The sequence below is a fragment of the Luteibacter sp. PvP120 genome, assembly GCF_054055715.1.
In genome coordinates, this window is the sequence record NZ_JBSRXP010000012.1 from 1 (window position 1) to 56607 (window position 56607).

Genomic DNA, 56607 nt, shown 5'->3' on the forward strand with positions numbered 1-56607 from the left:
CGAGGCAAGCCTCCGAAGGTGGCCATCGTGGCCTGCATGCGCAAACTGCTCATCACCCTCAACGCCATGGTCCGCGATCAGACTCCATGGCACGGAACGGTAGAGGCCTGAAAAAGACAGTTGCTCCTACGCATGGCGTTTGCGTTTACGGTTGCCGTCGCCGTTTGTCGGTTCGCGCGCGAACGCTTGCAGGGTCAGGCCTTGGCGCGCTTGCGGCGATCCTCGTCGCGCAGTTCGCGGCGAAGGATCTTGCCGACGTTCGTCTTCGGCAGGGCGTCGCGGAACTCGATCTGCTTGGGACGCTTGTAGCCGGTGAGGTTTTCCCGGCAATACTCGCGCAGGGCTTCCTCGGTCAGCGACGGGTCCTTGCGGACCACGAACAGCTTCACCACTTCGCCCGAGTGCTCGTCGTCGATGCCGACGGCCGCTACCTCATTAACGCCGGGGTGGCGGGCGACGATGTCCTCGATCTCGTTCGGGTACACGTTGAAGCCCGAGACCAGGATCATGTCCTTCTTGCGGTCGACGATGAAGGCCTGGCCGTTCTCGTCCATCTTGGCGATATCGCCGGTACGCAGCCAGCCGTCGGCGTCGATCGCCTTGCTGGTTTCCTCGACCTGGTTCCAGTAGCCCTTCATCACCTGCGGGCCCTTGATGCAGAGCTCGCCAGCCTCGCCCACGGGCAGCACGCGGTCGTCTTCGCCACGGATCTGGGCGTCGGTATTCGGGATGGGGTAACCGATGGCGCCGGTGTAGCCGGTCACGTCCACGCGGTTGGCGAACGCGACGGGGGAGGTTTCCGTCAGGCCGTAGCCTTCGATGATGACGCGCCCGGTGACCTTCTGCCAGCGATCGGCCACGGAGCGTTGCAAGGCCATGCCGCCGGCCATGGCCAGGTGCAGGTGCGAAAAATCGACCTGGTCGAAACCCGGCGTGTTGAGCAGGCCGTTGAACAGCGTGTTGACGCCGGTGATCGCGGTGAACTTCGTCTTGCGCAGTTCCTTGACGAAGCCCTTCATGTCGCGCGGGTTGGTGATCAGGTGGTTCAGGCCGCCCAGGCTGGCGAAGATCAGGCAGTTCACCGTGAGCGAAAAGATGTGGTACAGCGGCAGCGCGGTGATCACCGTTTCTTCGCCGAGTTTGGCGAAGCCGGCCACCCACGGGCGCGTCTGCAGCATGTTGGCGACCATGTTGCGGTGGGTGAGCATCGCGCCCTTGGCCACGCCGGTAGTGCCGCCGGTGTACTGCAGGAATGCCAGGTCGTCCGGCTTGATCGTGACGGCGGGCAGCGCATGCGCCTTGCCCCTGGCCAGCGCATCCTTGAAGCGGATGGCCTGCGGGATGCGGAAGGGCGGCACTTCCTTGCGGATGCTCTTCACCACGAAATTGATGATGTTGCCCTTGGGGAAGCCGACCATGTCGCCCACGGCCGTGGTGATCACCTTCTGTACCTTGGTGCCGTCCAGCGCGTGCTGCGCGGTGGCGGCGAAGTTGTCCAGCACGACCAGCGCCTTGGCACCGGAGTCTTCCAACTGGTGGTGCAGTTCCCGCGCGGTGTACAGCGGATTGGTGTTGACCACCGTGAGGCCGAGGCGCAACGCACCGAACAGGGCGATGGGGTACTGCAGGAGATTGGGCAGCATGATGGCGATGCGGTCGCCCTGCTTCAGACCCATCTCGCCGGAGAGAAAGCCGGCGAAGGCCGCGGAGAGTTCGTCGAGCTGCCCGTAGGTCAGGACCTTGCCGAAGTTCGAGAACGCGGGGCGGTCACGAAATTTCTTAAAGGATTCTTCGAAAACGGCAGCGACCGAGGAGTAACCGTCGATGTCGACCTCGGCCGGGACACCGGCCGGGTAGTGGGCAAGCCAGGGACGCTCAATGCTCATGGATCGGACGGGCTCCGTAGTGTGACGTGACGCACGGCAATCGTCGTACGATCGCGGCATTGGAGCATACGCCTGCGTATAGCGGCAAGCCGCAATGCAACGTGAAACAGGCGGGGAGACGGCGTCGTCGGGCGCGTTGCGTTGGGCCACGTCGTGGTGTGTGGCGTGGCGGGGATCGCCGACATCGTGGCCTCCTACGTGGGCGTGGCGTGGATGGGGTCGCCCATGTCGTGGTGGTCATACGGTTTAAACGACATCGCCCACATCGTGGGCTCCTACACGGTGCCATACGGCGTCCCTGTAGGAGCCCACGATGTGGGCGATGCGTTTTTTACATGCCGATCGGGCTAGAAAACCCTCAGGCCGCCTTCGCCAGCTGGCGCAGCACGTACTGCAGGATGCCGCCGTGGCGGAAGAACTCGCGCTCCTTCGGGGTCAGCAGCAGCACCTTCACGGTGAACTCCTTGACCGAGCCGTCCGGGCGCGTGGCCTTGACCGTCGCGGTCTTCGACTCGCCGCCGTTGAGGCCGGTGATGTCGAACACTTCGTCGCCCTTCAGGCCCAGCGTCTGCGCGTTCTCGCCTTCCTGGAACTGGCAGGGCAGCACGCCCATGCCGACCAGGTTGGAGCGGTGGATGCGCTCGAAGCTCTCGGTGATGACGGCCTTGACGCCGAGCAGCAGGGTGCCCTTGGCCGCCCAGTCACGCGACGAACCGGTGCCGTATTCCTTGCCGGCCAGGACCACCAGCGGCGTGCCGTCGGCCTTGTACTTCATGGCGGCGTCGTAGATCGCCATCTCTTCGCCGGTCGGGATGTACTTGGTGAAGCCACCTTCGACGCCGTCCAGCATCAGGTTCTTGATGCGGATGTTGGCGAACGTGCCGCGCACCATCACGTCGTCGTTGCCGCGACGCGAACCGTAGGAGTTGAAGTCCTTCGGCTCGACGCCACGCGAGATCAGGAAGCGGCCCGCCGGGCTGTCCTTCTTGATCGAGCCGGCCGGCGAGATGTGGTCGGTGGTGATCGAGTCGCCGAAGATACCCATGGCGCGGGCACCGTGGATGTCCTCGATGGTGCCGGCCTCGGCGGACATGCCGTCGAAGTAGGGCGGGTTCTTGATGTAGGTCGAATCGTCCCAGGCGTACGTCTGGCCATCCGGCGAGGCGATCTGGTTCCAGCGGCTGTCGCCCTTGAAGACGTCGGCGTAGCTGTCCTTGAACATCTGCGGGTTGATCGCACCCGCGATGGCGTCGGAGATTTCCTGGTTGCTCGGCCAGATGTCCTTCAGGTACACGGGCTGGCCGTCGCTGCCGTTGGCGATCGGATCCTTGGTCAGGTCGATGTTGAGCGTGCCGGCCAGCGCGTAGGCGACCACCAGCGGCGGCGAGGCCAGGTAGTTCATCTTCACTTCCGGGTGGACGCGGCCTTCGAAGTTGCGGTTACCCGACAGCACGGACGCCACGGCGAGGTCGCCCTCGGCGATACCCTTGCTGATCTCGGCCGGCAGCGGGCCGGAGTTGCCGATGCAGGTGGTGCAGCCGTAGCCGACCACGTAGAAGTTGACCTTCTCCAGCTCCGCGAGCAGGCCGGTCTTCTTCAGGTATTCGGTGACCACGAGCGAGCCCGGCCCGAGCGAGGGCTTGACCCAGGGCTTGGAGGTGAGGCCACGCGCGGCGGCCTTCTTCGCCAGCAGGCCGGCGGCGAGCATGACGGCCGGGTTGGAGGTGTTGGTGCACGAGGTGATCGCGGCGATGACCACCGAGCCGTCGTTGATGCGGAACGAGGTGCCGTCCTTCTCGACCAGCACGCCGCCGTCTTCACCGACGTTGTTGGCTTCGTTGCCGACCGCGGTGCCGCCGCCTTCGTTGCTGAAGCTGGCTTCGCCGTGGCTCTTCGGCTTGCGGTTGGCGGTGAGCGAGCCGACCACGTCGAGGAAGCTCTGCTGCACGCCTTCCAGCAGCACGCGATCCTGCGGACGCTTCGGGCCGGCGAGCGACGGGCGGACGTCGGCGAGGTCGAGCTCGAGCACGGTGGTGAACTCGGCTTCCGGCGTGTCGGCGTCGTGCCAGAGGTTCTGCGCCTTGGCGTAGGTCTCGACCAGCGCGATCTGCGCCTCGTCGCGGCCGGACAGGCGCATGTAGTTCAGTGCTTCCTGGTCGATCGGGAAGATGCCGCAGGTGGCGCCGTATTCCGGGGCCATGTTGGCGATGGTGGCGCGATCGGCCAGCGGCAGGTTCTGCAGGCCGTTGCCGAAGAACTCGACGAACTTGCCGACGACGCCGAGCTTGCGCAGCATCTGGGTCACGGTGAGGACGAGGTCGGTGGCGGTGACGCCTTCCGGCAGCTTGCCCTTCAGGCGGAAGCCGACGACCTGCGGGATCAGCATGGACGACGGCTGGCCGAGCATGGCCGCCTCGGCCTCGATGCCGCCCACGCCCCAGCCCAGCACGCCGATGCCGTTGATCATCGTGGTGTGCGAATCGGTGCCGAACACGGTATCCGGGTAGGCGAACGACTCGCCGTCCACTTCATTGGTGAACACGACGCGGGCCAGGTTCTCCAGGTTGACCTGGTGGACGATGCCCGTGCGCGGCGGCACGACCTTGAAGTTGTTGAAGGCCTTCTGGCCCCAGCGCAGGAAGGAGTAACGCTCCTGGTTGCGCTCGAACTCGATCGCGACGTTCTCTTCCAGCGCACTGGACGAGCCGAACGCGTCGACCTGCACCGAGTGGTCGATGACCAGTTCGGCCGGCGCCAGCGGGTTGATCTTGTTCGGGTCACCGCCCAGCTTGGCGACGGCGTCGCGCATGGCGGCCAGGTCGACCACGCAGGGAACGCCGGTGAAATCTTGCAGGACCACGCGCGCCGGCATGAAGGAGATCTCGGTGTCGGGCTCGGCCTTGGCATCCCACTTGGCCACCGCCTCGATTTCCTTGGTGGTGACGTTCACGCCGTCTTCCTGGCGGAGCAGGTTTTCCAGCAGGATCTTCATGGAGTACGGCAGGCGCTTGATATCGTGCTGTTCGCCGAACTTGGCCAGGCTGGCGATGGTGTGCCGCTTGCCGTTGACTTCGATGCTGTCTCGTACCGAGAACGAGTCTTTCATGCTGTACTCCTGGCGTGACGTTCTTTAGCTGGGGAGGCCGGCGAAACCCCCGAGGGCGTCCGCCAAAGCGTCGATTATCGCGCAGTCCGCTGCCCCTGTGCGACCGCCACGGTTCTGGCGTCGGGCTAGAATGGCGGGCTTCGGGGCATGGCCGGGCGATGATTCGGCGGCGAAAGGATGGAGCGGCAGGCGGATGGGTGCAAACGTATTTGATGGCACGCAGCGTTCGATGATATCGATGGCCCTCTCGTCGGTGTCGCTGCGCGACCTCGCCCTGGTCCAGGCCGTGGCCCGGGAAGGCAGCTTCACCGGTGCCGCGCGGGCCATGCACATCAGCCCCTCGGGCCTGTCGCACCAGGTGCAGAAGGTGGAGCAGGCCCTGGGCGCGCCCCTGTTCGAGCGCGGCGGCCGCCGTGTGGTGGCCACCGTAGGCGGACAGCGCCTGCTGGGCTTCATCGAGGCGGTGCTGGGCTCCGCCGAGCACCTGGAGCACGCGGCACGCGCCGGCGATGTCGCTTTCGGTGGCGAACTGCGGCTGGGCGTGCCTTCCACCCTCGGGCCCTACCTGCTGCCCCATTTCATCGAGCCGTTCCCGCAGCGCTTCCCGGGCGCGCGGCTGACCATCTCCGAAGGCAAGCCACGCGGCCTGCTGCGGCGCTTGCACGAGGGCGAGCTGGATGCCGTGCTCGCGCCGCCCAGCGTCACGGCCACCGGGCTGGAATCGGCGCCGCTGTTCTTCGAGCCCTATGAGTTGCTGCTCAACGCGGCGCATCCGCTGGCCGGACGCGCCGCCATCGCCCTGACCGAGCTGGACGCGGCGGAAGCTACCCTCATGGCGGAAAGCCACGGCAACGGCGTGTCCGACCTGGGCATGGCCGGCGCGGCGCGACCCGAGCGCATCCAGGACGTCAGCCTGGAAAGCCTGGCCACCCTGGTGGCCATGCGCGGCGGCTACACCCTGGTGCCGATCCTGGCGCACGAGCGCCTGGGCTCCATCCGCAACGTGGTGCTGGCCGGCGTGGACGCCGCGCGACCCGGCCGGCATATCGCCCTCTACTGGCGCAGCGCCACGCCCTGGCGCGACGACCTGGACCGCTTCCGCGACCTGCTACGCGAGCTGGCGCGGACCATCCCAGGGCTGGATGCCGCCACGGGCTAAGCGCCCTGTCGGGTTTTTCGCGCACATCGTGCGCTCCTACCCCCACCCTGTTACGTCCAGTAGGAGCGCACGATGTGCGCGATCCGGGTCCCTCATGACCAATGATCGGCACGCGTTGTGGGATGTCGCGTCGCCGCTTCGTTGGCTTTTCGCGCACATCGTGCGCTCCTACATGGCCTTTTTAACCCCCGTCGTCGAGCGTCGATCCGGTCAGCAGGCCGCGGGCCAGCATCGCGCATTGCTTGCGGTAGATCAGCAGGTGCCATTGCCGGCCGCCGATCTGGTGGTAGAGCACGGCCGAGCGTACCGACGCCAGCAACGCGGCGCGTACCCGGTCCACGTTGCCCTTCTGCTGCAGGTGGGTGGGGTTGCCGGTCACCATGACGCGGGGCTTCAGGGTGGACAGGGTGCCGGCGTAGACCTCGGCCAGCCGGGCGGCCACGTTGGGATGCTCGATCCCGAAATGCTCCACCTGCCGTTGCGTGGCCACGATGCCCTCGCGCAGGCGATCGAGCAGGGCGCGGTTGCGTGACAGCGAGCGCTCCAGCCGCAGCACGGTGATCGCCATGCGCATGACGGCGACGTCGCGGGTGGCGTCCTCGAACTGGGACACCAGCGTACGCAGGCCACGGCGCACCTTGCCCACCCCGCCGTACACCGAGGCCACCGAGTCGGCATCGATGCGGAACACGCTGCCGATGCTCGCTTCGAACGCCACGTCGTCGCAGCGGCCCTCGGTGGCCAGCTGCTGGGCCAGCGAGGCGCCCTGGAAAACACCCGCAAGGGCGAGCACGCGTTCTTCGTTCATTCGCAAAGCCTGGAAAAGGAGACGGCGCGGCTCACGCCAGGCCGCCGTAGATGGCATCGGTGGCGTCGATCACGGCGCCGCCGAGGCAGGTTTCATCGTCGTAGAACACGACGGACTGGCCGGGGGTGACCGCGCGCTGGGGATCGTCGAAGCGCACGTGCACGCTGGCGCCGCTCACTTCCACGTGGCAAGCCTGGTCCGACTGGCGGTAACGGGTCTTGGCCGTGCAGCGGAAGCTCGCCGCCGGGGGCTCGCCCGCCACCCAGGTGGCCTCGCCGGCGCTCAGGCGGGTGGACTGCAGCCAGCGGTTCTCGCCGCCCTGGGCCACGATGAGCGTATTGGCAGTCACATCCTTGCCGACCACGTACCAGGGCTCGTTCGGTGCATCCGCCCGGCCGCCGATGCCCAGGCCGTTGCGCTGGCCCAGTGTGTAGTACATCACGCCCTGGTGCTCGCCGATGACACGTCCCTCGGGATCCACCATGGCGCCCGGCCGGGCCGGCAGGTAGGCCGAGAGGAAGGCCCGGAAATCGCGCTCGCCGATGAAGCAGATGCCCGTGGAATCCTTCTTGGCGTGCGTCGGCAGCGCGGCATCGCGGGCCATCTGGCGGACCAGCGGTTTCTCGATCTCGCCCACGGGAAACAGCGTGGCGCCGAGTTGCTTCTGGCCCAGCGCATGCAGGAAGTAGCTCTGGTCCTTGGCGGCATCCACGGCGCGAAGCAGGCGATAGCGGCCGTCGCGGTAATCCACGCGCGCGTAGTGGCCGGTGGCGATCTTCTCGGCGCCCAGGGCCTGGGCATGGTCCAGGAAGGTCTTGAACTTGATTTCCCGGTTGCACAACACGTCCGGGTTCGGCGTGCGTCCCGCGGCGTATTCGGCCAGGAAGTAGGCGAACACGCCGTCCCAGTATTCGCCGGCGAAATTTCTTGCGTGGAACGGAATGCCCAGGCGGCCGCAGACGGCCACGGCGTCCCGGCGGTCGTCGTCGGTGGTGCAGGGGCCCGAGCGGTCGTCCTCTTCCCAGTTCTGCATGAACATGCCTTCCACGTCGTGGCCCGCCTGCTGGAGCAGGAGGGCCGCGACCGAGGAGTCCACGCCGCCGGAAACGCCCAGGATCACCTTCACGCGTCTACGCCCGGCAACCGGCAGTTCACGGTATCCAGGGGCAGGCGGCGCCCCTCCCGCCAGGCATCGATGGTTTCGAGCACCAGCGGACTGCGCAGGCGGGGCCCCAGGGCTTCTATTTCGTCGCGGCGCAGCCAGATCGCCCGACGGATGCCCTCATCCAGGGGACGGTCCGCATCGTATGACTCCACATGACCCGCGAAACCGAAGCGCAGCACCTGTTCGCCATGTTCCGGGCTGGCCCACTGCCACACGCCGAGGAAGTGGTCCAGGACGATGGTGTGCCCCGTTTCCTCCAGGGTTTCGCGGATGGCCGCGGCCTGCAGGCTCTCGCCCGGATCGAGGTGCCCGGCCGGCTGGTTGTAGGCCACTTCGCCGAAGACATCCTCCTCGACGATCAGGTAGCGGTCGCCACGGGCGACCACGCACGCCACCGTGGCACGGGGGCGCCAGACGTTTTCGGGCTGGGAAGGTGTCGGCGGCATGGGCGTCGTGATCGGGCTGGCTCTGGAAAAAGGCATATTGTGCCATCACCTGTGGAAATCGAGCCGGAGGGCGGTCGAATTCCGGTGTATATAATCGAATCGCGCACCGACAGGTTCTCAATTAATGTCCCAGGAACACGAACACGATCAGGAAAGCGATCGCGGCCACGGGCTGGCGGTCGAGACCGTCCGTCCGGAAACGGCAAGACCGCCCCTTTTCCAGGTCGTTTTGCTCAATGATGACTTCACCCCCATGGATTTCGTGATCGAGGTGTTACGCAGTTTCTTCGGCATGGACCAGGAGCGGGCCGTGCAGGTCATGCTCCACGTGCATACCCGCGGCAAGGGCGTGTGCGGCGTGTTCACTCGCGAAGTGGCAGAAACCAAGGTGACGCAGGTCAACGAGTACGCGCGGGCCAATCAGCATCCGCTGTTGTGCACTATGGAAAAAATGTAAGCGCTACCCCATCTGGTGTTCATGCGGCAAGACGAAGGGGCTGGTCCCTGCCGCCCACATCTATCGGAGACGGTCCGTATGTTCAGCAAGGATCTCGAAGTCACCATCGGGCACTGCTACAAGCAGGCCCGTGAGCAGCGCCACGAATTCATGACCGTCGAGCACCTGCTGCTTGCGCTCACTGAAAACACGTCCGCTTTGGCCGCCCTGCGTGCCTGCGGCGTCGATCTGCCGAGGCTTTCGGCCGATCTGCAGCGCATCGTCGCCGAAACCGTGCCGGTGCTGCCGGCCGGTGACGAGCGCGACACGCAGCCCACGCTGGGTTTCCAGCGGGTCTTGCAGCGCGCCGTGTACCACGTGCAGTCGTCGGGCCGAAAGGAAGTCACCGGCGCCAACGTGCTGGTGGCGATCTTCGGCGAAAAAGACTCCCACGCGGTCTATTTCCTGCATCAGCAGGAAATCACCCGCCTGGACGTGGTCAATTACATCTCCCACGGCATCGCCAAGATCGGCGATGAAGCCGCCGCGGCTGCGCAAAGCCCCGAGCGCGAGGGGGAAGAGAGTGGCGAAGGCAAGGGCAACCCGCTCAGCGAATACGCCGCCAACCTCAACGAACTGGCGGTGCAGGGCAAGATCGACCCCCTGATCGGTCGCCAGGACGAAGTGGAGCGCACCATCCAGGTGCTCTGCCGCCGGCGCAAGAACAACCCGCTCTACGTGGGCGAGGCCGGCGTGGGCAAGACCGCCCTGGCGGAAGGCCTGGCCAAGCGCATCGTCGAGGGGCAGGTCCCCGAAGTGCTGGAGGACTGCACCATCTGGTCGCTGGACCTGGGCGCCCTCGTGGCCGGTACCAAGTACCGCGGCGATTTCGAGAAGCGGCTGAAAGCCGTCATCGGCCAGCTCAAGAAGCAGCCCAATTCCATCCTCTTCATCGACGAGATCCACACCATCATCGGTGCGGGCTCGGCATCGGGCGGCACGATGGACGCGTCGAACCTGATCAAGCCGATGCTGGCCTCGGGTGAACTGCGCTGCATCGGCTCGACCACCTTCCAGGAATTCCGTGGGGTGTTCGAGAAGGACAGGGCGCTGGCGCGCCGTTTCCAGAAGATCGACGTGGTCGAGCCCACCGTGGCCGACTCGATCGAGATCCTCAAGGGCCTGAAGACCCGATTCGAAGAGCACCACTCGGTGGAATACACCGGTGAGGCCCTGCGTGCGGCCGTGGACCTGTCGGTCAAGCACATCCCCGACCGCCTGCTGCCCGACAAGGCCATCGACGTCATCGACGAAGCCGGTGCCCGCCAGCGCCTGCTGCCCGAGGAAGAGCGCACGGGCAAGGTCGACGTGCCGGAAATCGAATACATCGTGGCCAAGATGGCGCGTATCCCGGCCAAGCAGGTCTCGGCGTCGGATCGCGACGTGCTGCGTAACCTGGAGCGCAACCTCAAGATGGTGGTGTTCGGCCAGGACGGGGCGATCGAGGCCCTGGCCTCGTCGATCAAGATGGCGCGTTCCGGCCTGGGCGATCCGTCCAAGCCGATCGGCAGCTTCCTGCTCGCCGGCCCTACGGGCGTCGGCAAGACGGAAGTGACCCGCCAGCTCGCCATGCAGCTGGGCATCGAGATGGTGCGCTTCGACATGTCCGAGTACATGGAGGCCCATTCCGTGTCGCGCCTGGTCGGTGCGCCTCCGGGCTACGTCGGCTTCGACCAGGGCGGCCTGCTGACCGAGCAGATCACCAAGCATCCGCACTGCGTGCTGCTGCTGGACGAAATCGAGAAGGCCCATCCGGATGTGTACAACATCCTGCTGCAGGTCATGGATCGCGGCGTGCTGACCGATACCAACGGTCGCGAAGCCAACTTCAAGAACGTGATCATCGTGATGACCACCAACGCGGGTGCGCAGCTGGCCTCGCGTCGCGGCATTGGCTTCGTCAAGCAGAACCACGCGCCGGACGCCATGGAGACCATCCGTCGCCTGTTCACGCCGGAGTTCCGCAACCGCCTGGACGCGGTCATCCAGTTCAATGCGCTGGACTTCGACCACATCCTGCGCGTCGTGGACAAGTTCCTGATCGAGCTGGAAGCGCAGCTGGCGGAGAAGAAGGTGAGCGTGGATGTGACGCCGGAAGCTCGCCGCTGGCTGGCGGAACATGGCTTCGATCCGCAGATGGGCGCCCGCCCGATGGCCCGCGTGATCCAGGACAAGGTGAAGCGCGCGCTGGCCGACGAACTGCTGTTCGGCAAGCTGGCCGATGGCGGCAAGGTTACCCTCTCGGTCGAGGGCGACGAGTTGCACGTGGAAACCGAGTCGGCGGAGCCGGCCACGGCCACGGCGTGACCGAGGCGCGCGTCTGGCACAGGCCAGGCGCGCGCTTCCTCCAGGTGCGATATCTGCTTCCGTAGGAGCGCACGATGTGCGCGAAAAACCAACGAAGCGGCGATGCCGTATTCCGAGGTAATCCGCAATCGCGCACATCGTGCGCTCCTGCCGGGTAGGGTTCGGGCACGAAAAAAAGCCGCGCTTAGCGCGGCTTTTTTTATCCGTGACCGGTGAAGCGGGGCGACGAGCGCGCCGCTTACTTCATGCGGTACGTGATACGACCCTTGGTCAGGTCGTAGGGGGTCATCTCGACCTTCACCTTGTCGCCGGTGAGGATGCGGATGTAATGCTTGCGCATGCGGCCGGAGATGTGGGCAGTAATGACGTGCCCGTTCTCGAGCTGCACGCGGAACATGGTGTTGGGCAGGGTCTCCTGGACCGTGCCTTCCATTTCGATGACGTCGTCTTTTGCCATGTGTTCCGGGTCGATGAACGGCCGAAATGGCCGCATAAGTCCCTTAGTATGCCATAGCGGGCCGGCCCGGGCCAGCCCATGGGGCGTTGCGAAGGCTCAGGCGAAGTGCTCGTCCAGCTTCTTCCGGATCTCTTCCTCGATGGTGCCCTTCAGGGGCGAGAACAGCATGCCCAGCTCGGCGGTGACATGCACATCGGAGGGCGACACGGCGATGGCGCCCTTTACCCCGGAACGGGCGAAGCTCATCGTGTCGCCGTCCCAACGGCCCTCGGTGCCGAACTTCTCGCTCATGCGGGTGGCCACTTTCTCAACCACGGCGCGTGCTTCCGCGACGGTCCTGCCATGCGGGCGGCGGATATCGATTCTTGCCATCGGAGCACCCTCTGCGCTGAAAGCGGCGAAGTCTAGCAGGGCGGGGCGCCAAGCTTTGCGGGGCGGGGCATCACGCCGCGTCTACACCTTCATCGACACCTTCTGGGTCAAACAGATAGCGCACTCTGCTAAAGTTACTTCGTCAACGTCCCGGTTCCTCCATGCGCATCGAATTCGTCAGCTCGGCTCGCGGTGATTTCCACTGGTCACGGCCCGTGCTCACGATCGGCCGTGGCGAGGATAACGACCTGGTCGTGTCCGAAAACCACGTGGCCGCCCGGCACGTCACCCTTCATCGCGACCGTCGCGGCATGGTGCTCGAGGTGGCCCCGTCCACGGGGCGCGTCTACGTCAACGCCCGCCCCGTGCGTGAACGCGCGATCCTGCGCCCCGGCGACAGCCTGTCGCTGGGCGACTGCCGCATGTTGCTTCGCGACGATGCCGACCTCGACGCCCGGCCCACCGTGGAGCCGACGGACGCCCGTTGCACCGTCGCGTTGCGGCCGGTGGCCGGCCCCTTGTCCGGCCGTGTCATTACCGTGGGCGATCGTCTCGAGCTGGGCGCCACGCATGGTGCCTTGCCGCTCGAATTGCCCGGCAACGATGTCGCCCTGCTGGTGCTGGCGTGGGAGGACGGCGAGCTGATCCTCGATGGCTCACGCGTTCCGGCGCGCCATGCCGTACGCGTCAACGGCATCACCGCCGTGCGCGCGGTGCTGCAGCCGGGCGACCAGATCGGCCTGGCCGCGCATCGCTTCGTTGTCGATGCCCCGGGCTGGTCGGCGGAGCCACCGGTGGTGCTGCCCGAGCCGGCTCCCACGGTCGACCTCGGCAGCGAAGACGCCGCCGGCGCACGCGGCGACGTCTGGTGGCTGATCCTCACCGCGGCGTTGCTTGCCGTGGGTATCGCGCTGGTGCTGTTCGTCAAGCTCTGAAGCGGGCGCATAATCGGGGTTTCCTTCCCGAGGGTGCATCGAGCATGACAAGAGCCTGGAACTTCAGCGCAGGCCCGGCGGCCCTGCCGGAAGCGGTGCTGCGCCGCGCCCAGTCGGAACTGCTCGACTGGAACGGCACCGGCGCCTCCGTGATGGAACTGTCCCACCGCGGCAAGGACTTCATGGCCCTGGCGGCCAGTGCCGAAGCGCGCCTGCGCCGGCTGATGGCGGTGCCCGAGGGCTACACGGTGCTGTTCCTGCAAGGCGGGGCCACGCAGCACTTCGCGCAGATCCCCATGAACCTGGCCGGGGCCGATGCATCGGCCGATTACATCGTGACGGGCCACTGGGGCGAGAAAGCGGTGCGCGAAGCGTCGCCTTACCTCACCGCCCGCGTGGCCGCCACCTCGGAAGACGCCCAGTACCTGGCCCTGCCGGCGCGCGACACCTGGCAGCTCGATCCTCGCGCTGCCTACCTGCACTACACGCCCAACGAGACCATCCACGGCGTGGAGTTCCACGACGTGCCCGACGCGGGCGATGTGCCACTGGTGGCGGACATGTCGTCGAACATCCTCAGCCGGCCGGTCGATGTATCGCGCTTCGGCCTGATCTATGCCGGTGCGCAGAAGAACATCGGGCCATCCGGCCTGGTGGTGATGATCATCCGCGACGATCTGCTGGCCCGCGAAGGCCGGCCCATGGCGAAGATCTTCCGGTACGCCGAGCACGCCGCCAACGATTCGATGCTCAACACGCCCAATACGTGGGGCTGGTATCTCGCGGGGCTCACGTTCGAGTGGCTGGAAGATCAGGGCGGCCTCGAAGCGATGGGCGAACGCAATGCGCGCAAGGCCGCCACGCTGTATGCCGCGATCGACGGCTCGGGCGGTTTCTATCGCAGCCCGGTGGCCGTGGCCTCGCGCTCGCGGATGAACGTGCCTTTCACCCTGCACGACAGTGCGCTGGATGCCGCGTTCCTCGCTGAATCCGCCGCGGCGGGATTGCTGGCCCTCAAGGGACACAAGGCCGTGGGCGGCATGCGCGCGTCGCTGTACAACGCCGTGCCGCAGGACGCTGTGGATGTGCTGGTGAACTTCATGCGGGACTTTAGCGCGCGTCACGGTTAAAGTCGGGATTCACCGCATTGCAGCATGCGTAATGCGGTGATAACCGTTTCATTTGCAACCACTTAGCCGCCTGGAAGTCCATGAGCAAGACCCCCACCGATAAGCAAGCCACGCTGATCGAAGCGCGTACGCGCATCGACAGCATCGACCAGCAACTGCAGTCGCTCATCAGCGAGCGCGCCCGTTGGGCACAGCAGGTCGGCCGGGCCAAGGGCCCGTTGAAGGCGGCGGTGGAGTATTACCGACCCGAGCGCGAGGCGCAGGTGCTGCGTGGCGTGATCGACCGCAACGACGGCCCGCTGCCCAACGGCGAGCTGGTGCGGCTGTTCCGCGAGATCATGTCGTCGTGCCTGTCGCAGCAGCAGCCGCTGAAGATCGGCTTCCTCGGCCCCGAGGGCACCTTCAGCGAGCAGGCCGTGCGCAAGCACTTCGGCCATGCCGCCTATGGCCTGCCGCTGGGCAGCATCGAGGAAGTCTTCCAGGAAGTGGCTGCTGGTAATGCCGATTTCGGCGTGGTACCGGTGGAAAATTCCGGGCAGGGCATGATCCAGATGACGCTGGACATGTTCCTCGTCTCCAAGGCCACCATCTGCGGCGAGGTGGAACTGCGCGTCCACCAGAACCTGCTCTCGCTCAACGGCGAGCTGAAAGAGATCAAGCGCGTCTACTCGCACCCGCAGTCGTTGCAGCAATGCCAGGGCTGGCTGCGCGTAAACCTGCCCAACGCCGAGCGCATTCCCGTTTCCAGCAACGCCGAGGCCGCGCGAACGGCAAAGCTATCGCCGGAATCCGCCGCCATCGCCGGCGAGACGGCCGGCCGCGTGTACGGCCTGAAGACGATCGCCGGCCCGATCGAGGACCGCTCGGACAACACCACGCGGTTCCTCGTCATCGGTCGCTCGATCTTCCCGCCCTCCGGCAACGATCGCACGTCGCTGCTGGTGTCCGTGCGCGACAAGCCCGGCGCGCTGTACGACGTGCTCAGTCCGCTGGCGCAGCACGGCATCAGCATGAACCGTATCGAGTCGCGCCCGGCACACACGGGCAAGTGGCAGTACGCGTTCTTCATCGACGTATCGGGCCATGTCGACGACGACGCGATGAAAGCCGCCCTCGACGAGATGAAGCCGGCCGCCGCCGACGTGCGCGTGCTCGGTTCCTATCCGGTCGCCTTGCCGTGACCGTCGGGTTCGACGCGGCCGCGCTCGCGAACCGGGCGACGGCCGCGCTGCGCGCGTACGATCCAGGCCACGACCTGCCCGCGCTGCGGCGACGCTTCGGTGCGACCATCGCCGAGCTGGGCTCGAACGAGAATCCGCTCGGCCCCAGCCCGCTGGCGATGCAGGCGGCCACGCGGGTGCTGCAGGACATGTGGCGCTACCCCGACCCGACCGGCATGGCGCTCAAGGCCTGCCTCTCGACCGAGCTGGGCATCGCACCGGCAGGCATCACGCTCGGCAACGGCTCGCACGAACTGCTGATGCTGCTGGCGCAGTGCTTCGCCGACGCCGAGCATCCGGTGGTGTTCTCGCAGTACGGTTTCGCGGTGTTCCCCATCGCCGCCGCGGCGGCCGGCGCGCAGGGCATCGCCGTGCCCGCCTTGCCGGCCGACCACCCCGAGGCACCATACGGGCACGACCTGGACGCGATCGCGCACGCGGTGACCCCGGCGACGCGGCTGGTCTACCTCGCCAATCCCAACAACCCGACCGGCACCTGGTTCACGGCCGCCGCGCTCGCCGCGTTCCTCGGGCGCGTTCCGCCGTCAACCCTGGTGGTGGTGGACGAGGCTTACCACGAGTACGTGGACGCCGCCGGTCCCGACACCGCCGTCACCCTGATGGATCGCTTCCCCAACCTCGTCGTGACCCGCACCTTTTCGAAGGCGCACGGCCTGGCCGGGCTGCGTATCGGCTACATGGCCAGCCATCCGTCGGTGGCGGCGGTGTGCGAGCGGCTGCGCGAATCGTTCAATGTCAACGCCGTGGCGCTGGCCGCCGCGGAGGCCGCGCTCGCGGATCGCGCCCATCGCGATCGCGTGCGCGAGGTCAACGCGGGCGACCGTGCGTGGCTGGCCGATGCGCTGACCGCGCGCGGCATGCGCGTGCTGCCGTCGCAGGCCAACTTCCTGCTGGTCGACCTGGGTCGCGACGCCGCGCCCGTCGAAGCCCATCTGTTCGAGCGCGGCGTGATCGTGCGGCCCATGGGCGGCTACCGCCTGCCCCATACGGTTCGCATCAGCATCGGCAGCCGTGCCGAACTTCACCGTCTACTGGAGAACCTGCCATGAGCCGCATGGACTGGCAAAGCCGCGCGGGTCGCCCCCTGCACGGCGAGATCGTGGTACCGGGCGATAAATCCGTGTCCCATCGCGCGCTGATGTTCGGCGCTCTGGCCGAGGGCGTCACCCACATCCGCGGTTTCCTCGAAGGCGAGGACACCCGCGCCACCGCGGCGATCCTCGGCACGCTGGGCGTGCGTTTCGACACGCCGGCCCCGGGCGAGCGCGTGGTGCACGGCGTGGGCCTGCATGGCCTGCGCGGCAGCACGGACAATCTGGACTGCGGTAACGCGGGCACCGGCATGCGCCTGCTCGCCGGGCTGCTGGCCGGGCAGGCGTTCGACAGCACGCTGGTCGGCGACGCCTCGCTGTCGCAGCGGCCGATGCGTCGTGTTACCGATCCGCTGGCGCTGATGGGTGCCTCGATCGACAGCGCCGACGGCAAGCCGCCGTTGCGCATCCACGGCGGTGCCCGGCTCAAGGGCATCAGCTACCAGCCACCCGTGGCGAGTGCGCAGATCAAGTCGGCGCTGCTGCTGGCCGGTTTGTACGCCGAAGGCAGCACGGAGGTGATCGAGCCGCATCCCACTCGCGACTACACCGAAAGCATGCTCAAGGCCTTCGGCTGGCCGATCGAGTATTCGCCGGGCAAGGCGAAGCTGGAAGGTGGCCATCGCCTCACGGCCGTGGACGTGGACGTGCCGGCGGACTTCTCGTCGGCGGCGTTCTTCATCGTGGCCGCCTGCGTGGTGCCCGGTTCGAACGTGCGCATCAAGGGCGTGGGCCTCAACCCGCGCCGCACCGGGCTGCTGGCCGCGCTCGAACTCATGGGCGCGGACATCGCCGTGGAAAACGAGCGCAGCAGTGGCGGTGAGGACATCGGCGACCTCGTGATCAAGTATGCGCCGCTGCATGGTGTGGCCCTGCCGCTGGATATCGTGCCCGACATGATCGACGAGTTTCCCGCGTTGTTCGTTGCCGCAGCCGTGGCCGAGGGCATGACCACGATCCGCGGTGCCGCCGAGTTGCGGGTCAAGGAGTCGGATCGCATCGCCAGCATGGCCAACGGGCTGAAGGCCTGCGGCGTGCTGATCGACGAGTTGCCGGACGGCGCGATGATCCGTGGCGGCGTCATCGGTGGGGCGCATATCGACAGCCATGGCGATCACCGCATCGCCATGAGCTTCGCCGTCGCCGGCCTGGTCGCCAGCGCACCGATCGTCATCGCCGACTGCGCCAATGTCGCCACCTCGTTCCCCGGCTTCGTGGCGTTGGCCAACGGGCTGGGTTTCGACCTGTCGGATTCCGTGCCGTCCGCTTAGGCGCTACGCTCGGCGTCTTCCCTGACTGGATGCCCCCATGGCAGACAAGCTCCCCCCGTTCGTCGTCGTCGTTCCGGCGCGGTTCGGCTCGACCCGCCTGCCGGGCAAGCCGCTGCTGAAAATCGCCGGCGAATCGATGATCCGGCGGGTGGCGGTGCGGGCAGGGCAGGCCGGCGCCGCGCAGGTGGTGGTCGCCACGGACGACGATCGCGTGGCGACCGAGCTGCGCGGCTGCGGCGACCTGCTGGTCTGCATGACCCGGACCGACCACGCCTCGGGCAGCGACCGTATCGCCGAGGCCGTCGCGCACTTCGGCTGGCCCGACGACACCATCGTGGTGAACCTGCAGGGCGACGAGCCCTTTGCTCCCGCCGCCGGTATCCGTGCCGTGGTGGCCACGCTGGCCGGGGACGACGCGCCCATGGCCACGCTGGCGACGCCCATCGTGCACGCCGACGAGTTCTTCGACCCGAACATCGTCAAGGTGGTGCGGGGCCAGAACGGTCGCGCCCTCTACTTCACCCGCGCCCCGGCGCCCTGGGCCCGGGACGATTTCGCCCGGGATCGGGACGTGCTGCCCCCGGGCTCCCCGTTCCTGCGCCACATAGGTATCTACGCCTACCGGGCCGGCTTCCTACGCCGGCTGGCGGCCCTGCCGCGCACCCCGCTGGAGAAACTGGAGTCGCTGGAGCAACTGCGCGCCCTGGAGCACGGCCATGCCATCGCGGTCCAGCCCACGCCGGAGCCGTTCCCACCCGGGATCGACACCGCCGAGGACCTGGAGCGTGCCGAGCGCTGGGTGGCGGCGCAGGCCGGGGGAGCGAGGTCCTCCTAAGGGATTTCCTACACGGGTATCTGGTCGCCACCTACAGGGATATTCGGTCTCGGCCGGGCGCGCCCCGTAGGGCGACGACGTAACCTATCCCTGTCGCCAAGCTCTCTCCCCCTAAGGACGGCGACGCTCCCACGGAAGGTCCGCGCCGGCATGATTCATCCCATGCCGGCGTTTTCGCGTCCGGCGTACGCCTACGCGGTAAAATGGGCGCATGGAGCACACCGAGTCGCACCCCTTCGACGGCAAGGCCTTCGTCCGCCACCTGACCACCTCGCCCGGCGTCTACCGCTATTTCGATGCGGAGGACGAGCTGCTGTACGTCGGCAAGGCCGCCAACCTCAAGAAGCGCGTCAGCAACTACTTCCTGAAACCGCCCATGGACCCGCGCATCGCCTCGATGGTGTCGCAGATCGCGCGGGCGGAAGTGACCCTGACCCGCACGGCAGGCGAGGCGCTGCTGCTCGAATCGCAGTTGATCAAGTCGCTGAAGCCGCGTTACAACATCGTGCTGCGCGACGACAAGAGTTACCCCTACATCTATCTGTCCAGCACCGACGAGTATCCAAGGCTGGGCTTCCATCGGGGTGCCAAGACCGCGTCGGGGCGCTACTTCGGTCCCTATCCGAGCACGTTCGCCGTCCGCGAGAGCCTGGGCCTGATGCAGAAGCTGTTCAAGGTGCGCCAGTGCGAGGACAGCTATTTCCGGAACCGTTCGCGGCCCTGCCTGCAGCACCAGATCGGCCGGTGCAGCGCGCCCTGCGTGCGCCTGATCGACGTGCCGGACTACCGCAACGACGTGCGCCACGCCGAGATGTTCCTGGAAGGGCGCAGCAGCGCCGTGATCGACGAGCTGGCCGTGGCCATGGAAACCGCCAGCCAGTCGCTGCACTTCGAGCGTGCGGCCACCCTGCGCGACCAGGTGGCCGCCCTGCGTCGGCTCCAGGCCCAGCATTTCGTGCAGGGTGCGAGCGCGGATATGGACGTCATCGCTTGCAGCATGGAAGGGGGCATGGCCTGCGTCAGCGTGCTGTTTTTCCGCAACGGCGTCAGCCTGGGCTCGCGCGATTTCTTCCCGCGGCTGGGTACGGATGCGTCGATTCCCGATGTCCTCGCGCAGTTCATCGCCCAGTACTACCTCGAGCGCCAGGTGCCGCGCGAGCTGGTGCTCAGCGACGACGTGGAAGACATCGACGTGCTGGCCGGCGTGCTGTCGGAGCATGCCGGGCACACGGTGTCGCTGAAGCCCAGCGTTCGCGGCGAGCGCGCCCGCTTCCTGGAAATGGCCCAACGCAACGCAGGCGCGGCGCTGACCTCGCGCCTGGCCAGCCGGCACACGCTGCTGGCGCGCTTCGACGACTTGCAGAAGGTGCTCGAACTGACCGACATGCCGAGGCGCCTCGAGTGCTTCGACATCAGCCACACCATGGGTGAGGCCACGGTGGCCTCCTGCGTGGTCTTCGGTCCCGAGGGTCCGGAAAAGTCGCACTACCGGCGCTTCAACATCGCCGGGATCACCCCGGGCGACGACTACGCCGCCATGCACCAGGCACTGACCCGGCGCTTCAAGAAGGTCGTGGAGGGCGGTGTGCGGCCCGATATCCTGCTGATCGACGGCGGCACGGGCCAAGTGGGGCAGGCGATGGATGTCCTGCGTGAGCTCGGCGTCGAGGGCATCCGGGTCGTCGGTGTGGCCAAGGGCCCCGGCCGTCGCGCCGGCGAGGAAACCCTCGTGCTCGCCGACAGCGGCCGGACCTTGCACCCCGGCACGTCGTCGCCGGCCCTGCACCTCGTGGCCGCGGTTCGTGACGAAGCGCACCGTTTTGCGATCAGTGGCCATCGCCGCCGCCGTGAAGCGGCCCGCGAACGCAGTACGCTGGAAGACGTGGCCGGCGTGGGCGCGCGCCGACGCGCAGCCCTGTTGAAGGCCTTCGGCGGACTGGCCGGCGTGGAAGCGGCCGGTGTGGAGGAATTGATGAGCGTGAAGGGCATTGATCGCGGGCTCGCGGAGCGCATCTATGCCATGCTGCATCCCTGATCGAACGGAGGTGTCGGCTCGCACCGATCCCTCCCGTACTGGCTGACCTATGCGCATCAACCTTCCCACCTGGCTGACCCTGTTCCGCGTGCTCCTGCTGCCGGTCATGGTCGTCGTCTTCTACCTGCCGTTTCGCGGCGCCAGCCTGACGGCGGCACTGGTCTTCGTGCTGGCCGCCTTCACCGACTGGCTGGACGGCTACCTGGCGCGGCGCATGAACCTGACCTCGGCGTTCGGCGCCTTCCTCGACCCGGTGGCGGACAAGCTGATGGTCGCCGTCACGTTGTTCCTGCTGGTGCAGTCCCACCCGGGCGGGTGGCAGGGCATCCTGCTGGCGGTCACGGCCGCCGTCATCGTCGGCCGCGAAATCAGCGTGTCCGCGCTGCGCGAGTGGATGGCCGAGATCGGCGCGCGCTCGCGGGTCAAGGTCGCCTTCCTCGGCAAGCTGAAGACCACGATGCAGATGGTGGCCCTCGTGGTCCTGCTGCTGCAGCACGACGCGGAGACGCTGCGCCTGTACCACATCGGCGAGGCCCTGCTGGTCATCGCCGGCATCCTGACGATCTGGTCCGGGCTGGACTACCTGCGCGCCGCATGGCCAGCCCTGCGTGGCGACGCCGAGGCGGTCAACAAAAATGAAAAAAAACCGCTGCAAGGTGGTTGACACATGGGCGTCGTGATCTAGAATAGCGGGACAACGACGCGGGAATAGCTCAGTTGGTAGAGCACGACCTTGCCAAGGTCGGGGTCGCGAGTTCGAGTCTCGTTTCCCGCTCCAAAGTTTTCACGAAGCCTCGGTCACCCGGGGTTTTGTTTTTTAGGCGCCACGCGATACTCTCGCGCTGCGCCAGCGATGGCCGGGTGGCAGAGTGGTCATGCAGCGGACTGCAAATCCGCGTACGCCGGTTCGATTCCGACCTCGGCCTCCATCGCATTCCAAGGCGCTCCGCTCACGCGGTGCGCCTTTTTTCTTGAAAGCCCGGATGGCGAAATCGGTAGACGCAAGGGACTTAAAATCCCTCACTCGTAAGAGTATGTCGGTTCGAGTCCGACTCCGGGCACCATGTCTACCGAAAGCAGATCGATCCCATGACATCCCGCCTGGTGCTCAAGGTCATTGTTGGTTCGCGCAACCCGATCAAGATCGGCGCTGTGCGCAACGCGCTCGCGCTGCTCTTTCCCGAGCATGTCCTCGCCTGCGAAGGCATGCATGCGCCATCCGGCGTCGCCGATCAGCCGATGACCGCGACGGAAACGCGTCAGGGCGCCATCCAGCGCATGCAGTACTGCCAGCGACACGGCGGTGAGGCCGACTTCCATGTTGCGCTGGAAAGTGGGATCGAGATGGGTGAGGACGGTCCGGGATCGGTCGGTTACGTGGCCATCGCCGGGGGCGACCGCGTATCCGTAGGTCGCAGTGCCTGGCTACCCGTTCCACCGATTGCCTACGAGGCCCTGCTCGAAGGCGAGGAGTTGGGCGACGTGATGGACCGGTTGTTCGGCACGGTCAACGTCAAGCAGCAGGGAGGCGCCATAGCCCTCGTCACACGGGGGCATGCCACTCGCGAGGGCGTCTATACGCAGGCCGTGTTGCTGGCGATGGCGCCGTTCCTGAACCCCGATCTCTACGGTTTGGCTTCGCGAGTCGTCCCGTGAGCGATGACGCCCGTGTGTCGGTTTGGCGACAGGTCACACCCCCGTAACGCGGCCTGTGAGAAACGTGGGTATTAGGGAGGTGCGCCATGCTCGGATCTACCCAGGCCACGGTGACCGCCGCCGCGACCGAACACGTCAAGCCACTGCGCGTCTATGTCTTCTATCCATCGATCAATCACCGTGCATGGTGGGTCCTGCTTCCGGGATCGGCCAAGGAGTCGTTCGACTCGGAAGGTGCGGCGATCGAGTTCGCGGTGACACGCGCCCGCACGTTGCGTGGCCACGGTCGCCCGGTCGAGGTGCTTCAGGAAAAGATCTCGGGATCGTGGATGGCCGTTCGCGTGTCGTGAGTGTCCCCTTATCGTGAGTGCTTGCTGATCCCGTTCGACCTGTCCGGAGGTGTTTCGCCATGACGACCGCGTACGACACGATCAACCAGCGCCTCATCGGCGAACTCAAGGCGCACCGTCGGGAGATGCGCAGCCCTGCGATCCTCGATCCGCGGCGTTACCGCGACCCCGAGGACGAGGCGGCGCAGCTGGCCTATCCCGGCGATGCGAGCGCAGCGGATGTGGCTTGCGACGACGCCGAGCGCGGGCAGGTGGAAGACGATCACTGAAACGCTTCGAGGGCTTGCAATGCGCGCAAGGCTTGCCTAGAATTGCCGGCTCGATGCGGGAATAGCTCAGTTGGTAGAGCACGACCTTGCCAAGGTCGGGGTCGCGAGTTCGAGTCTCGTTTCCCGCTCCAGATTGTGATCCACAGACGTCCATTGGCCTCTGTAGGTCTTTGAAAAAAAGGAGCTTCGGCTCCTTTTTTCGTTTGAATAAACCCCACGCAAGTCCACCGACAGCCAGCGTCTTCGAGGCCACATTGAGGCCAAAGCATGCGGGCGGTGTCGGTTCCGGATGGTTACCGGGGTTGGACCGGATGACCAGCAAGCATGGTGGGCCATGCTGCAGAATGCCCGCTCCGAACCATGCGTAGCGCCCGAGCCCATGAACACCCCGAAGAGAAAAATAGCATGACCGTTATCCGCTTCCTGGCAGCTGGTCTGTTGTCGTTCTGCGCCGCAGCGCCCGTGTTTGCCGCGCCGGCAGCACTGCATTCGGGCAAGTACGAAGGACTGATGCTGGCGGTAACGCCTGAGGGCCAGGTTGAAGGTTATTACGCCGAGGAGCTGGGCGAGGGCGTGACCCGACGTTGCACCTTCTACCTGAAAGGTGAGCCCGCAGCACTCACCACCTGGCAGGACGATGCCTATCCCGGGAGGGTGGTGGCCTCGTCCGATGGCGTCACCCTGACCGTGGAGCAGGCCCGTCAGCATCCTGGCTGCATGAGTGTGTTGATACCGGAGATCGCCACCGGCCTGGAACTGACCCGAACCGCTGATGCTCACTGGATCGGCCTGGTAACGGTGTCAACCGATAAGGCTCATCTGCTGAACGAGCCTGGCGTGGAAGCGACGAACCGGCCGTATATCGTCAAGGGTGATGTGGTGGGAGTGCTGGCTTACAGGGATGGCTGGGCCAAGGTCGAATTCACCAGTGCCAGGAATCGTACCTACACCGGTTGGATCAGCCATGACCAATACAAGCGGTTGTCAGCGCCCAAGGGCTGAGAAGCGACGCTTTCCCACGTGAAGGCTTCTTTTTCGCTGCAGTGACCGCTACGGAAATGCGCCGGTAGCCGGCGTCTTGGTGAGTTCACCACGCCGTGCACCGGAAAAAACGTACCGCCCCCTTCATCTTGTTGGCGAAGGCGTGTTTCTGCGCACTGTCGAACACATGGTTGCCGGCCATGACCTCGATCGTTCCCGTTTCGAGTTCGAGAGTGAGACACCCTTCGACGACGAAGATCATCACGTGCCAGCCTGCCGGGTCGGCAGCGGCCTGGTAACGCTCGCCCGGTTCCAGCCGCCACTCCCACAGCTCCACCTCGCGGCGCGCGTCGATACTCCAGCGCAGCACCCCTTCGCCGCCCTTGTCGCCGTGCCAGCCCACGCGATCCACACGCGCACTTCGCAGCGACGACGGTTCGGCGACGAGATCGGCTAGCGTGGCATTCAATGCGATGCCGATCCGGTCCAACGTAGCCGTGCTGACGCTTGTCGCACCGTTTTCGATCCCGCCGACCATGCGCAGGCTGACACCCGAGGCTTCCGCCAGGGCTTTCTGGCTCATGCCCGCGGCGACGCGGCGAGCACGCACATTGGCCGCCACATGGGTGAGGAATGATGGCGTCACTTGACTAGGCAAAATTTTGCTTCCCATAATGAGGCAATATTTTACTTATAAGGCGTCTGCCTTCCATGTCAATGCGCTGGTCCGCCTACGTCCTTGGCATCGGCTGCCTGTTCGCGACGGTGGCCTCACCGGTGGCCCGGTCAACATCGGTATCCACGTCGCTGACGGCGGCAGGCGCACGGGAAGATCTGTAACTGGCCATCGCCGCGGTCGAAGCCGCCTTGCCGAACCTCTACTGGCACCAGAGCCGGCGGGCGTGGGCGTCGGCGAAAACCCTCGCCCGCACGCGCGTCGGCGCGGTGACCGATTCTGAATCGCTCTGGCGCGTACTACGCCCGCTGCTCGCGCAGATCGGCGAGGGTCACCTGGGGGTGCAAGTCAGCGATGGCATGAAAGAGCACTATCGCGACGCGCTGCGCTTTCCGCTGGATGTGCTGTGGACCGACAAGGGCGCTTTCGTCCTCGCAGGTTACGGAACGGCCGCGGATGTCGTGGCGGGAAAGCGCCTGGTGTCAGTGGACGGGCGCAGCGACGATGTATTGCTGGACGAGATGGTCGCGATCAGTCCCCACGATGGTGTGATCCGCACCGGTGTCATGCGTGACCTATCAGGCCGCGGCTTTGCCCAGGACCTGTATCGCTTGCGCGGGCCCCTGACGCATTACCGCGTGGTGCTGGAAGGACTGGGCGGACGCACGATGCGCGATCTTGCCGCGGTGCCGCGTCTTGCGCGCCCCGCCGAAGCCGACGATCCATCGCCGTTGCCCACCCTCGGCTGGCTGGACGATCACACGGCGTACCTTGACGTGCCGACCTTCAGCAACAAGCGACTGCGTGCGAGCGGCGCCGCTTTTCCGGAGGCAATCCACACCGTGTTTGAGCAGATCGCACAGCACGGCACCCGGGACCTGATCCTGGATCTGCGCCAGAACGGTGGCGGCTCGGAACCCAACGAGAGCATTCTCTTTTCCTACCTCGTGGAAAAACCACTGCATAAATATGCCGCCGTGGACGCACGTGCCCGACACATCGCCGTGACCAGCCTGAGCGGGAAACGCTTCGACGTCGACGTGTTCGCGGAGGAGGACGATGCGCAGCGGCCGCTGCCCGGCGGGCGCTGGACACGTCGCAACACACCGCCACACGGGCTGATGTCCCGATGGACGACATTCGCTCCTGTATTCCATGGCCGCGTCGTCGTGCTGGCCGGCGGCAACACCTTCTCGGGCGGTGCGGAAGTGGCTTCGATGCTCCGGCATACCGACCGGGCCGTGTTCGTCGGCGAGGAGGTCGGTGGGGCCGACGAAGGCAATACCAGCGGTTACCGTTGGAACCTGGCGTTGCCCAACAGCCGGATGACGATCACGATCCCGTTGTTGCAGTTCCGCATGGCGTGGACGGCGCCAGCCGGCCGCGGCGTACTTCCCGACTGTCCCGTGCCTCCCGAAGCCACCGAAGTCGACGAGCCACGGGACCATGCATGGCGGGTGGCGGTGGCACTCTTGCAGCAGGACTGGCGCGTGCCAGGAAATGCGCGGTGTCCGGATACCTGAAGCGGAGGTCGGGCAGCGCTCTCAGCGCAATCCGCGCGCGATCCTTACCCCGTCCATGCCCGGAAGCCCGCAAGCGGCAGCTTGGCCGTCGTCTGTCGCAGGCTCACGCCTGGTCCAAGCCCATCGGCACCTTGCTTTAAGGATCAGCCACGACCCACAGCGCCGGCATGTGCAGCTCTGCGCACCCGTGCCGGCAGGCAAACGTGCTGTGCTCGCCGACCAGGAAGACACGCTTTCCGCCAGCAAGCGTGATATCGAGCGTGCCGGACACCCCGGCATCCCCGCGGACGGTCGTGCGCTTGTTGGCGGTGACCGCCTCGGTGAACGACTTCGTCCCCCAGTGCCAGGTGATCGAGCCCAGCTTGCCGCGAAGGGTGATGTCTGCAGGGTCCGCACCCTTGCCCGCGAGGTGGAGGTCGTCGCCCGCGCAACCGGCGAGGAGCAGGGGGAACAGGAAGAGGCCGAGTACGCGGTAGCGTTTCACGTGATGTCCAGCCGGAGGGTCGCCACCGTTAACGGCTGAGGGCGCCAAAGCTTGATGCCGCTGGACGCGCCCGTGTATATGCGATTCATGTGCCCGCCTCGAGGACGCGTTCCTCCGGCGCGACCGGCTTGCCGGCCATGGCGGATGCCTCCGGTGGCGCCCGGCGCAGCGGCGTGTCCTTCAGCCACCAGGCGACCACGAACGCCACGGCCATCACGAAAGCGCCGACGTCGTACACCGTATGCAAGGAGGCACCGAAGGCCTCCAGGTAGGACGCATGGATATCGGGTGGCAGGGCGTTCACGGCCTCCGGGCGAAGCGACCTCGCCGGCGAGCCGGCAGGCAGCAGGTCGGCCATGCGCGACTGCAAGCCGTTACTGAACACGGCACCGAACACCGACACGCCCACGGAGCCGCCGATCGAGCGGAACAACGTCACGCCGGAAGTGGCCACGCCCATGTGTTTCATGTCGACGCTGTTCTGCGTGGCGAGGACCAGCACCTGAAGGATCATGCCCAGCCCCACGCCCAGCAGCCCGGCATAGGCGTACATGAGGGGAAGCGGACTGTCGTTGTGCAGCGTGCCCAGCAGCGTCAGCGCCACGGTGGCGAGGAACGTGCCGACGATAGGAAAGACACGATAACGTCCCATCCGGCTGATCAGGCGACCGCTGACGATGGAACTGACCAGCAGGCCGCCCATCAGCGGCAGCAGCTGCATGCCGGCCGCCGTGGGCGACACGCCCTTGACCACCTGCAGGTACAAGGGCATGAAGGTGGTCGAGCCGAACAGCGCCGCGCCGACGAACAGGCCGATGATGCAGCTGAGCAGGAAGGTGCGGTGCCGGAACAGTCCCAGGGGAATGATCGGCTCGCTGGCGACCGATTCCTCGTAGACAAACCCGATCACGCCGACGATGGCGAACGCCAGGATGAACCACAGCTCCCCGGACGACCACGGCAGCATCGTGCCGCCCTCGGTGGTGAAAAGGATCAGGCAGCTCAGCGCCAGAGTCAGCCACGCGGCACCCCAGTAATCGATGGTGTGCTTCACGTGGCGCACGTGGGGATGGAACGCCGCGGCGATGACGCCGATGGCGACCAGGCCCAAAGGCAGGTTGACGTAGAAGATCCAGCGCCATGAGAGATGGTCGACCATGAACCCGCCGACCAGCGGACCCAGAACGGTCGCCAGGCCATAGACGCCGCCGAACAGGCCCTGGTACTTGCCACGGTCGGCGGGCGGGATCACGTCGCCGATGGATGCCATGACGATCACCAGCAGGCCGCCGCCCCCCAGGCCCTGCAGCGCACGCATGGCGATCAGCTGGGTCATGTCCTGGGCCAGCCCGCACAGGACGGATCCGAGCAGGAAGAGGGCTATCGCGGTCTGCAGGACCACCTTGCGGCCGAACAGGTCGCCGAACTTGCCGTACAGCGGCACCACGACGGTGGAGCTGAGAAGGTACGCGGTCACCACCCAAGACAACTGGCTGAACCCGCCCAGTTCCGTGACGATCGTCGGCAGCGCGGTGGAGACGATGGTCTGGTCGAGCGCGGCCAGGAGCATGACGAGCATCAGGGCAGGGAACAGCACGCGCAGCGACGGTGTCGAGGTCGGTGAGGCGGACGGATCCGTCAGGGAAGCAGGGGTCACAAGGGTGTCCCATGAATTTAATTAAGTAGTAAGTTAATATAGGTGCGACAGGGCGTCCGGTCAATCCGGCGCGCTGCCGTGGTATTGAAGTCGTGGTGTCGAGCGCCCTTCCACCCTGTCGGAGCATCCTTGGTTACTTCTGTCCCCCGCCGCGGCCGTCGCCCCGGTCGGCCACCCGTCCAGCCGGACGGCCCCGACCAGCGCCAGCGCCTGGCCGATCTCGCCCTGGAACTGATTGCCCGGAAGGGTTACGCCGAGACCACGCTGGCCGGCATCGCCCGGGCCGCAGGCATGACCTCCGCCGCGGTGCACTACTACTTCAAGACGCGCGAGCAACTGTTCGACATGTTGTTCGACGAGCGCATCGCGCCGATGCAGAAACGCCTCGAAGGCATCTTCCTGGAGCACGCCGATGATCCGGTGGCCGCCTTTGCGGGCCTGGTGCGCCGCTTCGTCGAGATCGCAGGCGATTCACCGTGGGTGGGGCCCGTTTTCTTCGGCGAGATGCTCAACGACAGCGACCTGTTCAAGCAGCACATGCGCAAACGGCTGGGCGACTCGCGCCAGGTGGCGGTCGTCGGCACCCTTCGCCGGTGGCAGGAGGAAGGGCGTATCGCGAAGGATCTCGACCCCGCGCTGTTGATGGGTACGGTGCTAAGCCTGACCGTGCTGCCGGTGACGGCCAGCCGGAAATGGAAGGGCGATGCCCTGCGGGGCCACATCGATGCAGAGGTCATCACGCGCCATGCGCTGGCCTTGCTGATGCATGGTATCCAGGGCCCGTCGGGTCACCCGGGCTGACGTAAATACGTCCTATCCCCCGGCTTCACGTGCCTGCCATGCGACCGCGGCGAATCTTGCCGCTCCTGTGCGCACTATCCACTCGGGGATCGGATCATGGCTAATACGACGGGCTCTCACGTCAACACCATCGGCGCAATGGCCGCTGGAAAACTGCTTGCCAAGGCTACCGGTGGGAAATGGGGGCCGGCCATCCTGATCCTTGCCGGCATCATCCTGCTGCGTAAGCGCGCTGCACAACGTGCCGCACAACGACAACGCGCCGACATGGCCCTGGCGAGCCACGCCGACGCGTCGTACTGACGGGAATCAGTGCTGTTGCTTGTTGTCTTCGCCGGTGCCGTCCAGCGGATCGCCCGACGAGTCCGTCTCGGGCTGTTCGGTGGGGCCGCGCTTCTGGGGCGGGGCATCGTTCTGGCCGGGATGCTGCGGCGGGCGATTTTTCTCATTTGCCATGGTCGTCTCCTTGGGTGGAGATTCACCTTCGCGGGTCGGCGCTGACGATGGTGTGCTCACTTCGTGAGTGCGGTGTCGCGAGCGCCGATTTGGCGGGGGCGTTTATCACCATCAAGGTGTAACGATCGGCGAACTACGCTCCGATCGCGCAGGACATGCAATGGCGCGGGCGAGGGTAGGCGAAGCCCCACATACCGGCGCGGACTCTGCCTACGTGACGATCGGGTCGCGTCGCCTCACGACGCGGGGAGATTCCCGCTACAGGCCTGGCGGGCGTTGGATGATCATACCGGCACGCTGGTTGTCGCGCCTGCACATCTGGCATTGTATGCATTCGCAGGCAGCGTGCAGGTCATTCCTCGCGCATAGAAGTACAGTCGGCCCAGGGAGGGCAAAGAATGATTAATGTTGTTTTGGTCGACGACCACGAGCTGGTCAGGACCGGTTTCCGGATGATCCTGCAGCAGCAGGCCGACGTCCGCATTCGGGGGGAGGCCGGTTCGGCGGAGGAAGGCCTGCGGCTTATCCGCTCGCACTCACCGGACATCGCACTGGTCGACGTCCACATGCCGGGCATGAGCGGCGTCGAGCTCACGGAACGCGTGATTCGCGCCAAGTTGCGCACCAATGTCGTGATCCTCACGGTCGTCGACGACGCGCGTTTTCCCAAGCGCCTGCTCGACGCCGGCGCACTGGGTTATCTGACCAAGGCCTGCACGGCCGACGAATTGCTCGCGGCGGTGCGGCAGGTGGCATCCGGTCGGCGTTACCTCGCCCCCACCGTGGCGCAGCAGCTGGCGCTGGCCACGCTGGATGGCTCCGACTCGCCGTTCGATACCTTGTCCACGCGCGAGATGGAGGTCTCGATGATGTTGGTCCGCGGTATGCCGCTCACCTCCATCGGCGAGCGCCTGAACCTCAGTCCCAAGACGGTGTCGACCTATAAGCAGCGCCTCATGGAGAAGCTGCACGTCGAGCATGTCGTCGGCCTTGCGCACCTCATGACCGTGCATGGGCTGCTGGATACCCATAACCATCAGGTCGGTACCTGACCATCGGCATCCCTGACCACGATCCATCGATGGACATAACAAAAAAACGCCGGGCTTAGCCCGGCGTTTTTTTGGTGAAAGGGAGGCTTTCACCTCCCCAGGTGTTACGCGTCGCCGTGCGGCTTGTCGTCGGACGAGGGCTTGTCGGACGACGGCTCCTGACGCGGGCGCGTCAGCAGGTCGCCCTGGGCCGGTGCCGGCGAAGCCGGCTGCGATGGAGCCACCGGTTCGTGGGACACCGGCGAGACGTTGGATGCCTCGGGCGACTTCGGCGTGACCACGGCGGGCGGGGCCGGGGCATCGACCGGCGGCACCGGCACATGGTCCACGGCTGCCGGGGCAGGGGCAACGGCAGTCGGAACCGGCGTGGGAGCCGGGGTCGGAGCACGCGGGGTCGGGGTAGGTGCCGGAGCCTCCACGGGTGCCGGTGCCGGTGCCGGTGCCGGTACCGCAGGCGCCGGGGTCGGGGCTTCCGCGGGAGCGGGTGCCTTGACCGGAGCGGGTGCTTGCACCGGGGCCGGAGCCTGGACTGGAGCCGGAGCCTGGACCGGAGCCTGCATCGGAACCGGCGTCTCGGCCGGCGTCGAAGCGTGAGCCACGGGCGCGCCGGCCTCGGGAACCGTCTCAGCCTGAGGTGCCGACTCGGTTGCCGTCGGAGCCGGAGTCACGGCAGCGGTGGGCCGCGGCCTGCGCTCGGGCTTTCGCTCGGTCCCGACGTCATCCGTGCCGTCTTCGGTCGGCAGCATGCCACGCGCAGGCGCATCGAGTACCGAGGGCTGGCTGGCCGGCGAGGCGGCGGGCTGAATCGTCTCAGCGTCCTGCGCCGGTGCCGGTGCTTCGCTCGCCGTCGTGGCGGCTGCGGGAGCACGGGCGGCACGCGGAGCGGGCGGCGGCGTGTTCAGCGGTGCATCCGATTCGGTCTGCCGACGCTCGGTCGTGCGGACCGGGGCGGAGTCCGCCGGGGTGGCGCTATCGACCGGGTGTGCCAGGGCCGGTGCCGGTGCCGTGGGCTGACCCGGAATCGGGGGCAGCTTGGGCAGCGAGCTCAGGGTGAGCGCCGACGGCACGTTCTCATCGTCCGAGGCGTCGCCCTGGACGGCCGCGGGCGCCGGGACCGAAGCGGTCGGGGCGGGACGGGTGGCTTCGTGGCGCGGGGCCTCCACGGCGAAAGCGTTCTCCGCCGCGGCAGCGGTGTCGAGCATGGGCGGCACGCTGGCGCTGGAACGGCCCGTGCCGACCGGAGCCTCGTCATCACCCTCGTCATCGTCGAGGTCGTCGGCACCGTTGGCACCATCGGCCGAGCCGACGACACCGCCGTCTTCCTGGCGACGACGGCGACGGCCACCGCGACGACCGCGGCGGCGGCGCTGGCCACCCTCGGTGTCCTTGCCGCCATCGGTGGAAGGCGCTTCGCTGTCGACCTCGCCCGTGGCGATGGCATCGACGCCCAAGGCCTCGGCGTCGAGGATCAGCTTCTCGTCGTCGGTGACGACCGGCGCGGTGACCGGCTTCTCGGCCGGATTGCGCGGGGCGGCGGCAGCGACGTCCGGTGCGATGTTGACGTTGGCGGCCTTCTCGATGCGCTCACCCTGCGGCTGGCGCTCGCCACGCGGCTGACGCTCGCGACGGCCGGTGGTCTCACCCGTGGGCGAGGTTTCGGCACGGCCACCCTGACGACCCTGCTGTGCAGGGTCCTTCTGGCGCGGTGCCTTTTCTTCGCCCTGGCGGGGCGCGGCGTCGTTACGGCCCTGGGCCGGCTTGTTGCCGTTGCGCGGCTGCTGTGCCTTGCCTTGCGCGGGCAGGCCGTCACGGTCCTTGCGCGGACCCTGCGCCTGACGCGGTTCACCACCGCGGCCACGGCCTTCGTTGCCGCGACGATCGTCGCGATCGCGGCGGTTGCCACGCTCGCTGCGCTCACCGCGTTCGTTGCGGTCGTTTCGCTCGTTGCGGCCGCCGGAGCGCGCCTCGTCACGGCGGGACGCCGGGCCGGGCTGCGCCGCGGGCGCGGGCTGCGTACCGGCGTTGCCGCCGAACAGGCTGCCGAACAGGCGCGAGAAGAAGCCACCCGCGGGGGCGGCAGGCGCGACCGGTGCGGCGGCGCGGGGCACCGGTGCCGCAACGGCGACGGCCACCGGCTCGGCGATTTCCTCGCGAACGGGGGCGGGAGACGACGGTACGACGCCCGTGACCAGCGGCTGCTCGCCGCTACCCAGCGCCTGGCCCATCTTGGGCAGGGCCTGGGCGACCACCGGGGTGGTGCGCTCGTAGCTGGGCTTGCTGTGCTCGCCCATGTCGACTTCGCGGATGCGGGTGATCTCGAGGTGCGGGGTTTCCAGCTTCTCGTCGGCCACCACCACCACGTGCACGTTGTGGCGCAGCTCGATCTCGACGACGCTGGCGCGCTTCTCGTTCAGCATGAAGTTGGCCACCGAGGACGGTGCCTGCACCAGGACCTGCCCGGTGTTTTCCTTCATGGCGTGTTCTTCGATCAGGCGCAGGGTGGACAGCGCCAGCGATTCCACGCTGCGGATGTGGCCGTGGCCCTCGCAGCGCGGGCAGACGATCTGCGTGGCCTCGCCCAGGCTGGGGCGCAGGCGCTGGCGGGACATCTCCAGCAGGCCGAAGCGCGAGATGCGACCGATCTGGACGCGGGCGCGGTCTGCCTTGAGGGCGTCCTTCAGGCGCTCTTCCACCTCGCGCTGGTGGCGCGGGCTGTCCATGTCGATGAAGTCGATGACGATCAGGCCGCCGGCGTCGCGGATGCGCAGCTGGCGGGCGATCTCGGTCGCGGCCTCGAGGTTGGTGTTGAACGCCGTCTCTTCGATGTCGCTGCCCTTGGTGGCCTTCGACGAGTTGATGTCGATGGCGGTCAAGGCTTCGGTCTGGTCGATGACGATGGAGCCGCCCGAGGGCAGGCGCACGTTACGCTCGAAGATGCTGTCGATCTGGCTTTCGATCTGGTACCGCGAGAACAGCGGCGTCGGATCCTGGTAGAGCTTGAGCTTGCGCAGGTTGTTTGGCATCACCTGCTGGACGAAGTCGCGGGCGTCGTTGTACAGCGACTCCTCGTCGATCAGGATTTCGCCGATATCGTTGCGCAGGTAATCGCGCAGGGCGCGGATGAACAGCTTGGATTCCTGGTAGATCAGGAACGGGGCTTTCTGCGACTGCGACGCGCCGGAGATCAACTTCCACAGCTGGAGCAGGTAGTCCAGGTCCCACTGGAGTTCCTCGGCGTCGCGGCCCATGCCGGCGGTGCGCACGATGAGGCCCATGTCGTCGGGCACCTGCAGGTGCTCCATGGCCTCCTTGAGGGCCTGGCGGTCTTCACCCTCGATGCGGCGCGAGACGCCGCCGGCACGGGGGTTGTTGGGCATCAGCACCATGTAGCGACCGGCGAGGCTGATGAAGGTGGTCAGGGCGGCGCCCTTGTTGCCACGTTCTTCCTTCTCGACCTGGACGATGATCTCCTGGCCTTCCTTGAGGAGATCGCGGATGTTCGACTTGCCTTCCGCGTTGGGATTGAAATATTCGCGGGAGATTTCCTTCAGGGGAAGGAACCCGTGGCGCTCGGCGCCGTAGTCGACGAAGCAGGCTTCGAGCGAGGGCTCGACGCGAGTGATGCGGCCTTTGTAGATATTGGCTTTTTTCTGCTCGCGGGACGGGATTTCGATATCGAGATCGTAGAGGTTCTGACCATCGACGATGGCCACACGCAACTCTTCGCGCTGAGTCGCGTTGATAAGCATACGCTTCATTTGTAATTTCCTCGGCCTTGCCGCGCGGCCGCGGGCCGCGGTGGCGCCCATGTGGCGGCCTGCCGGGGATCGCGCCGCAGCGGTGAGGCTTCAAGCGGCATGGGATCCGGGACCGATGCCTGGACCCGGCGTGATTCGTGATAAGCGCCTTGCAACCGGTCCGCGTCCCTACGGATTAGCCGGACAACCGCAACCCGAACCGTTACGATGTGGGGTGTCTTCGCGTTCCGTCTCCCTGGACGGACCCGCGCGACACTCGCCTTACGTGACGGTACAGGCACCCCGCGAGAGATAAGTCTTCAGCGGAGCCTGGCGCTGGCCGAGTATCCTATCAATTTCGAGTTTTATCAATGCAGACGGCAACTTCCCTCGACGGCGGCCAAGGTGTGCGCATCGTCGAAATCGGACCCGAGCGGGACGGCCAGCGCGTGGACAACGCCCTGCTCACCCTCCTGAAGGGGGTGCCGCGCAGTCTGGTCTATCGCATCCTCAGAACGGGACAGGTTCGCATCAATGGCAAGCGCGCCAAGCCGGAAACGCGCCTGGCCGCTGGCGACATGCTGCGTATTCCGCCGGTGCGCGTCGCTGAGCGCGATGAGACGGTAGCCCCCTCCGGCATGGTGAGGGCTGTGGCCGATTCGGTCATCTTCGAGGACAAGCACTTCCTCGTGATCGACAAGCCGGTGGGCATCGCTGCCCATGGCGGCAGCGGGGTCAGCCATGGGGCGATCGAGCTGCTGCGCGCGGCGCGCCCCACCGAGCACCTGGAACTGGTTCACCGGCTGGATCGGGACACCAGCGGCGTGCTGGTGCTGGCGCGTTCCCGCCCGGGCCTCACCGGCCTGCAGGCGCTGATCCGCGAGAACGAGGTGACCAAGCAATACCTCTGCCTGATGACCGGCACGCCGCGCAAGGCCAAGTTCGACGTCAACGCGCCGCTGCTGAAATCGGTCATGCACGGCGGCGAACGCCTGGTAAGGGTGGACGACGGCGGCAAGCCGTCGCTCACCTTCTTCCAGGAGATGGAGCAGTACCCCGGCGCGCGTCTCATGCAGGCCACGCTGGGCACGGGGCGTACCCACCAGATCCGCGTGCACGCCCAGTATGTCGGGCATCCGCTGGCGGGCGATCCCAAATACGGCGACGAGGAAGCGAACAAGCGGCTGCGGGCGAAGGGGCTGAAGCGGATGTTCCTGCACGCCGCGCGCATGAGTTTCGATCTTGGCGGCAAGAACTACGATTTTTCCTCACCGTTGCCCGACGATCTGAAGGTTTTCCTGAACAATCTGCGTGGCTGATCCCGCGGCCGTGGTCGCGGCGGTCCGTCCCTAGCCCAGGTAGCGGGCGCTGACTTCCAGCGATCGCAACGCGCTGCCACTGACGCAGGCCTGCAGGACGACGGCGCTCAGTGCGTGCGCCAACGCTACCGGCACCAGCGCGCGGTGGCGCAGGTACCACCAGGCCCAGCCCAGTTCGCCGACGAAGCACAACTGCATCAGCAAGCCGTTGGGCGTGTGCAGCAGCGCGAAGACGGTGGCCGTCCCCAGGATGGCGAGCGGGCGGGGCCACGCGCGGTCGAGCAGGGCGGCCACCACGGCCAGGATCAGCCACTGCTGGAACGTGGCCCAGGCCAGGTAGACCAGCACGCGACCGATCGGGGGCCACGCGGGCGCATGACCGGCGATGGCAGCCACGACGAGCGCTGCGGGCAGGGCGAGCGCGGGCACCCAGGCGACACGCCAGCCGGCCAACCAGTTCCACGAGGGCAGCCGACGTTGCGCCGCAAGCAGGCCGGCGTAGGCCACGCCGAGGACGAACAGCGCCACCTCGCCCGGGGCCGGGTGAAACGACAGCCCCAGGCTGGCGATGAACGCGACCGGTCCGACGACGGCGAGGGCGGCATCGGTCGGCCCGGCGCTGCCACGGCGCAGCCGATGACGCGCGATCAGCAGGAGCAGGTAAAGCGAGGAGGCGAGCCAGGCGTGCCAGCCCGCCACGGTGCCGTTGGTGTGGGTGGGATCAGCCGTCCGGGGCGCGGCGTCGTCGTTGCCGAAGGTCACCAGGGCATCCCGGATGCGTGCCTTGTCGCGCCAGGCGAGCAGGGCTTCCGAGGTGAGACCGGCCGGAAGGGCGACCGTGGCAAGCGCAGCCGGCGAACGCGCGTCGGTCAATGACAGGGAGGCGCCGCGGAGGGTGAGCGTCTCCCCGACGGGCAATAGCGTGCGCAAGCGCAGCATCGCCAGGCGGCGGGGTGCCGGCACGGCCACGCCTCGCTCGTCGGTCCATGCCAGTTGGTCCAGCCCCACGGCGTTCTTCGCCAGCGGACCCGGACCCAGGGTGCCCAGGTCGGCACGCAAGCCCGGACCGTCCAGCGTCTGGCGAACCGTCAGGCCGTACCGGCCCGGGGCACTCGCCTCCGCATCCAGATGGAATGCCGCGGTTCGTGCAAGGTCCGCATCCCGACGCAGCGGCAGGCCGATCTCGAATCCGGTGGCGGCCCGGGCCTGCACCACCAGTCCCTGGGGTGACGACGACAGCTTGCCCGCACCGAAGGCGCGTCCCGCCACGACATCCCCGGCATCGCGGAAACGCCATGCCCACGGGGACTCGCCGCGGGCGAAGGCGGCGCGGTCGACGGCGCTGTCGCGCTCGATGGCCGTGTGGACCACCGAGGCGGCAAAGCGCGGCAAGACAATAAAAAGCAGGGCGACGGCCATGACGATAGTCGCGACCACCGTCGCCATCGGGGCCCAACCGGCGGCGCGTGGCGGCACGTCAGCGATCGAGCAGCGCCTCGACCCGCGCCGCACAGATCACGTCGTTGAGCGAGATGCCGCCCACGTCATGGGTGGACCACAGCACCTGGCAATGGCCGTAGCCGGCTTCGAGGTCAGGGTGGTGATCTTCCTGGTTGGCCATGAAGCCCACGGCGTTGATGAAGCCGAGGGTGTGGTGGAAATCCGGGAAGGTGAAGTCCTTGACGATGGCCTTGCCGTCGGCCGTAACCGTCCAGCCGGGCAGGGTGGCGAGGTGCCCGTCGAGAGTGGCCCGATCGAGCGCGTTCTCCGCGCCCTTGCGCGGCTGGCAGTGCTGGGAGGCGAGCGGGGAAAGCGACATGGGGAAGGTCCGTCCGGGTAAAGCGCGAAGCGTCGGCGCTCCGGCTGGAATTGTCAAAAGGCGGCGCCCCGGACGAAACAGTACTAGAATGGTGCTGTATTCCGGCGTCCCCACGCCGGCAACGGATCGGAGTGGCCATGATCGATATTTCGGAGCGCGCCCAGGCGCATTTCCAGCGCCTGCTCGCCCAGCAGGGTGGTGACGGCCTGGGCATTCGCCTGCGTGTGGTCGAGGCGGGTACGCCCGCCGCACAGTGCGAGCTGGAGTTCTGCGACGCCACGGAACTCACCGGCGATGAATGGACCGTCGAGTGCACCGGCTTCAACCTCTATGTCGACAGCGAGAGCATGCGCTGGCTCGACCCGGCCAACATCGACTACGAAACCCACGCCACCGGCAGCCAGCTCAATATCCGCGCACCGCGGATCAAGGGCGATGCACCGGGCGAAGGCGCGGGCATCGTGGAGCGGGTGAAGTTCGTGCTGGAGTCGGAGGTCGCGCCGCAGATCGCCTCGCACGGCGGCCGCATCTCGCTGGTCGAGGTTACCGCCGAGGGCGTGGTGGTGCTGCGCTTCGGCGGCGGCTGCCACGGCTGCGGCATGGTCGATGTCACGCTGAAGAACGGCGTGGAGAAGACCCTGCGCGAGCGCGTGCCGGAAATCACCGAGGTGCGCGACGTCACCGACCACGAGACCGGCGACACGCCGTACTTCGCCAAGGCATAAGTACGGCCCGGCGGATCAGTCGCCCTGGATGTGGTGTTCCAGGCCCTGCAGCTTCGTCGGCATCGTGGCGAAGTAGGCCGACACGTCGTCGATGTCCTGATCGGACAGCGTCGCGGCGAAGCCCTTCATGATGGCGTTGTTGCGGCGGCCGTCCTTGTACTCGTGCAGCGCCTGCGCAAGGTAGTCGGCGTACTGGCCGGCCAGGCGCGGGTACTGCGGATCGACGGAATTGCCATCCTGGCCGTGGCAGGCCACGCAGGTGGCGATCTTGGTCTTGCCGCGGGCCGGGTCGCCGGCGGCGAAGCTCGAGGTGGCGGTCAGCGCGAAGAGCGCGCCGATGGCAATCAGGGAAAACCCACGGATCATCATTCGTCCTCGGCGGCTTACTTGGCGAGACTGGAAAGGTAGGCGGCGATGTCGTCGATGTCCTGGTCGGACATGCTCTGCGCCTGGGCGCCCATCGTTGGGTGAGTGCGCTCGCCGCTCTTGTAGGCCTTCAGGGCGTTGACGAGGTATTGCTCATTCTGGCCGCCGATATGCGGCACGTGGTACTCGGGATACGCATTGGCATAACCCGGTACGCCGTGGCAGCCATTGCAGGTGTAGACCAGCGTCCGCCCCCTGGCCTTGTCTCCTTCGGCATGCGCGGCGGATGCGGCGCACAGAGCTACAGCGATCAGGCCAATCAGATGCAGACGCTTCATTAAGAGTTCCCTGGGTGCCGGTCGGGGCCGGGGTTGAACAGCCGTCGAAGTATAGAGGGCTGTCGCAAGGTGGAACAACTCGGGCGTAAGTGCAGGTCAGAAAAGACTTTTGAGGATGTGGAAGCCAGCGATGTACTCGCCGGCGATGGTGCCGACGCAGACCAGGAAGAAGTTCAACAGGGTGCGGGCCACGCGATTCTTCCACCAGCCGGTCCAGTGGGTGATGTCGTCGCGCAGGTGCTCGAAGTCGATCACGCGGGGTTTGCGGACCCATGCCTCGGCCATGGCGCTGAACGCACCGGAAGGAATGCCCGGGCGGAACGGTTTCAGCGGGCCGGCCACGAACGCGGCGACGATGGACAGCGGATGGCCGCCGGCAATCAGCGCGCCAAGGGCGGACAACCCGCCCGTGAGCAGCACCCAGCTCTTCACCGCGTCGGCGCCCAGACTGGGGCTGCGGTAGAACGCGAAGCCGATGGCGGCGAAGATCGCCAACACCAGGCCCACGGCGAACACCTTGGGCCACGGCGAGGCCGGCGGGGTGACGGCCAGATCGTCGGCGGTGGCGCGCGCGTCGCCGTGCTGCTCCGCGAGCTGGTGGCTCATGCCCTTGAGGTGACCCGCGCCGATGACGACCAGCACGGTGCGCGCGGGCGCGGTGGCATCCATGCGCTGGCCGTTTTCGCGCAGGCGCGCGGCCATGAATTCGTCGCGCTCCGCGATCAGCGCGCGGTACAGCGGCGCGGAGTCCTTCGCGAAATCGCTGAACGCGCTTTCCAGCAGGTCGGATTGCTTGAGTTTCTCGATGTCCGCCTCGGCGATTTCCTCGCGTTCGAACACGCTGCCCAGCATGCCGGCCATCAGGCCGAAGCGCTGGAAGAAACCGACGCTGCGCCAGGCGCGCTTGAGGGTGGTACCCACCTCGCGATCGACCAGCCACACCGGGATGCCGCGTGCGTCGGCGCCATCCATCGCGGCCTTCATTTCCGCGCCGGGCTCGATGCCGTACTGCGCGGCCAGGCGTTTCTGGAAGCCGCCGAGCACCAGACTGGCGGCGACCATGCCGGCCTTGCCCTGGCGGATCACCTGGAAGAGGTCCATCTGCTTGAAGGCTTCCGGATCGCGGATACCGTGCGCGCGGCTGGCGCAGAGTTCCACCGCCACCGCGTCGAAGTGCTCGCTTTCCAGCAGCGCATCCACCGCCTGCACGCTGGCGCGTGACACGTGCGCCGTGCCGAGGATGACGTAATCGACGCCGTCGCGCGTTATGCGCTCGATGGGCTGGCCGTCCAGTGCGGGATGCGGTTTGACGTCGTGCTCGGCGGGAATCATGCGCTCGGTTGTCCTGGGCTGGGGCTTAGTCGCGGAAGCGCTTGGTGAGGTCGCCGTAGGCATCGATGCGGCGATCGCGCAGGAACGGCCAGATGCGACGCACGTGCTCGCTGCGCTGCATGTCGACATCCACGATCAGCAGCTCACGACCCTCGGTGCCGGCCTGGGCGAGGAATTCGCCCTGCGGCCCGGCCACGAAACTGGAACCCCAGAACTGGATGCCGTTGCCGACGGCGGTGGGGTCGGCTTCGTAGCCGGTGCGGTTGCAGGCGAGCAAGGGCAGGCCGTTGGCCACGGCATGGCCGCGCTGCACAGTGATCCACGCCTCGCGCTGGCGTGCCTTCTCGTCGTCGGTGTCTTTCGGGTCCCAGCCGATGGCGGTGGGGTAGAACAGGATGTCCGCACCGGCCAGCGCCATCATGCGCGCGGCTTCGGGGTACCACTGGTCCCAGCAGACCAGCACGCCGAGCTTGCCGACCGAGGTGGGGATGGGATCGAAACCCAGGTCGCCCGGCGTGAAGTAGAACTTCTCGTAGAACGCCGGGTCGTCGGGGATGTGCATCTTGCGATACTTGCCGGCGATGGCGCGCGAGCGATCGAAGACCACCGCCGTGTTGTGGTACAGGCCTGTGGCGCGTTTTTCGAACAGCGAGGCGACGACGACGAGTTTCAGTTCCTCGGCCAGCCGGCCCAGGCGCTCGGTGCTCGGCCCGGGGATGGTCTCGGCGAGGTCGAACAGGTCGACGTTCTCGTGCTGGCAGAAGTACGGGCCGTTGTGCAGTTCCTGCAGCAGCACCAGCTCGACGCCGGCCGCGGCGGCATCGCGCAGGCCTTGCTCGATCGCGTCGAGGTTGGCATCGCGGCTGCCGCGATCGGTTTCCTGGAGCAGGGCGACCTTGAGGGTGGTGCGGGACATGAGGGGCTCCTTCAGGCGGCGATGGCGGCGGGAAGCTGCATGGTGATGCAATGCAGGCTGCCGTTCTGCCAGATCAACGGACGGCATGGCACCTGCACCACCTCGCGACCGGGGTGGGCGAGCCCGATGATGCGTGCGGCTTCGTCATCCCGGGCGTCGCCATACGACGGCACCAGCACGGCGCCGTTGACGATGAGGTAGTTGGCGTAGGACGCCGCGAGTCGACGGCCTTCGTCGAGGATCGGCTGCGCCCACGGCAGCGGGTGCAACGGATACGGCGTGCCTTCCGGTGTCCGCAGCGCGGCCAGTTCATCGGCCATCGTGCCGAGTTCCGCGAAGTGCGGATCGGCCCTGTCGTCGCATGCCTGGTACACGATGCCGCCGTCCTCGGAGAAGCGCGCCAACGTATCGATATGGGCGTCGGTGTCGTCGCCTTCAAGGTAACCGTGGTCCAGCCACAGCACGCGGTCGGCGTGCAGGGTGGTGGCCAGGGTGTCGGTCATCGTTTCGCGGGACAGCGTGGGATGGCGCTGGGCGAGGCACTTCCACGTGGTGAGCACGGTGCCGCGGCCGTCGCTTTCGATACCCCCGCCCTCAAGGGCCCAGTCGATCCGCCGGTGCGGCAGCCCCGACAGCACGCCGCGCTCGAGCAGGCCGGCGATCAGCGCGTCGTCCTGGTCGGCGCCGAACTTGCCGCCCCAGCCGGTGAACCGGTAGTCGTTCAGCAGCACGCCATCCGGACCGGTCAGGGTGATCGGGCCCGAATCGCGCAGCCAGGTGTCGTCGTAGGGCAGTTCGATGAAGTGCAGGCGCGCCATGTCGGCGCCGGCTTGCTCGACGGCCTGGCGCGCACGCTCACGCAGCGCGGCATCGGCCACGATCACATGCAGCGGCTCGAAGCGGGTGACGGCCACGGCCAGCGCGACATAGGTGGTCTCGACCTCGGCCAGGCGATCGGCCCAGTCGGTGCCCGCGTGGGGCCAGGCGATCAGGACGCCGGCCTGCGGTTCCCATTCGGCGGGCAGGCGATACGAGCTACGGTCGGTCATGGCGGGCAACGGCGGCAAGGGGGAAGCCCGCTAGTGTAAAGCCTCCGCCCCACCCACCACACACCCGCGCCGTTTGCCGCACCACCCGGTGTCGCACCACCCGGTGTAGGAGCGCACGATGTGCGCGATCCCGTACCCTCAACCGACCTTCAAGACCCTCACCGCGGATTCTGCGGATTCACATTGTTCCCCGCCGGCGTATTCAACACGGCATGCACCACATGGCTGCGCTCGAAATACACGATGTACCCCGGGTACATCCACCGGTTGATCACCGGCTGCTTCGCGCTGCCGCCGCCGCGGGCATCCAGTTTCGAGATCGGCGTACCGAACTGGCGCTCCACCTGGGTCATGCTCATGCCCTTGCGGGGCAGGTTCATCGCCTGCTCCTGCTGGACGCGGTTGACCAGCAGGCTGTCGCCGGCATGGACGACCGGGGACAGGGCGGCGGTCGCGACGGCCAGGGCGGTCGCGAGGAAAACAGGCTTGAAGGTGTTCATGACGGCTCCGTCGCGCTCCCCATGCGGCGCAAGACGCCGTTTTAACAGATCGCCTCCACACACGCCATGGGGCGGCTATCATGGGCGGTCGCCAGCCGCCAGTTTGCCCAATCCATGATCTCGTTCCGCAATCTTGCCCTTCGCCGGGGCAGCCGCACCCTGCTGTCGCAGATGGACCTCACCATTCAGAGCGGGTGGAGCCTCGGCGTCATCGGCCGTAACGGCTGTGGCAAGTCCACCCTGTTCGCCGCCCTCAAGGGCGAGCTCGAGCCGGAAGTGGGCGACCTGGACATGCCGTCCAAGGTCCGCCTGGCCTCGGTCGCGCAGGAAACCCCCGCGCTGCCGGACCCCGCCATCGACTACGTGCTGGGCGGCGATGTGGAGGTGGCGGCCGTCCTGAAGGCCGAGGCGGAAGCCTACGAGCGGGAAGACTACGAAGCCGTCGCGGTAGCCAACCAGCGCATCGAGGAACTGAACGGCTACGACGCCCGCGCGCGTGCCGGCCGGCTGATGCACGGGCTGGGCTTCAGCCCGGACACCCACGAGCGCGCGGTGGCGTCGTTCTCCGGCGGCTGGCGCGTGCGCCTGAACCTGGCCCGCGCGCTGATGGCGCCGTCCGACCTGCTGCTGCTGGACGAACCGACCAACCATCTGGACCTGGACGCCGTGCTGTGGCTGGAGGAATGGCTGCGCCGCTACCCCGGCACGCTGCTGATCATCTCGCACGATCGCGAATTCCTCGACGGCGTGATCTCGCACACCATGCACCTGCACGACGGCACGGCCAAGCTCTACACCGGCAACTACACCGCTTTCGAGCGGCAGCGCGCGGAGCACCTGCGCCAGCAGCAGATCGCCCACGTGCGCGAGCAGGCCGAACGTGCCCACCTGCAATCCTTCATCGACCGCTTCAAGGCCAAGGCGAGCAAGGCCAAGCAGGCGCAGTCGCGCATGAAGCGGCTGGAAAAACTGGCCGGCACGGAAGCCGTGCGCGCCGAGCGCTCCTTCAGTTTTTCATTCCCCACGCCGGACCGCCTGCCCACGTCGATGTTGCAGCTGGACCACATCGACGCCGGTTACGGCGAGCACGTGGTGCTGCGCGACGTGGCCTTCGGCCTGGAGGCCGGCGATCGCATCGGCCTGCTCGGTCCGAACGGCGCGGGTAAGTCCACCATGGTGAAGTCGCTGGTGGGTGAGCTCGAGCCGCTGACGGGCGAGCGCTCGTTCCACAAGGACATGAAGATCGGCTACTTCGCCCAGCACACGGTGGAAAGCCTGCACGAAGGCTGGAGCGCGTACGACCATCTTCAGGAGAAGGCGCCCACCGCCGGCCAGCAGGCCTTGCGCGACTACCTGGGTACCTGGAATTTCCCGGCCGATCGCGTGTTCGAGCCGGTGGACAAGTTTTCCGGCGGCGAGCGCGCACGCCTGGCGCTGGCCCTGATCGCGTGGGACAAACCCAACCTGCTGCTGCTGGACGAACCGACCAACCATCTCGACCTCGACATGCGCGAGGCCCTGGCCGACGCGCTGGCCGAGTTCGACGGTGCACTGGTGCTGGTCTCGCACGATCGCCACCTGCTGGGCATGGTCTGCGACGAGTTCTGGCGTGTCGCCGACGGCAACGTCGACGCCTTCGACGGCGACCTGGACGACTACGCGAAATGGCTGCGCTCGCGCGCCACCACGCGCAAGACCGCCGCCGTCGCCTCGGCCGCGGCGGAAGCGCCCATCCAGGCGTCCGCGAAGGAGAAGCGCAAGCTCAGCGCCGAGGAACGCGAGAAGGAAAAACCGCTGCGCGCGCGGGTGAAGAAAATCGAGACGCAGATCGCCACGCTCGACAAGGAACTGGCCACGCTGGAAGGCAAGTTGGCCGATCCGAAGGTCTACGACGGCCCCACGGTGGAACTGATGAATCTCAGCCAGCGCCAGTCGTCGCTGCGCGGCGAGAAGGAAGCCCTGGAGCTGGAATGGCTGGGCATCCTCGAGCAGATCGGGGACTGAGGCGTGGGCGTCGTCCTCAACGTGCTGTTGCCGGGGCGCGACAAGCTCGCCACCGTGGCCCCGTTCGCCACCTGGCTGGCGCGTGGCAGCACGTTGCCGGCCGCCGCGCCGGGTTACCTGGCGGCGATGGCCGAGTACTTCCGCTGGCCCGGCGGGTCGCTGCCCGCCGCCGCACTGATCCGTCAGTCGGTGGCCGGCGATGCAGGCACGGCGCAATGGCTGTCCGCCGATCCGGCCTGGGTGCAGCCCGAGCTCAGCGGCGCGCGCCTGTTGGCATGCGGCAACCTGGGGCTGACGGTCGAGGAGTCGGCCGCCCTGGTGGCCGCGCTGACCGAAACGTTCGAGGCGGAAGGCATGCGCCTGCAGATGGGCGATGCGCAGCACTGGCAGCTGCGCCTGCCCGCTGACGTGGACGTGCCGTCCTTCCCCGAGCCGGAAGACGCGCTGGGTGCCGACCTCTTCGAGCAGTTGCCCAAGGGCGACGCCGGACGGCGCTGGCGTGCCCTGATCAACGAGGCGCAGGTGGTGTTGCACAACCATCCGGTGAACCGCGCGCGCGCCTCGCGCGGCCTGCCGCCGGTCAACAGCGTGTGGCTGTGGGGACCGGGCGTGCTGCCCGACTGGATCGAGTGCGGCCTGTCGCGTATCCACAGCGACGACCTGCTGGCCTGGTCGCTGGGCCACAAGGCCGATGTCGACGTGCAGGCGCGCAGCGCGTTCGTCGGCAGCGATGCCTCGCCGTATACCTTGCTCGACCTGCAGGACGTGCAGGCGGACGATTTCGCACGGTCGTGGTGGCCCGCCATCCAGGCGCGGCTGGAAGACGGCGCGGAGCTTCGTCTCGCTTTCGCCGACGGCACGCGCACGGTGCTGCGCAAGCATCACCGGCTGCGGTTCTGGCGCAAGCCATGACGCGCCGCGTGTGGCGCCGACGCGAGGCGGAGGCCCCGCCGAGCGGCTGGCCCGGGCACGTCCATCCGGTCATCCAGCGCATCTATGCCGCGCGTGGCGTGTGCACGCCCGATGGCGTGGAACATCGCCTGGCGCGGCTGCTGTCGCCGACGCTGCTGGGCGGCATGGATCGTGCCGTGGCGGTGCTGATGGATGCCATCGCGAACGACCGGCACATCGTGGTGGCCGGCGATTACGACTGTGACGGCGCCACCGGCACGGCAGTCGCCGTGCGCGGCCTGCGTCTGCTGGGTGCGCGGCACGTGGCGCATGTGGTGCCCAACCGTTTCGTGCATGGCTATGGGCTCAGTGAAGCGCTGGTGGCATCGCTGCAACCGTCGCCCGACCTGATCGTCACCGTCGACAACGGCATCGCCAGCGTGGCCGGCGTCGCCGCGGCGCGGGCACGCGGCATCGGCGTGCTGATTACCGATCATCACCTGCCGGGCGACACGCTGCCCGAGGCCGATGCCATCGTGAACCCCAACCTCGCCGACGACGGTTTTCCCAGCAAGGCGTTGGCGGGCGTCGGCGTGATGTTCTACCTGTTGCTGTCGCTGCGCGCCGCGATGCGCGATGCCGGCCGGTTCACGCAGGGCGAGCCGGACCTGGGCGCGTTGCTCGACCTAGTCGCGCTCGGCACCGTCGCCGATCTGGTGCCGCTGGATTTCAACAACCGCGTACTGGTCGACGCCGGCCTGAAACGCATGCGCGCCGGCAAGGCCTGCGCCGGCATCACCGCGCTGATCGAAGCCAGCGGCCGCTCGCTGGCCACCATCGCCGCGACCGACCTGGCCTTCGCCATCGGCCCCCGGCTCAACGCGGCGGGACGCCTCGAAGACATGTCGCTGGGCGTGGCCTGCCTGCTCACCGACGACGTGGGCATTGCACGGCGCTACGCGGAACAACTCTCCGGCATCAACCAGGAACGCCGCGAAATGCAGGCGGGCATGGTCGAGGAAGCCGAGCGCATGGTGGCGCTGGCACGGCACGTGGATGCCGTAGGCGTGGCGTTGTTCGACGAAGGCTGGCATCCGGGCATCGTTGGCCTGATCGCATCGAAGCTGAAAGAGAAACTGCATCGCCCCGTGCTGGCCTTCGCGCCCGCCGGCGACGACACCGACGAGCTGCGCGGTTCCGCGCGCTCCATCCCCGGTTTCCACATCCGCGACGCGCTGGCCGAGATCGACGCGAAGCATCCCAGCCTGATCCTACGCTTCGGCGGTCACGCGATGGCCGCCGGCCTCAGTCTGCAGGCGCGCGATTTCGATCGTTTCGCCGCGGCGTTCGACGCCGCCGCACGTCGCCACCTCGACGACGATCACCTCCAGGCGCTGGTGCACACCGACGGCGAACTGGATTACCGCGACCACACCCTGGACCTGGCGAAGCAGCTGCGCCATGCCGGTCCCTGGGGCCAGGCCTTTCCGCCGCCGGTGTTCGAAGCGCGCTTCGAATGCGCCTCGTGGAAACCCATGGGCAGCCGCCACCTGCGCCTGCAACTGCGGCACACCCAGGGCGGCGCGCCGCTGGAGGCGGTGATGTTCAACTGCTACGAAGGCACGCCTCCGCCTGCGCGCATGCGTGTGGCCTATGAGCTATCGGTCAACGATTGGCAGGGCAGGGAAAGCGTGCGGTTGTTGCTGACGCATATGGAGCCTTGGGTATAAGGCACTTTCACTTTCACTGGAACAGATCCATGTACGGACGCATGCTGGCTACGCTCGTTGCACTGCTGCCTCTCGGTACCCATGCCGCTATCGGTTGCCAGGGTCATGCTTTTGGCGAAACCGTCCGACGCTATGTGGATACGGGACCGCCGCGCGCGTTCAATGTCGGTATGCCGGAAGGTCGTGCTGTGCCAGCGCATCTTGTCGTTGCTTCAGGCGGTAGCTGGGGGTGCGGCACGTCATGGGCCATCGATCTGGATACCGGTCAAGCATGGGAACGACTGCGCTGCATTAGTGCCGAGAATTTCGATGACCTGGTTGCCAGTCCGTCGTGGCAGGGTGCGCAGTTCGGCAGTTACACGAACTTCGATGGAAAGCCGGCGCGCGAAGCGATCAAGGAAGGCCAGGTGCCGTCTGCGACCATCGCCCGAATCGTTTGCGCCGGGAACGATGCATGGGGTGCCGACAAGTGGGGCGGGCAACCGCACTTCGATGCGCACGGTGACATCATCGTACCGACACCGCCGATGCTGGCACCCGATATGTTCGCTACCCTGCTGCTGAAGAACGGTGAGATTACCCGGACGTTCGAATATGCCGCTATGCCTGAAGTGGACAGCCCACTCGCGCGTGTGGAATCCTTAGTTATCGGCGCAGTGAACGCAGCAGTAGGCACGCCTCGTTAAGATGTATTCGACGGTCGGCGCTTAAGCTTCACGATCTGCGATTACGGGAACGGCTCGCCGTCATTGGCGGTCTTCTTCTCTGCGGGGAGGAGGCGTCGGGTGGTCACCCTCTGCGCTCGGGCAGCGGCCGCAAGCGGCCGAACTCGCTCAGAGGATGACCACCCGACACCTCACTGACGACTGAGGCGTCCGGGGCGGGAAAGCAACGTCTGCGGTGTCGCCCGAAGCGGCATCTTTAAGGAAGGTAGGCGCGTTCGAGGTCGCCAACGTCTTGCTCTCCAAACAGATTGCCTCGTCGCTGGGTACTGCGACGATGGTTGTGGCTTCGGCGCGCAGGCATGGTAGAAGACTCAGCACAACATTACCGACAGTGAGCGATTGGGGAATAACGCCCATGACCAAGGTTTTACTCCTGGCATGGCTTGCATTGGGCTAGCCGCCAATTACGTCATCTTCGACATGCGCTAGCCACCATGGCGCTGACAATGCCGCTGAGAGGACGGCAATGAAAGGGAGAAGCGATATTACGGCCTTGATCTTCGTCATCCATATTTCCCGCATCGCGCTTTTCTGAGAAGCATCTTCTCGAAACAATCTTAGGTGCCACAGCGCAGTCGGTACTGCTCTTTAGTCGTCAGTGGCTACTCGCGCCGACTAGGATACGCATGATTCTCCCGGCTGAGCCTCGCGACGGGCGCTTGAATGGCGAATACTGGGTTTGCCGGGATAATATGCTCAGCGAATCTCGATCCGCTCGCGAGGCAAGCCAAAGACGTTGCCATCGTCAAGCCACGTTAACTCTAGCCGAATCACGAATGATGTTCGGGTCTCGGCGATCTCACGTAGGTGTTCTTTCTCGTCCTTGGCCACGATGAAATAACCATATGGCACGTAACCCTGGTCAAAAACTAAGCGCAACTTTGCGTCCTGGTCATTGCGCGAGGGCGCCCTTGCCGTCGACGCCCCAGTCGGGCTCCTGCAGGATGTAGCCCTTGTCACCAGCGTGGGTGAAGCTGTTATCGACCCAGATGCTGAAGTAGACCTTGCGTTCGTGCTCGTTGACCGGGCACCAACTCCAGACCGTGTTGAGCCGGACAGCACCTAGGCTTTCCATAAGCTGAGACCGGTTTTCAGGTCTCGACATGGCCAACTCATCAATCCGTGGAAGTACGTTCATCCGATATCGAGAGGTGCACAAGCCGCTACAGGCTGGCTGGACTAGGCGGCCGAACCCGGATCGGATGGAAAGGATAGCGACTGGTACACCTGAGCAATCATCACAAGCTCAGGATGCCGCCCATTGCCAGGATCACTAGCTGAAACACGCTGATGCGCTTGGTCAGGGTATCAATGAAAGAAGTGGATCGCCCGAATCAGCGGACGTCGCGTTGACTATGCTACTGGTGGCAGGCGAACGGTTTTTCATGTTTTCGACTTACATGTTTTTGACTTAACTGAAGAAACGGCAAAAAAATGGCACGCACCACCCTTCGATCTAACTTGCAGCCAAGTCCTCATCGCTGACGGCTCATCGGCTGGGCTGCCTTCAACTTTAGGGCTAGTGCGCCCGCGATCTCTTACTCGGAGGATGGCGTCGTTGTGGTGGTATAAGAGCATTCTAAACGTCTAGTCGCTGGGCTTGCGCTAGCGTGAGACCTTGGTACATGATTGTTAGGCTAGGACGGACCTACCGCGCTAGATGCTCGCATTGTGCAACGCATTGAACATGATGCTAGGCAGACAGAGGAGATAAGGAAATGACCTCAGGAGGCTCTAGTGGTTCGCTCTTTGGCGCGGGCGACGCCGCCCTCGGGTACCTTTATCAAATTCGTCATGCGCTGCTCGAATCGCTTCAACGGCTAGCTAAGGGACAGATATTTTCCGTCTTTCTCGAGACGCTTGATGACGTCGCATTCGAGCAGTCAGGTGGCCCGCTCGAGCTATACCAGCTCAAGCACCACCTGAAATCTGAAGCGAACCTAACAGATAGTAGTTCGGACATCTGGAAGACACTCCGCGTGTGGCTTACCGGCCGTTCCGATGGCACGATTCCGCTCAACGCGCGCTTGTGTCTGGTCACCACCAGTCCTACGGCGGAATTCTCCGTAGCCGCCAAGCTTGGCGTTGAGGGTCGAGACGAAACAGGGGCAGTAGCTGCGCTTTCTAATGTCGCAGCGACATCAATGAATGCCGAAAATGCGCGCGCCTACAAGCTGTTCCTTCGTCTGAGTGAAAGTGAGAAGCTTGACCTCGTGGGCTCCATCACGATTGTTCCCAAGTCGCCAAACATCGGCGACATCGAAAACGGTCTGACCGAGTATGCCCGCACTGCGGTAAGACGCGATGTTGCATCGTCGTTCTTGGCCCGGCTCGAAGGCTGGTGGTTCGTACAGTGCCAGAAGCATCTGATTGAGCAATCAATGACGCTCCTCGCCAGTGCGGCGCTGGAATCGCAGATTGACGAACTCAGGGACCAATTTCTTATCGATTCTTTGCCGGTTGACGATGACATCCTTCAGGCAGAGGTGACGCTGGCCGCCTTTGAAGACTCGATCTTTGTTCATCAGGCAAGGCTTGCACAGGTTTCGCCGAAACGGGTGGTTGCCGCGGTCCGGGACTACTATCGGGCGTTCGAGCAGAGGTCGCGCTGGATGCGTGAGAATCTCCTTCTCTTCGGTGAGCTAGACAAGTACGAGCGAACACTCCGGGAGGAATGGGAAATCGTTTTTGAACGTGCCGTCGATGAGCTCGGCGACGACGCGGCGGAAGATGCGCTGACCAGAACAGCACGCGATATCTATAAGTGGGCGGAAACGTCCTGCTTTCCGATCCGCGTCAGAGTCAGCAACGCCAGCATGTCGCGAGGCTCACTACACATGCTGGCAGACAAACGTGCGGTGGGGTGGCACCCAAAGTTTTTGGAGCGGCTTGAGGCCCTGCTTGCATCAAGGCCGGCAGTATGACTATGTCTCCATGGCGCGAGCAGCCAGCTGAGCAGGCGCGTCTCTTTAACCCGGCCTTTCTCGGTGCGCTTGTTTTCTGCGCCGTTCGCGGCTATGAACGGGAGTCAGCAGATGGGCGGCAGGGCCTGCCATACGCGTTGGCCTTTCTCGCAGTTCCCGTGGTTCTGCACAAGATTACTCGTGATGCGTTACCAAAGACGGTCGCGACATCGCTGGCTGCCTGGATTAGTGTCAACGCGTACGCCCAAGTAGGTTTTGCGGACCGCGCTTCCGCGATGGCCCCCATGGTAAAGGACTCTATAGCGACCGCCTGTCACGGAGGCCTGATCGACATTCAGGGGCCACGTCTGCATGGAATGGCGAAGTTGAGGTCCGTCGAGCGATTTGTGACATCGATTAAGTCACCTGAAGTCGTCGACTGTGTGAAGAGGGCAATTTTCGTTGGAAGGTGGTTCGCAGGTTCGGGTGACTATCGAACAGTCATGGCACTTTGGGGTGTGCGACCTTGAGCATACAGATTCTTGACATCGTCCTATACGCCACGGGGCGTAGCCCACGGGTGTTGTCACTAAAGCCCGGCAAGCTAAACATCATTACCGGCGATTCGAAGACGGGAAAATCAGCACTCGTCTCCATCGTTGACTACTGTCTTGGCAGCGGCTCCTACGAGGTTCCGCATGGGGTTATCCGTGAGCACGTGGTCTGGTATGGCCTTCGCCTGACTGACGGCAACGCGCAGCACTTCGTCGCCCGGCGCGCGCCTGCGAAGAACCGTCAAATCACGACCGATGCCTTTTATGCATCTGGTGTCGAGCTAACGATCCCACTGCTCGAAGAACTAGCCGTCACAACCAATATCGATTCTGTCGCAGAGCGGTTGGGTATGGTGACCGGCATCGCCCTGAATCGACACGACCCACCGGCGGACCGGACGCGCTTACCGCTGTCCGCAAACCTGCGGCACGCGCTAGCTTACGTATTCCAGCCTCAGACGGAGATCTCCCAGCCCGGGTTCCTATTTCACGGGCAGACCGACACGTGGTTTGCGCAGGCGATAAAGGACTCGTTTCCTTATTTCCTGGGCGCCGTCGAGGAGGACTACGTCGGCAAGTCCGCGTTGCTAAAGGAATTGCGCCGCGAACTTCGTGCGAAGGAGCAAGCAATCACCCGGATTGGAACGCTGACTAGTGACGGGAGCATTTCCGCACTAATCGCGGAGGCAAGGGATGTCGGGCTTCTGCCAGAGGACTACGCCACCGAATCCTCCGCAGGCGACATGGCCGCGCTCTCGGGCGTCATGTCACGCCCCTTAGCGGACCAGATCGCAGAGCAGTTAGATGGCCCGGATCAAGCGGAGCTCGCCCGCCTGAACGATCGACGGAGCGGACTCCGGCGGGAGCTGCATCGCTTAGACGATGAGATCAGGGCGATGGTCGAGCTCCGCAATGAAGAGAACGCCTACACCCATGAGGCCAGCGAACAGGTCTCGCGGTTAGAAAGCATCGGGCTGCTCGAGCCCTCTGTCGGGAGTCACTGTCCTCTCTGTAGCCAACCCAGCGACCGCGTTCCGCTTTATGCCGAACTCGAAGCCGAGCTTAGGGCGGCTTCCGCTCAGCTTGAGGCTGTAAGGCGTAGCACGCCGGGGCTTGAGGCGCTGATCGTCGAGAAGCGGCGCGAATTTGACCTAGTCCGCATTGATCTACAAGACAATTGGGCCGCCCTTGAGGCCGTCCGTCGGTCGGATCAGCGCCTGTCCTCGATGCGAGACACGGCGACTCGTCGCGCGATGGTGCTGGGGCGCATAAGCGCTACCGTGGAGTCGTACCCAACGCGAGGCGACTCTTCGTCTTTGCAGGCAAGCATCACGGATCTGGCGGAGAAGATCAGGCTGCTCGAAGCGGACCTCGGTGACGACGCTGTTAGAGAGCGTGTGGATTCCATTCTGTCTCGCTTGAGTGGGCAGATGACCCGTTGGGCTGGCTTCCTGGAACTGGAGCACATGGGCGTCCCGTTCCGTCTGGACCGGAAGAAACTGGAGGTCATCGCGGACGGCGAGAACGGGCCGATTCCCATGAGCGTCATGGGTAGCGGCGCCAACTGGGTTGGTTGCCACCTTATTGCGCACTTGGCGCTGCACGAGTGGTTTGTCCGAAAGGAACGTCCCGTTCCGCGCTTCCTCTTTCTAGACCAGCCATCCCAGGTCTACTTCCCGGCTGAAGTGGACACGGGTGCAGACGGAGAGGCGCTGCTCGATGAGGACCGGATGGCGGTCGTCAGGATGTTCGAACTGATTAACAACGTAGTCAACGAACTCACACCCAACATGCAGGTGATAATCACCGAGCACGCGGACCTTCACGAGGACTGGTTCCAAGCCGCCGTTGTCGAACGATGGCGTCATGGCGGTGCACTCATTCCCACGACATGGCGATGAGGTAATCGTCTGCGCTTACGGTAACTGCGGGCCGGAAGCCTAACCAGAACGTCAATATAGAATCGTTCAATGAAGGCATTGCGATGAGTAGCTCAATGGAAACGGATTTCCCAGCCTGATGCATGCCGAAACTGATATCGAAAACTGTCCACGGGAATGTATCGAAGAGCGGACGAAGGCACTCGGCGAGCTGATTTCGACTGCTTACGCGAAACAGATACATTAGTCTCAACTTCACAACCGGACCGCTGCGGCAGGGGGGGGCTCGGCGGGCAGGTCGTCCCAGCTTTTACCTCAGCGCCAATTTTATATGGGATATTAGAATGACGACTGTTACGAATGAGTGCCGTGGCGCTGTGATATACGGCGTCTGCTTCGATTGTTGCGTCGCTCCGCTCTTGCAACAGTTGGTCGTTCGTTTGGGTCGACAATCAACCTGTGGCATCTGCGGCACTGCTAACGTCACGTGCGTGGATACCGTGCATGACGAGTTCGTGCTCGCAATAAAGGCACTTATCCGTTATCACTTTGGTGAATGGGAGTATCACGGCCAACTTGGTGATGGTAGCCTCAGCGGCTTGTTTTTCATCAATCCAAACCCGTTGCTCAAGATCAGTGCGAAGCAAAGCGCTTTAGATCGAGAAGAGCTGGTGATGTCCTTTATTGACGATATTGTGGAGCGGGCACCGGAGATCGAGATCATCACCGCCTTCGGTCGGGATATCTATAACTATCCTCCGATGACGCCAATTTCATCCACAACTAGCGAGGCTGTTCGTAGAGCAATAGAATTACTTAAAGAGCGTAATCACTTCCTTGTCGAGGCAGAGTACATTGAGGTCATCCGTCCGGTTGTTCCCTACGTTTCGGGGCGTGTGCCTGCTCAGTCTCGGTGGTTTCGCGCAAGATTAGGAGCGAAGCAGCGGGCTGCTTCAATTACTTATGTCGGAGCCCCTCTGGATTATGTCTATCAACCTCATGAGGGAGCTGATATCGGTGCTCCGCCTGTTGGGACGACGTCGGCAGGTCGGGCGAACCGACCTGGGGTTTCCTACCTGTACTTGGCATCCAACTCCGATACCGCAGCTGCGGAGATCCGGCCCCACCCCGGCGAAATGGTGTCGCTTGGGTGCTTCGAACTAGCACGGGACCTACGTGTCGCGGACATTCGCACACACGATTTGACCAAGCTATGGCACAGTGACGAGGAGCTGAGCATGCTTGAACTAATAGCTACTATGGAACAAGCATTTTCCACGGCCGCTCCCCCTAGCAATCGCAGCATGTATACCCTCACTCAATTTATGGCAGAGATATTTCGGCAGCTTGGGTTTGATGGCCTACTGTTTCGGAGCACGGTCGGCGACGGACACAACTTGGTGGTTTTCGATCCTTCACTCGCCAATTGGGTAGATGGCGCGAGCAAGGTTATTGATGTTAAACGTGTCGTATACGAAACAGTTGAACGCTTAATATACGATCCGACGAAGCACTACGATCTCAACTTCGACCGTTAAGTCTGCCTCTCATTTGAATGACTGAATAGAGGAAAGTGCCGTGCTGAGCGGCCCCGTTTCGATGTCGATTTTTGGGACGAGCAGGTGTCCAGAAGGGCGCCTAGGCGAATATCGCGATGGCATAATCAGGGGGGCGTCGACAACGGCATCCGGCAAATGACGGACGACGAGCGCTACATCGGTACGTCCATCTTTACTCGTACAAACCTGCGGCGGCACCCGCCTAACCTCGGCCCCATGGCCACGGTGAACGGGATACGGATGGGTGATCGGCAGTAAGTGATCCTGGAGGGGACGACCCGGCCGTTTGCTCGGGTCAGTCCGCAGGACCGGCAATGGGTTCGAAAAATAAAATCCCTTCTACGTTCCGTTATTATAATCTCTGTTCAGGTATCGCACAGGGGACAAGGATGCAGCGATTTCAGCTTAGGTGCTGGCTAGTAGCCAGCTTTTGGGGCTTGGCATGCGGTGGGGCTCATGCCGATGGATTAACGAAGGTTACCTACTACTACACCGATCCCCAGGGAACGGTGCTCGCTACAGCCGATGAGCAAGGTAATCTACTCACAACAACAGATCGCAAGCCCTATGGAGAGCAGGCTTTAGGTGACCCGCAACCCGGCCCAGGTTATGCCGGTCATGTCGATGATCCGAGCTCCGGCTTAATTTACATGCAAGCCCGATATTACGACCCGAAAAGTGCGCGTTTCCTCAGTACCGATCCCCAAGTCGTGACACCGGGCAACCCGATGCAATTTGCGCGGTATAGCTATGCCAACAATAATCCTGTTGCAAATATCGACCCAGATGGCCGCCGCGCTGTAGTCGCCAATGGTCAGATTTTTATCCAGCCTGAAAATGGTGCAGCTCCAAACCTTTCCCCCATTCCCAATAACGTTGGCGCAGTTGGTTTCGGTCCGGCGGATCTATCGTTCCACACTTACGATGTCCGTACCTCGAGTACGCTGTCCTTGACGCAGGCGAGGGACGGACTGATGTACAACCCGACACCGGGTCGGGATTTGCCAGCCTCCCCTGGCGGTACCAGGAACAATGTTGGCAACATTCCCATTATGAATGGCGACAACTTCGTCCGCTCCTTTGTGGTCCCATCGCCTAATCCGGCAAAATACTCAGATGTCGTAGTTAATTACACCATCGCCGGAGAGCATAAGCTGGCCGAAGGCTATGTCATGCGCTTCGGCGAGAAAAATAGCGATGGCAGCACCACGCTACGCAGCTACGGCGAGGGCAACAACTGGCACCAGAATCCTCTTTTGCAACCCATTTGGGCACCTCAGGTAGACCAGACATGGCAGAAGAACCAGCACGACATTATCGACAACCAGCGATTCGGGGAATAACGCCTATGAGTAAGGTTTTATTCCTGTCGATGGCTTGCATTGGCCTCGTCGCCAGCTACGTCATGTTCAAGATGCGCTACGGGTGGTACCTCGCGAATGCGGATGCTCACTTTCTCGATCTTGGCTTTCTGACGGTAGCGTGCACATTGGTAGTACTTTGGGTGGCCTTTCCCAGCCGTGTAGCCGTAGCTGTGGTGGGTGCTGCGCTTTTTGTTTTCCCTCCGCTGATCAAGCCCGACACCTTTGTGGCGATTGATATTCCCTTTGCCGCC

The 56607-nt window shown here is 65.3% G+C and carries 52 protein-coding genes, 4 tRNA genes and 1 pseudogene (1 of these 57 only partly in view); 36 read left to right on the forward strand and 21 right to left on the reverse strand.

From position 1 onward, the window contains the following. A pseudogene (locus ACVKN3_RS18010) lies at positions 1-111 on the forward strand (IS110-like element ISRfsp2 family transposase); the annotation flags it as partial. Positions 112-194: 83 nt separating this feature from the next. Here ACVKN3_RS18010 and ACVKN3_RS18015 read toward each other — a convergent pair. Together ACVKN3_RS18015 and acnA are read right to left on the reverse strand one after the other, a co-directional pair. After that, on the reverse strand, positions 195-1886 hold the full coding sequence (locus ACVKN3_RS18015) for an AMP-binding protein (protein WP_354517118.1): 1692 nt from the start codon (positions 1884-1886) through the stop codon (positions 195-197). Positions 1887-2244: 358 nt separating this feature from the next. Further along, the gene (gene acnA, locus ACVKN3_RS18020) at positions 2245-4992 is read right to left on the reverse strand and encodes an aconitate hydratase AcnA (RefSeq protein WP_354517120.1); all 2748 of its coding nucleotides are present in this window, start codon (positions 4990-4992) and stop codon (positions 2245-2247) included. Positions 4993-5221: 229 nt separating this feature from the next. On the opposite strand from acnA, the gene ACVKN3_RS18025 reads away from it, so the two are divergent. Then, positions 5222-6151, forward strand: a complete 930-nt coding sequence (locus tag ACVKN3_RS18025; RefSeq protein WP_354517122.1) for a LysR family transcriptional regulator — start codon at positions 5222-5224, stop codon at positions 6149-6151. 181 nt (positions 6152-6332) lie between these two features. On the opposite strand, the gene hflD is transcribed toward ACVKN3_RS18025, so the two are convergent. Genes hflD through ACVKN3_RS18040 form a run of 3 tightly spaced genes read right to left on the reverse strand, consistent with a single transcriptional unit; the run spans position 6333 to position 8606 of the window. Then, positions 6333-6959 (reverse strand): high frequency lysogenization protein HflD, encoded by a 627-nt coding sequence (hflD, locus tag ACVKN3_RS18030; RefSeq protein ID WP_285402049.1) that lies wholly within the window; start codon positions 6957-6959, stop codon positions 6333-6335. Between the two features lie 31 nt (positions 6960-6990). After that, a complete protein-coding gene (gene mnmA / locus ACVKN3_RS18035; RefSeq protein WP_354517125.1) occupies positions 6991-8085 on the reverse strand; it encodes a tRNA 2-thiouridine(34) synthase MnmA in 1095 nt (364 codons plus the stop codon). Continuing rightward, entirely contained in the window at positions 8082-8606 is a 525-nt protein-coding gene (locus ACVKN3_RS18040) for an NUDIX hydrolase (protein ID WP_354517126.1), read from the reverse strand. The genes mnmA and ACVKN3_RS18040 overlap by 4 nt, the downstream gene beginning before the upstream one ends. An 88-nt stretch (positions 8607-8694) precedes the next feature. On the opposite strand from ACVKN3_RS18040, the gene clpS reads away from it, so the two are divergent. Beyond that, positions 8695-9027, forward strand: coding sequence for an ATP-dependent Clp protease adapter ClpS (gene clpS, locus ACVKN3_RS18045; protein ID WP_036140598.1), 333 nt, complete (start codon positions 8695-8697; stop codon positions 9025-9027). Positions 9028-9105: 78 nt separating this feature from the next. Then, on the forward strand, positions 9106-11373 hold the full coding sequence (gene clpA / locus ACVKN3_RS18050) for an ATP-dependent Clp protease ATP-binding subunit ClpA (protein WP_285402054.1): 2268 nt from the start codon (positions 9106-9108) through the stop codon (positions 11371-11373). Positions 11374-11611: 238 nt separating this feature from the next. Here clpA and infA read toward each other — a convergent pair whose 3' ends face one another. Further along, the gene (gene infA, locus ACVKN3_RS18055; RefSeq protein ID WP_019466733.1) at positions 11612-11830 is read right to left on the reverse strand and encodes a translation initiation factor IF-1; all 219 of its coding nucleotides are present in this window, start codon (positions 11828-11830) and stop codon (positions 11612-11614) included. 96 nt (positions 11831-11926) lie between these two features. Beyond that, complete coding sequence (locus tag ACVKN3_RS18060; RefSeq protein WP_354517129.1) at positions 11927-12202, reverse strand: polyhydroxyalkanoic acid system family protein; 276 nt, start codon at positions 12200-12202, stop codon at positions 11927-11929. Between the two features lie 161 nt (positions 12203-12363). On the opposite strand from ACVKN3_RS18060, the gene ACVKN3_RS18065 reads away from it, so the two are divergent. The 16 genes from ACVKN3_RS18065 (at position 12364) to ACVKN3_RS18140 (ending at position 24017) form a co-directional block, all read left to right on the forward strand. After that, entirely contained in the window at positions 12364-13137 is a 774-nt protein-coding gene (locus ACVKN3_RS18065) for an FHA domain-containing protein (RefSeq protein WP_354517131.1), read from the forward strand. Positions 13138-13181: 44 nt separating this feature from the next. Then, positions 13182-14267 (forward strand): 3-phosphoserine/phosphohydroxythreonine transaminase, encoded by a 1086-nt coding sequence (gene serC / locus ACVKN3_RS18070; protein ID WP_285402075.1) that lies wholly within the window; start codon positions 13182-13184, stop codon positions 14265-14267. An 80-nt stretch (positions 14268-14347) separates the two neighbouring features. Further along, positions 14348-15448, forward strand: coding sequence for a prephenate dehydratase (gene pheA, locus ACVKN3_RS18075; protein ID WP_285402077.1), 1101 nt, complete (start codon positions 14348-14350; stop codon positions 15446-15448). Then, positions 15445-16557, forward strand: coding sequence for a histidinol-phosphate transaminase (gene hisC / locus ACVKN3_RS18080; protein WP_354517134.1), 1113 nt, complete (start codon positions 15445-15447; stop codon positions 16555-16557). The genes pheA and hisC overlap by 4 nt, the downstream gene beginning before the upstream one ends. After that, positions 16554-17870 (forward strand): 3-phosphoshikimate 1-carboxyvinyltransferase, encoded by a 1317-nt coding sequence (gene aroA, locus ACVKN3_RS18085; RefSeq protein ID WP_354517136.1) that lies wholly within the window; start codon positions 16554-16556, stop codon positions 17868-17870. The genes hisC and aroA overlap by 4 nt, the downstream gene beginning before the upstream one ends. Before the next feature lie 37 nt (positions 17871-17907). Next, positions 17908-18705, forward strand: coding sequence for a 3-deoxy-manno-octulosonate cytidylyltransferase (gene kdsB / locus ACVKN3_RS18090; RefSeq protein WP_354517138.1), 798 nt, complete (start codon positions 17908-17910; stop codon positions 18703-18705). Between the two features lie 211 nt (positions 18706-18916). Then, positions 18917-20740 carry an excinuclease ABC subunit UvrC gene (gene uvrC, locus ACVKN3_RS18095; protein ID WP_285402088.1) on the forward strand — a complete coding sequence of 608 codons (1824 nt, stop codon included), beginning with the start codon at positions 18917-18919 and terminating at the stop codon, positions 20738-20740. Positions 20741-20789: 49 nt separating this feature from the next. Beyond that, the gene (pgsA, locus tag ACVKN3_RS18100) at positions 20790-21404 is read left to right on the forward strand and encodes a CDP-diacylglycerol--glycerol-3-phosphate 3-phosphatidyltransferase (protein ID WP_036140610.1); all 615 of its coding nucleotides are present in this window, start codon (positions 20790-20792) and stop codon (positions 21402-21404) included. Between the two features lie 38 nt (positions 21405-21442). Continuing rightward, positions 21443-21518: transfer RNA gene (locus ACVKN3_RS18105), tRNA-Gly, on the forward strand. A 77-nt stretch (positions 21519-21595) separates the two neighbouring features. Then, positions 21596-21669: transfer RNA gene (locus tag ACVKN3_RS18110), tRNA-Cys, on the forward strand. 48 nt (positions 21670-21717) lie between these two features. Beyond that, a tRNA-Leu gene (locus ACVKN3_RS18115) sits at positions 21718-21804 on the forward strand. A 25-nt stretch (positions 21805-21829) separates the two neighbouring features. Further along, positions 21830-22396, forward strand: a complete 567-nt coding sequence (gene yjjX, locus ACVKN3_RS18120; protein ID WP_285402091.1) for an inosine/xanthosine triphosphatase — start codon at positions 21830-21832, stop codon at positions 22394-22396. 86 nt (positions 22397-22482) lie between these two features. Next, positions 22483-22746, forward strand: a complete 264-nt coding sequence (locus tag ACVKN3_RS18125) for a hypothetical protein (RefSeq protein WP_285402093.1) — start codon at positions 22483-22485, stop codon at positions 22744-22746. Between the two features lie 59 nt (positions 22747-22805). Continuing rightward, entirely contained in the window at positions 22806-23015 is a 210-nt protein-coding gene (locus tag ACVKN3_RS18130; protein WP_285402095.1) for a hypothetical protein, read from the forward strand. 55 nt (positions 23016-23070) lie between these two features. Continuing rightward, positions 23071-23146 (forward strand) — tRNA-Gly (locus ACVKN3_RS18135). Positions 23147-23420: 274 nt separating this feature from the next. Continuing rightward, a complete protein-coding gene (locus ACVKN3_RS18140) occupies positions 23421-24017 on the forward strand; it encodes a hypothetical protein (protein WP_285402097.1) in 597 nt (198 codons plus the stop codon). Between the two features lie 85 nt (positions 24018-24102). Here ACVKN3_RS18140 and ACVKN3_RS18145 read toward each other — a convergent pair whose 3' ends face one another. Beyond that, entirely contained in the window at positions 24103-24606 is a 504-nt protein-coding gene (locus ACVKN3_RS18145) for an XRE family transcriptional regulator (protein ID WP_354517142.1), read from the reverse strand. Positions 24607-24863: 257 nt separating this feature from the next. On the opposite strand from ACVKN3_RS18145, the gene ACVKN3_RS18150 reads away from it, so the two are divergent. Further along, positions 24864-26195, forward strand: coding sequence for a S41 family peptidase (locus tag ACVKN3_RS18150; RefSeq protein ID WP_354517144.1), 1332 nt, complete (start codon positions 24864-24866; stop codon positions 26193-26195). A gap of 136 nt (positions 26196-26331) precedes the next feature. Here the strand turns inward: ACVKN3_RS18150 and ACVKN3_RS18155 are convergent, their stop codons facing one another. Together ACVKN3_RS18155 and ACVKN3_RS18160 are read right to left on the reverse strand one after the other, a co-directional pair. After that, a complete protein-coding gene (locus ACVKN3_RS18155) occupies positions 26332-26679 on the reverse strand; it encodes a hypothetical protein (RefSeq protein ID WP_285402102.1) in 348 nt (115 codons plus the stop codon). An 85-nt stretch (positions 26680-26764) separates the two neighbouring features. Then, positions 26765-28336 (reverse strand): MDR family MFS transporter, encoded by a 1572-nt coding sequence (locus ACVKN3_RS18160; protein WP_354517147.1) that lies wholly within the window; start codon positions 28334-28336, stop codon positions 26765-26767. Positions 28337-28465: 129 nt separating this feature from the next. Here ACVKN3_RS18160 and ACVKN3_RS18165 point away from each other — a divergent pair, with 129 nt between their 5' ends. After that, positions 28466-29137: a TetR/AcrR family transcriptional regulator gene (locus ACVKN3_RS18165; RefSeq protein WP_285402105.1), complete on the forward strand. Its 672-nt coding sequence runs from the start codon at positions 28466-28468 to the stop codon at positions 29135-29137. A gap of 96 nt (positions 29138-29233) precedes the next feature. Continuing rightward, complete coding sequence (locus ACVKN3_RS18170; protein ID WP_285402107.1) at positions 29234-29440, forward strand: hypothetical protein; 207 nt, start codon at positions 29234-29236, stop codon at positions 29438-29440. A 6-nt stretch (positions 29441-29446) separates the two neighbouring features. Here the strand turns inward: ACVKN3_RS18170 and ACVKN3_RS18175 are convergent, their stop codons facing one another. Beyond that, positions 29447-29593: a hypothetical protein gene (locus ACVKN3_RS18175; protein ID WP_285402109.1), complete on the reverse strand. Its 147-nt coding sequence runs from the start codon at positions 29591-29593 to the stop codon at positions 29447-29449. A gap of 398 nt (positions 29594-29991) precedes the next feature. On the opposite strand from ACVKN3_RS18175, the gene ACVKN3_RS18180 reads away from it, so the two are divergent. Continuing rightward, complete coding sequence (locus tag ACVKN3_RS18180; RefSeq protein ID WP_036140617.1) at positions 29992-30645, forward strand: response regulator; 654 nt, start codon at positions 29992-29994, stop codon at positions 30643-30645. Positions 30646-30749: 104 nt separating this feature from the next. Here ACVKN3_RS18180 and rne read toward each other — a convergent pair whose 3' ends face one another. After that, a complete protein-coding gene (gene rne, locus ACVKN3_RS18185) occupies positions 30750-34403 on the reverse strand; it encodes a ribonuclease E (RefSeq protein ID WP_354517150.1) in 3654 nt (1217 codons plus the stop codon). Between the two features lie 350 nt (positions 34404-34753). Here rne and ACVKN3_RS18190 point away from each other — a divergent pair, with 350 nt between their 5' ends. Further along, complete coding sequence (locus tag ACVKN3_RS18190) at positions 34754-35701, forward strand: RluA family pseudouridine synthase (protein ID WP_285402114.1); 948 nt, start codon at positions 34754-34756, stop codon at positions 35699-35701. Between the two features lie 30 nt (positions 35702-35731). Here ACVKN3_RS18190 and ACVKN3_RS18195 read toward each other — a convergent pair whose 3' ends face one another. Together ACVKN3_RS18195 and ACVKN3_RS18200 are read right to left on the reverse strand one after the other, a co-directional pair. After that, positions 35732-37147: a CPBP family intramembrane glutamic endopeptidase gene (locus ACVKN3_RS18195; protein ID WP_354517152.1), complete on the reverse strand. Its 1416-nt coding sequence runs from the start codon at positions 37145-37147 to the stop codon at positions 35732-35734. Between the two features lie 31 nt (positions 37148-37178). Further along, a complete protein-coding gene (locus tag ACVKN3_RS18200) occupies positions 37179-37520 on the reverse strand; it encodes a 4a-hydroxytetrahydrobiopterin dehydratase (RefSeq protein ID WP_354517154.1) in 342 nt (113 codons plus the stop codon). 137 nt (positions 37521-37657) lie between these two features. Between ACVKN3_RS18200 and ACVKN3_RS18205 the strand changes: the two genes are divergently transcribed. After that, on the forward strand, positions 37658-38245 hold the full coding sequence (locus ACVKN3_RS18205; RefSeq protein ID WP_285402120.1) for an NfuA family Fe-S biogenesis protein: 588 nt from the start codon (positions 37658-37660) through the stop codon (positions 38243-38245). A gap of 15 nt (positions 38246-38260) precedes the next feature. On the opposite strand, the gene ACVKN3_RS18210 is transcribed toward ACVKN3_RS18205, so the two are convergent. From ACVKN3_RS18210 to ACVKN3_RS18235, 6 genes are all read right to left on the reverse strand, one after another. Then, on the reverse strand, positions 38261-38611 hold the full coding sequence (locus ACVKN3_RS18210; RefSeq protein WP_285402122.1) for a c-type cytochrome: 351 nt from the start codon (positions 38609-38611) through the stop codon (positions 38261-38263). Between the two features lie 17 nt (positions 38612-38628). Then, positions 38629-38949 carry a c-type cytochrome gene (locus ACVKN3_RS18215; RefSeq protein WP_036140622.1) on the reverse strand — a complete coding sequence of 107 codons (321 nt, stop codon included), beginning with the start codon at positions 38947-38949 and terminating at the stop codon, positions 38629-38631. Between the two features lie 96 nt (positions 38950-39045). After that, entirely contained in the window at positions 39046-40281 is a 1236-nt protein-coding gene (locus ACVKN3_RS18220; protein WP_354517157.1) for a TraB/GumN family protein, read from the reverse strand. Between the two features lie 25 nt (positions 40282-40306). Next, on the reverse strand, positions 40307-41197 hold the full coding sequence (locus tag ACVKN3_RS18225) for a carbon-nitrogen hydrolase (RefSeq protein WP_285402127.1): 891 nt from the start codon (positions 41195-41197) through the stop codon (positions 40307-40309). Between the two features lie 11 nt (positions 41198-41208). After that, the gene (locus tag ACVKN3_RS18230; protein WP_354517159.1) at positions 41209-42246 is read right to left on the reverse strand and encodes an agmatine deiminase family protein; all 1038 of its coding nucleotides are present in this window, start codon (positions 42244-42246) and stop codon (positions 41209-41211) included. A gap of 158 nt (positions 42247-42404) precedes the next feature. Beyond that, on the reverse strand, positions 42405-42746 hold the full coding sequence (locus ACVKN3_RS18235; RefSeq protein ID WP_354517161.1) for a hypothetical protein: 342 nt from the start codon (positions 42744-42746) through the stop codon (positions 42405-42407). A gap of 114 nt (positions 42747-42860) precedes the next feature. Here ACVKN3_RS18235 and ACVKN3_RS18240 point away from each other — a divergent pair, with 114 nt between their 5' ends. Genes ACVKN3_RS18240 through ACVKN3_RS18255 form a run of 4 tightly spaced genes read left to right on the forward strand, consistent with a single transcriptional unit; the run spans position 42861 to position 48057 of the window. Continuing rightward, positions 42861-44750 carry an ABC-F family ATP-binding cassette domain-containing protein gene (locus tag ACVKN3_RS18240; RefSeq protein ID WP_285402131.1) on the forward strand — a complete coding sequence of 630 codons (1890 nt, stop codon included), beginning with the start codon at positions 42861-42863 and terminating at the stop codon, positions 44748-44750. Between the two features lie 3 nt (positions 44751-44753). Beyond that, complete coding sequence (locus tag ACVKN3_RS18245) at positions 44754-45662, forward strand: phosphoglycerate mutase (protein ID WP_354517163.1); 909 nt, start codon at positions 44754-44756, stop codon at positions 45660-45662. Next, positions 45659-47371, forward strand: coding sequence for a single-stranded-DNA-specific exonuclease RecJ (recJ, locus tag ACVKN3_RS18250; RefSeq protein ID WP_354517165.1), 1713 nt, complete (start codon positions 45659-45661; stop codon positions 47369-47371). The genes ACVKN3_RS18245 and recJ overlap by 4 nt, the downstream gene beginning before the upstream one ends. Positions 47372-47400: 29 nt before the next feature. Then, positions 47401-48057 carry a hypothetical protein gene (locus ACVKN3_RS18255; protein ID WP_354517167.1) on the forward strand — a complete coding sequence of 219 codons (657 nt, stop codon included), beginning with the start codon at positions 47401-47403 and terminating at the stop codon, positions 48055-48057. Between the two features lie 931 nt (positions 48058-48988). On the opposite strand, the gene ACVKN3_RS18260 is transcribed toward ACVKN3_RS18255, so the two are convergent. Next, complete coding sequence (locus ACVKN3_RS18260; RefSeq protein WP_354517169.1) at positions 48989-49171, reverse strand: hypothetical protein; 183 nt, start codon at positions 49169-49171, stop codon at positions 48989-48991. Between the two features lie 643 nt (positions 49172-49814). Here ACVKN3_RS18260 and ACVKN3_RS18265 point away from each other — a divergent pair. The 6 genes from ACVKN3_RS18265 to ACVKN3_RS18290 form a co-directional block, all read left to right on the forward strand. Next, complete coding sequence (locus ACVKN3_RS18265) at positions 49815-51020, forward strand: ABC-three component system protein (RefSeq protein WP_354517171.1); 1206 nt, start codon at positions 49815-49817, stop codon at positions 51018-51020. Positions 51021-51022: 2 nt separating this feature from the next. Then, entirely contained in the window at positions 51023-51529 is a 507-nt protein-coding gene (locus tag ACVKN3_RS18270; protein ID WP_354517215.1) for a three component ABC system middle component, read from the forward strand. Beyond that, positions 51526-53454: a DUF3732 domain-containing protein gene (locus ACVKN3_RS18275; protein ID WP_354517172.1), complete on the forward strand. Its 1929-nt coding sequence runs from the start codon at positions 51526-51528 to the stop codon at positions 53452-53454. The genes ACVKN3_RS18270 and ACVKN3_RS18275 overlap by 4 nt, the downstream gene beginning before the upstream one ends. A 470-nt stretch (positions 53455-53924) precedes the next feature. Continuing rightward, entirely contained in the window at positions 53925-54971 is a 1047-nt protein-coding gene (locus ACVKN3_RS18280; protein ID WP_354517174.1) for an RES family NAD+ phosphorylase, read from the forward strand. 335 nt (positions 54972-55306) lie between these two features. Beyond that, positions 55307-56335, forward strand: coding sequence for an RHS repeat-associated core domain-containing protein (locus ACVKN3_RS18285; RefSeq protein ID WP_354517176.1), 1029 nt, complete (start codon positions 55307-55309; stop codon positions 56333-56335). 5 nt (positions 56336-56340) lie between these two features. Next, a protein-coding gene (locus ACVKN3_RS18290) for a hypothetical protein (protein WP_354517178.1) crosses the window boundary here: on the forward strand, positions 56341-56607 show its 5' portion. Its footprint extends 63 nt past the window's final position; only the first 267 of its 330 coding nucleotides appear in the window; the start codon lies at positions 56341-56343; the stop codon falls past the right edge of the window.

Bases quoted from the DNA above. Each gene is read 5' to 3' on its own strand.
- ACVKN3_RS18015 (WP_354517118.1), bottom strand. From the start codon at position 1,886: ATGAGCATTGAGCGTCCCTGGCTTGCCCACTACCCGGCCGGTGTCCCG.
- acnA (WP_354517120.1), bottom strand. From the start codon at position 4,992: ATGAAAGACTCGTTCTCGGTACGAGACAGCATCGAAGTCAACGGCAAG.
- ACVKN3_RS18025 (WP_354517122.1), top strand. From the start codon at position 5,222: ATGATATCGATGGCCCTCTCGTCGGTGTCGCTGCGCGACCTCGCCCTG.
- hflD (WP_285402049.1), bottom strand. From the start codon at position 6,959: ATGAACGAAGAACGCGTGCTCGCCCTTGCGGGTGTTTTCCAGGGCGCC.
- ACVKN3_RS18040 (WP_354517126.1), bottom strand. From the start codon at position 8,606: ATGCCTTTTTCCAGAGCCAGCCCGATCACGACGCCCATGCCGCCGACA.
- clpS (WP_036140598.1), top strand. From the start codon at position 8,695: ATGTCCCAGGAACACGAACACGATCAGGAAAGCGATCGCGGCCACGGG.
- clpA (WP_285402054.1), top strand. From the start codon at position 9,106: ATGTTCAGCAAGGATCTCGAAGTCACCATCGGGCACTGCTACAAGCAG.
- infA (WP_019466733.1), bottom strand. From the start codon at position 11,830: ATGGCAAAAGACGACGTCATCGAAATGGAAGGCACGGTCCAGGAGACC.
- ACVKN3_RS18060 (WP_354517129.1), bottom strand. From the start codon at position 12,202: ATGGCAAGAATCGATATCCGCCGCCCGCATGGCAGGACCGTCGCGGAA.
- ACVKN3_RS18065 (WP_354517131.1), top strand. From the start codon at position 12,364: ATGCGCATCGAATTCGTCAGCTCGGCTCGCGGTGATTTCCACTGGTCA.
- serC (WP_285402075.1), top strand. From the start codon at position 13,182: ATGACAAGAGCCTGGAACTTCAGCGCAGGCCCGGCGGCCCTGCCGGAA.
- pheA (WP_285402077.1), top strand. From the start codon at position 14,348: ATGAGCAAGACCCCCACCGATAAGCAAGCCACGCTGATCGAAGCGCGT.
- aroA (WP_354517136.1), top strand. From the start codon at position 16,554: ATGAGCCGCATGGACTGGCAAAGCCGCGCGGGTCGCCCCCTGCACGGC.
- kdsB (WP_354517138.1), top strand. From the start codon at position 17,908: ATGGCAGACAAGCTCCCCCCGTTCGTCGTCGTCGTTCCGGCGCGGTTC.
- uvrC (WP_285402088.1), top strand. From the start codon at position 18,917: ATGGAGCACACCGAGTCGCACCCCTTCGACGGCAAGGCCTTCGTCCGC.
- pgsA (WP_036140610.1), top strand. From the start codon at position 20,790: ATGCGCATCAACCTTCCCACCTGGCTGACCCTGTTCCGCGTGCTCCTG.
- yjjX (WP_285402091.1), top strand. From the start codon at position 21,830: ATGACATCCCGCCTGGTGCTCAAGGTCATTGTTGGTTCGCGCAACCCG.
- ACVKN3_RS18125 (WP_285402093.1), top strand. From the start codon at position 22,483: ATGCTCGGATCTACCCAGGCCACGGTGACCGCCGCCGCGACCGAACAC.
- ACVKN3_RS18130 (WP_285402095.1), top strand. From the start codon at position 22,806: ATGACGACCGCGTACGACACGATCAACCAGCGCCTCATCGGCGAACTC.
- ACVKN3_RS18140 (WP_285402097.1), top strand. From the start codon at position 23,421: ATGACCGTTATCCGCTTCCTGGCAGCTGGTCTGTTGTCGTTCTGCGCC.
- ACVKN3_RS18170 (WP_285402107.1), top strand. From the start codon at position 29,234: ATGGCTAATACGACGGGCTCTCACGTCAACACCATCGGCGCAATGGCC.
- ACVKN3_RS18175 (WP_285402109.1), bottom strand. From the start codon at position 29,593: ATGGCAAATGAGAAAAATCGCCCGCCGCAGCATCCCGGCCAGAACGAT.
- ACVKN3_RS18180 (WP_036140617.1), top strand. From the start codon at position 29,992: ATGATTAATGTTGTTTTGGTCGACGACCACGAGCTGGTCAGGACCGGT.
- rne (WP_354517150.1), bottom strand. From the start codon at position 34,403: ATGAAGCGTATGCTTATCAACGCGACTCAGCGCGAAGAGTTGCGTGTG.
- ACVKN3_RS18190 (WP_285402114.1), top strand. From the start codon at position 34,754: ATGCAGACGGCAACTTCCCTCGACGGCGGCCAAGGTGTGCGCATCGTC.
- ACVKN3_RS18195 (WP_354517152.1), bottom strand. From the start codon at position 37,147: ATGGCGACGGTGGTCGCGACTATCGTCATGGCCGTCGCCCTGCTTTTT.
- ACVKN3_RS18200 (WP_354517154.1), bottom strand. From the start codon at position 37,520: ATGTCGCTTTCCCCGCTCGCCTCCCAGCACTGCCAGCCGCGCAAGGGC.
- ACVKN3_RS18205 (WP_285402120.1), top strand. From the start codon at position 37,658: ATGATCGATATTTCGGAGCGCGCCCAGGCGCATTTCCAGCGCCTGCTC.
- ACVKN3_RS18210 (WP_285402122.1), bottom strand. From the start codon at position 38,611: ATGATCCGTGGGTTTTCCCTGATTGCCATCGGCGCGCTCTTCGCGCTG.
- ACVKN3_RS18215 (WP_036140622.1), bottom strand. From the start codon at position 38,949: ATGAAGCGTCTGCATCTGATTGGCCTGATCGCTGTAGCTCTGTGCGCC.
- ACVKN3_RS18220 (WP_354517157.1), bottom strand. From the start codon at position 40,281: ATGATTCCCGCCGAGCACGACGTCAAACCGCATCCCGCACTGGACGGC.
- ACVKN3_RS18225 (WP_285402127.1), bottom strand. From the start codon at position 41,197: ATGTCCCGCACCACCCTCAAGGTCGCCCTGCTCCAGGAAACCGATCGC.
- ACVKN3_RS18230 (WP_354517159.1), bottom strand. From the start codon at position 42,246: ATGACCGACCGTAGCTCGTATCGCCTGCCCGCCGAATGGGAACCGCAG.
- ACVKN3_RS18235 (WP_354517161.1), bottom strand. From the start codon at position 42,746: ATGAACACCTTCAAGCCTGTTTTCCTCGCGACCGCCCTGGCCGTCGCG.
- ACVKN3_RS18240 (WP_285402131.1), top strand. From the start codon at position 42,861: ATGATCTCGTTCCGCAATCTTGCCCTTCGCCGGGGCAGCCGCACCCTG.
- recJ (WP_354517165.1), top strand. From the start codon at position 45,659: ATGACGCGCCGCGTGTGGCGCCGACGCGAGGCGGAGGCCCCGCCGAGC.
- ACVKN3_RS18255 (WP_354517167.1), top strand. From the start codon at position 47,401: ATGTACGGACGCATGCTGGCTACGCTCGTTGCACTGCTGCCTCTCGGT.
- ACVKN3_RS18260 (WP_354517169.1), bottom strand. From the start codon at position 49,171: ATGGAAAGCCTAGGTGCTGTCCGGCTCAACACGGTCTGGAGTTGGTGC.
- ACVKN3_RS18265 (WP_354517171.1), top strand. From the start codon at position 49,815: ATGACCTCAGGAGGCTCTAGTGGTTCGCTCTTTGGCGCGGGCGACGCC.
- ACVKN3_RS18270 (WP_354517215.1), top strand. From the start codon at position 51,023: ATGTCTCCATGGCGCGAGCAGCCAGCTGAGCAGGCGCGTCTCTTTAAC.
- ACVKN3_RS18285 (WP_354517176.1), top strand. From the start codon at position 55,307: ATGGGTTCGAAAAATAAAATCCCTTCTACGTTCCGTTATTATAATCTC.